Below are 57,671 nucleotides of genomic sequence, written 5' to 3' on the forward strand. Positions count from 1 at the left end.
CTTTGGTAAGTTCGGTCCAAAAGTACGTTCTGAGCGCGATCAAAAGAGAGTTGGTTCTTCGCGCTATAGTTGGTAAACGCCAAACCTATGGTGTACGCCAAAGGAAAAAGAATGAAAAGGATCATCCCTGCTATACCAGGGTAGATGTAACGGTGTGCGTACGTCTTTTTGCTACCAAAGATGAACAACGCTAAAGCGGTAAGAATGAGCGTAAGTAGTGCAAACGCAATCTCACCGCGAGAATACATAAGGATTGTTGCGTAGCCATTGATGATGCCGACTGTGCCTAAAAGTGACCATTTCATGAACACTTTTTTGCTGCTCGGAAGGCTGGCTTCTGGTGCTGTCATAGCATTTGTACCTTGAACTGACTGCATAGGGAACCTGCTAGCGAATATAGAATAAATATAGAAAAGTAAGGAGGAGTTGCCTCCTCCTTAAAAAGGTCTTACTTAATTATTTAGTCATTTGTTTTTCTGCATCTGCAAGAGCTGCATCGACAGTTTGACGACCGTCAACTACGTTGATGATTGCGTTCTTAGCCGCACCCCAGAATGCGTTCATTTGAGGGATATTTGGCATGATTTCGCCGTTCATCGCGTTATCCATAGTCGCAGCGATACGAGTATCTGAATCTAGTTCACGTTGGAACGAGTTAAGCGCTACCGCACCTAGAGGCTTATCGTTGTTAACCATACGTAGGCCATCGTTTGTTAGTAGGTAGTTCTCAATGAACTCAACCGCTAGGTCTTTGTTTGGAGACGCAGTGCTGATACCAGCTGTTAGAACACCAACGAATGGCTTAGAAGATTGACCTTGGAACTTAGGTAGCGTAGTCACGCCGTAGTTAACGCCTGACTTCTCAATGTTGCCCCAAGACCATGGACCGTTGATCGTCATCGCTGTTTTGCCTTGGTTGAACGCAGATTCAGACACGGAGTAATCCATATCCGCAGAGATTACGCCTTTATCAACTAAGCCTTTTACGAAGCTCATTGCGTCTTTAACGCCTTCTTTCGCGATACCAGCGTCTTTAACATCGTAACCTTCAGAAGTGTATTTGAACGCGTAGCCGCCATCAGCCGCCATTAGTGGCCAAGTGAAGTACGGTTCTTTTAGGTTCCACATGATTGCAGACTTGCCATCTTTTTTAAGTTTTGCATCTAATGCTGCAACCTCTTCCCAAGACTTTGGTGGGTTTGGAACTAGGTCTTTGTTGTAGATTAGAGATAGAGACTCAACCGCAACTGGATAGCCGATCAATTTGCCGTCGTAACGTACTGCATCCCAAGCGAAATCAACGATACCTTCTTGAATATTCTTAGAAGGTTTAATTTCTGCTAGCAGGCCAGCTTCTGCGTAACCACCGAAACGGTCGTGAGCCCAGAATACGATATCAGGACCGTCGCCAGTCGCTGCAGTTTGAGGGAATTTGTCTTGAAGGCCATCTGGGTGAGCCACAGTCACTTTAATGCCTGTGTCTTCTTCAAATTTCTTACCAACTTCAGCAAGGCCGTTGTAGCCTTTATCACCGTTGATCCAGATAGTAAGTTGTCCTTCTTCGATGGCAGCATTAGCACCAAAAGAACCCAAAGCAACAAGAGTACCTAGTGCTACAGCGCTTAACTTTTTCATGTTCGTATCCTTTTTATATTTTTGATGTAGGGCTAGTCCATTGAGGTTCAGCCGTATTTCGACATATATCATCTGAAATAATCCAATATGTCTCATCCTCCTAATCCCTACGCCCTTACAATTATGACGTATTTTCGTGATCTAAATCGCCAAGGGTAAGAGACTCAAATCACAAAATGGATAGTTCCTGTGATCGGTTTCAACTTTAGGTGGTGCAATAATGTGATTTCCGACCAACTGCTTTCTTCCTCCTCCTTTTTTACTCCTCCCTTTCTACTCCCCCTACAATTATTTCTATTAGGAGGATGTCGCACTACGCACAATCTTAGAAACTGCAGTCATCCAAGAGTGGATGGTAAGAACCCTTTCCCAGCAGTGCCTACGTATTAGGAAAAAGATTTGCTGGTTTTGCATTGCCAGACGAGTGGAATGTCATTATTAGTGTTGTTTGTGGTAATTATTTCACGGGGGAGACAATACGAATAATGTGGGGGAGAGAAACTCGTACTTGGCTATGATGGGTAGCACTTCTATTCAGGACATTTTATTGAAGTGCTACCCTACTTTTCTTACCAACCGCAAGAACTTACCGATTCCTACTGTTACTGCTCGCTAGATAATTCATATAATGATGAGCGGTGAATAATAAAAAATTGATCGAGGACGAGCTACATGGCGAGTGTCACGTTAAAAAATGTTTGTAAAGCGTATGGCGACGTACTGATTTCTAAGAACGTAGACCTAACAATCAACGAAGGTGAATTTGTTGTTTTCGTAGGTCCATCAGGTTGTGGTAAATCTACCCTTTTACGTTGTATTGCCGGTCTTGAAGACATTACTTCAGGTGATTTGTATATTGGTGACCAGCGCATGAATGACGTCGAACCATCCAAACGTGGTGTTGGTATGGTATTCCAGTCTTACGCTCTTTACCCGCACCTTAACTTATATGACAACATGTCATTTGGCTTGAAACTAGCAAAAGCAGACAAAGCAGAAATCGACAAGCGTGTTGAACAAGCAGCAGAAATCCTACAACTAGGCCACTTGCTTGAGCGCCAACCAAAAGCACTTTCTGGTGGACAGCGTCAACGTGTGGCGATTGGCCGAACATTGGTATCGCAGCCAAATGTATTCCTTCTAGACGAGCCACTATCAAACTTGGATGCGGCACTGCGTGTAAACATGCGTGCACAAATCACGAAACTTCAGCGCCAACTTGGTTGTACCATGATCTACGTAACGCACGATCAGGTAGAAGCGATGACAATGGCAGATAAAATCGTTGTACTAGACGGCGGTTATGTATCGCAAGTTGGTAAGCCGCTTGAGCTTTACCATTACCCACAAAACCGCTTTGTAGCTGGCTTTATCGGTTCTCCGAAAATGAACTTCATGAGCGTATTCATTGATGAAGTAGAAGCAGAGCGCGTCAAAGTTCAACTATCTAACGGCGTATCTTTCTGGATTCCGGTGGATGGTACAACAGTTAACCGCGGCGACCGAATGTCTTTAGGCATTCGCCCTGAGCACCTATTATCCGCTTCTGAAGCTGATGCAAGTATTCACGGTGAAGTGATGATTGTTGAGAAGCTAGGTAACGAAACTCAAGTATACCTAAACCTAGAAGGTGCGGACGCGGACGTTATTTTCCGTCAGCCTGACACGCTCGCAGTCGATACCGGCGATAAAATCGAGATCGGTATTCCAGCACACCGTTGTCACCTGTTCCACAGTGATGGTCGTGCATGCCGCCGCCTATACAAAGAAAACGGCGTAGAAGTCGAATAATTCATTCGTCCTGATTCACAATAAATCCCTCTCACTAGAGAGGGATTTTTTTATCCTAATAAATATAAGTAATTCGATACTAAATCATTAATCGTTAACGAATAAGATCACCCGTTTCTTCTACCTTCACATAAACCATTGTCTTTGTACTGATACTTCATTTTTAATACTTTTCCTCATTCCTCATAAGTAAGTACCAGCTTTTTCCTAACCCGCCAAACTTAGCCAAAGGGCTAAATATCATTCTTATTTCCACTTACCTCAACAACGCAAATTTTTACACTTATCAACGAAATTACACGTGACAAAAAACTCAGCAGCATTCCACAGAATGCTCTGTGCACTAACTACTAATAACGTTCACGACACGGCAATTGGGGAAGACACCCAAGGGCGGTAGCGTGTCAGAAGGGAAACTGAGTCATGAAACAAAAAGGACTTATCCGCTCTCATGAGATGGAGTTCGCTTTTTTATATCGCATCTCAGATCTTGCTGTCATCGTCTCTTTTATGCTGCTTTTAGTGTTCAAAGACATGAATACTGCGATGGGGAAAGATTACGTCATATTGGCTTTCGTTGGAGGCATCTCCTTTCTATTTATGGCAGAAAGCGGCAATCTTTATCGCTCTTGGCGAACCAGTTCGTTTAAAGAGCAGATGTTTATTGTCTGTGTTGCTTGGGCGGTGACTTCTGCACTTATCTTTATTGTGCTGTATTTTTCTGAAGTCCATACCTTATTTGATAACACAATTTTAGCGCTGTGGTTTGCGATTACGCCCGCTCTGCTTTTAGCATGGCGAGTAACATTCCGTACCGGATTAGCCTATTTGAGAAAAAAAGGATTCAACACTCGCACTGCGATCATCATCGGCCAAACTCCTCACGGCATTACCCTAGCTAACGAAATTCAAAACCACACAGAACACGGCGTGCTTTTTGATGGCTTTTACGACGAACGATCTTCCGACAGATTGCCAAATTCTGATTATCCTATTAAAGGAGCTGTTGGCCACGCCCTTGAGCGAGCTAAAAAAGGGGAAGTAGATTACGTCTATATCGCGATGCCAATGCACGCAAAAGAGCGCATTGCGTCACTTCTTAACCAATTCTCAGATACCACCGCAAATACGTATCTGATTCCCGACTTCTTCACTTATAACCTTTTACATTCTCGTTGGGCGCAGATCGGCCAAGTTCAAACACTAAGTGTCTTTGATACACCTTTTGCTGGAATTTCTTCTTGGGTAAAACGGTTTGAAGACATCTTGTTTTCGAGCATTATTTTGGTCTTAATCGCCCCTATTCTATTCGTCATTGCGATTGGCATTAAGGCAACGTCTAAAGGCCCTGTCATCTTTAAACAACATCGTTACGGTCTTGATGGACGCAAGATTGAAGTCTGGAAGTTCCGTTCAATGACAACCATGGATCAAGGTTCCAACGTGAAACAGGCGACAAAGAACGATCCTCGTATTACGCCTTTTGGCGGATTTCTACGTCGCACCTCTTTGGACGAACTGCCTCAATTTATCAATGTACTGCAAGGGACCATGTCTATTGTTGGTCCACGCCCTCATGCCGTGGCGCACAATGAAGAGTATCGCCAGATTGTTGACCGATACATGCTACGTCACAAAGTAAAACCAGGCATTACTGGCTGGGCGCAAATTAATGGCTATCGCGGCGAAACAGACACCTTAGAAAAAATGGAAAAGAGAGTCGAGTTTGATTTGGATTACATCCACCACTGGTCGGTTTGGATGGACATCAAAATCATCTTTATGACCGTTTTCAAAGGCTTCACTGGTGCTAACGCTTACTAAGGTTAAGATTATGAAGAAACTGACAATGGCAATAACATTGAGTCTGTTTTCTACTGACTTGCTCGCAGAACCGATGGCTTACCAAACCGAGTCTGGTATAGAGTTGATTCCCCTCGTAAAAACTTTCTACGAGGGAGATGACAACATCAATAAAGCGGAAAAATCCGGCAATGTAGAATCGGTCAATATTTGGGGTATAGAACCAAGCTTACTAGCACGTATAGAACGGAATCGCTATCGCGCAGATATTTTATATAAGTTAAAAGCTGGCTTTTCATCTGACGATCGCAACGACTTCGACGACCACACTTTTCAGTTTTCCAACTTTTTCGAATTTAATCATCGTCATCGTTTAGTGGTTGATTACCGTTTTCGCGCCCAGCATGAAGTTCGAGGAGAAGATATTACCGAAGGTAATGGTAGCGCAATCGACTCACCAATAGAGTTCAACCGTAACGATGTAAAAACCAATTATGTCTTTGGATCTAACGGTGCCAAAGGCAGACTCGAATTCGGTTTAGGCTATAGTGATAAAACCTATCAAAACTATCGTGACGGCTTGCCTGGGGGCCCAAACGCTAAAACTAAATACAACGATTTTCGAGCTCCCAATGCACATTTGGAGTTCTATTTAAGAGCGACGCCAAGAACCTATTGGTTAGTCGGAACAAACCAAATCGTAACCGAGTATCAGCACCGAAATTCTGCGCAGCCATCGAAAGATAACAACACCAGTTTCTATTACACCGGTGCCGAATGGGAAGTCACAGGAAAAACCAAAGGCATCGCTCGACTCGGTTATCAAATCAAAGATTTTGACAGCGCTCAACGAGAGACATTTAAAGGCTTTAGTTGGGATATCGGCTTTGAATGGTTGCCTCAAGAACAAACTCTAGTCAGCGTGAAAACCACTCAAGCGGCGGTTAACCCCGATCAAGATGGCGATTACAACCTACAAACTCGTTACCGACTGAACCTGAAGCACGATTGGAATAGTTACCTTGCAACTCGCTTAGGTGCTGTTTATCAACAAGATGATTACACGGGAATCTCCAGAAACGACGATCGGTACACTCTATCTTTTGGTATCGATTATCAGATCAAACGTTGGATACAGCTGCAAGCCGATTGGCAATACCAAGATAAAAACTCTAGCCGATCGGATTATAGCTTCGAACAAAATATTTGGACTTTAAGCGCACAGTTTTCTCTGTAAAAAGGATTATTAATGAAGGCATTCATCAAATTCATGAGTGTAGCGTTGTTGCTATTTAGCACTTTGGTCAACGCTGACTCAAACGAGGAAGATTACTTACTCGATACTGGCGATACCATTTCCGTGCAGGTCTATGGTGAAGAAGATCTTACGATTAAAAATATTCTAATAACGTCAGATGGCTACTTTGATTACCCCTACCTTGGCCGAATTAAAGCAATCAAAAAAACACCAAAACAACTCAAGTACGAAATAGAAACGGGCTTAAAAGGCGATTATCTCATCAATCCAAAAGTGATGGTCACCATCAATAATTTTCGTCTGTTTTACGTTAATGGCGAAGTCAGGAAGCCTGGTGGATTTGAGTACCGTCCAGGATTAACCATAGAGAAGGCCATCGCTCTAGCAGGCGGCTTGACCGACAGAGCCTCACGCAAAGGCATTAACCTCACCAAGCATAAAACGGGTCAAACGATGGAAGGGGTCAGTATGCACCGCAACGTTGAACCTGGTGACATTGTATTTATTGACCAGAGCTTCTTTTAAGTGACAGGGAATCAAATGAACGGGACTCATCCAAATAATCTCCAGATGAACAAAGTAGAACTGATTCGTTTTGGCCATCACTTCAAAGCGATTAAAAAGAATTGGCTAAGCATCGCAGCATTCACGCTTCTGTTCTCATTAACTTGTACTTGGTATATCTACTCCAAAGCATCGATATACCAAGCTACAGCTACGCTACTCATCCAAGAGGAGCAAAAAAGCGCCCTTTCAATCGAGGAAGTATATGGCGTCGACACGACAAAAAAAGAGTACTTTCAAACGCAAATCGCCATTTTAAAATCGAATCATATTGCAGATAAGGTCATTAGAGAGCTGAACCTCACCCAATTACCTGAATTCACAAGCTCAGGGGGGTTAAATAAAAAAATCGACCAAATAAAGTCGATTCCTTTTGTTCAAGACCTACTGAATGTGGCACCAAGCCCAAAAGAAACCGCCCAGTTTTCAGAGTCCTATTATCAGGCACTTCAAGCTTTCAGAAGTAAACTCGATATTGAGCCAGTACGTAACACCCAATTAGTCAGAATTCGCTTTCGTTCTACCGATCCTAAGCTTGCGACGACAATCGCCAACGCGGTCGGCCAAGCCTACATTGACGCAAATTTTGAAGCCAAATTGGTCGTTACACAAAATGCGGCTACTTGGTTGACAAATAACTCTCAAAAATTGGAGGAGCGATTACGTAACTCGGAGCAAGCGCTGCAAGAATTCTTGTTAAAAGAAGGGTTGATCGATATAAACGGTATTGATGAAATTTACGCAAATGAGCTAGAAGAACTCACTCGCAAGCTGAATATCGCTGTTAATAAGCGTATTGAAGCGCAGACGTTAATCCAATTGTTACGACGTAAATCTTCGCAAAGTTTAGACAGCTTGTTGTCAATTGATGAATTCGCTAATCAAGCGCAAATCCGCGATCTAAAATTGTCGGAAGCACAGGCAGCCAAAAATCTCTCTGAACTGGCACAGCGCTACGGACCTAAACATGATCGAATGATTCAGGCGAAAGCGCAGCTTGCTGAAATTCAATCTAGAACCCAGCAACTCATCCGTGACATTTCCTTCAGTAAGCAACAAGACCTTCTTGCTGCAAAAGCGCAAGAGGACATGCTTCGCGCAGAACTCGATAACAAAAAGTCAGACTTCCAATCGTTAGGGTCACAAAAAGCGCGTTACGAACAGTTAAAACGCGAGGTTGAATCCAATAAGGCACTCTATGAAGCGTTCTTAAATCGTGAGAAAGAGACCAACGCCACCAGCGACTACAAGAATGTCACTGCTCGCTTTACTGATAAAGCCATCATTCCTCTATTCCCGGTGGCACCACAACGAATCAAACTGGTACTAATTGCCACCTTTTTTGGCTTTGCCATTGCTTGCGCTCTAGTCATCATCTTAGAAACGATGCGAGAAGTTATCCGAAGCACAGCCGATGTGCAGGAAAAACTTGGTGTTACGTGTTTAGGTGTGATTCCTATGGTCAAAAAACGCAATTTGCGTAAAAACGGCGTCAGTTATACCGCGTATTTAGATGATGAAGAAAAGCTATTTAGTGAAGCTTGCCGCTCCGTCAGAACCTCGCTTCTGCTCAGATTAACCAACACGAAGCAAAAGATATTGCCCTTTACCTCTGCTATTCCAGAAGAAGGAAAAACATCAACCAGTATCAATATGGCGGTGTCGTTTTCAAAAATGGAAAAGGTATTGATCATCGACTGCGATTTACGTCGACCTTCCATAGCAAAGCGATTCGGTATTGCTGAATCAAGCCCTGGCTTAACGCATATCCTGACGATGGATACGCCAATCAAAGATTGTGTTACACATATAAAAGAAGCCAACTTAGATGTATTACCGGCTGGCCTAATTCCGCCAAACCCACAGGAATTATTGGCTTCTGATCGCTTTAAAAAGTTGCTCGAACATTTTCAAAATAAGTATGACCGGATCATTATCGATACACCGCCCCTACTGTCAGTGAGTGACGCACTTATTCTTGGTCAGTATGCCAATGGTCTGATCACCGTCATTCGCTCAGAATCAACAAAATCATCACTGGTTAACCTTGCGTTATCCAAACAAATACAACACTCAGTTCCATCTCTTGGCGTCTTAATCACACAAGCCAAGGCCAAGGAAGGAGAGACGCTTTATGTCCAGAAATACGCCTACTAACGTAAACCTATCTTGGTACCAAACGTTGAAAAGCCAAGAACAGCCGGTATTGATCTATCAAATGGGCAAAGTAGGTTCGAGTGCATTAGAGCATTCCATTCCTGACTCGATTCACTTGCACGACCTTATGACCGTCGATGCGCAAAAACAAATATCCCCCGTTAGAGCGCAATTGCATAAGCCTCAGATCAATGCGTTAAAGCGACGACTAAAGCGTATAACGATGAGCCATATGTTAAAGCGCAAAAAAAAAGTTCGAATTATCTCGCTGGTGCGTGAACCGATCGGACGAAATGTCTCAATGTTCTTTCAAGCACTTCCTTTTTGGATGGCGGACAAATATCTAAAGGATGACAGCGCAATACGTACCGAACGACCTCAATTACTCCAAGAAGCATTTGATAAGCACATGAATCATCAATATGCGCTGCAGTGGTTTGACAACGAGATCAAACAACTAACAGGGATTGATGTGTTTAACGAGTCTTTTAATCACGAAGTAGGCTATCAAACATACCATAACAATAACTTCTCACTGTTGGTCATTCGAAGTGACAAGCTAACGAAGGCTAACTCCGCAGTTGAAGACTTTTTAGGTTACCCCGTGGATGTTGTTTATGAAAATCAATCAGACAACAAATGGTACTCGCCACTAATGAAAGAATTCAAAACGCAATTTCAACCTACACCCGAGTACGTTGAAGAAATGCTGAATTCTAAATTGACGAAGCACTTTTTCTCAAATGCAGAAATCACCGACCTTAAACAGCAATATCTGACCAATTAATCATGAAAACCAAGATTCTACATATTATTAATGATCTTTCTCAGAACGGTGGTGCTCAGAAGTTCTTAGTCGACCTTGTTTTAGAACATAAGCCTGAATACGAAATCAAAATTTTGGTCTTGTGTGATGAAAATGATTACTTACCAATGCTATCCGCCCAAGGGATAGAGTGTTTTAACTGGCGCACATTGTCATTGAGTGAGAAATTCTCTTTGCTGCGTTGGCCGGATGTCGTTCACGGGCACCTCTACCCTTCCATTTACCTAGCGCTATTGGCGGTAGGTAAAAAACGAATCCAGACTGAGCACTGTTCTTATAACCGTCGACGTGACTATCCGCTGTTTAAGTTCATGGAATACGTCTTATATTGGGGCCACGACTTGACGGTCAGTATTAGTGAAAAAGTACAAGATGAACTGGTGAAGTTCATGCCTCGCTACCAACACAAATATCACGTGGTGCACAATGGCGTTGATTTAAAAAGGTTTTCTATGACACCAAGATTCGCCAGCCACCTAATCGACAAACCAGTTATCAAGATTGGAATGGTGGGCCGACTTCACCAACATAAAGATCATGAAACGCTTATCCAAGCACTTATCCATTTACCAAGACGATACGAACTCCACCTTGCGGGAGATGGAGAAAAAAAATCGTCACTGCAAGCATTGGCAACAAAAATCAACGTCGCGCAACGTGTTCACTTTCATGGCGTAGTTTCTGACGTTCCAGCCTTTTTGAACGACATGGATATTTACGTGCAATCGTCGCACGTCGAAGGCTTTGGCTTGGCGGCGGTTGAGGCCATGGCAGCAGGCTTACCCGTATTATCATCGGACGTACCTGGTTTGGATGACGTCACCGGACGTGCCGAATATTTATTTCAAGTTGGTAACGCCACTGAACTGAGCCAAAAAGTTCTCCAGCTGTGTGAAAGTGTTGAGCGGTATGACGCTGCAAGTCAATACTCAGTCAATAGGGCCTCTCTCTACACCATCGATAAATTTCGTGAAGGTTACTATGGAATCTACCAGCAGCTTTGCGCCAACAAATAGTTCCGTGCCATCGAGCCATCGCGCCTCATTGCTTGCAGCATGCCTATTAGCATTGTTCTTTATTCCTATGAAGTTTCGTGCTGGAGGAATAGCGCTAGCCCCATCTGACATCGCAAGCCTTTTGTCCATTGGTTTTACTGCATTAGTGGTATTGGAAGGAAAAGCTGAAAAACTCATGCATCCCTGTATGGGGTTCCTCATATTGTTCACTGGGTATGTGTTCATAAATGGTCTGCTAAATCGCGTCCCTTTAATGCCGCTAGTTATAGAAACTGTGCAATGGTTAGCGATTTTGTGCCTACTGAGCCTAATGTACGCCTATGGCGTGTTTGATGACGAACGGGTAATGGTTTATTTCACGTATCTGTTGTTTTTCATCTGTACGCTCGTTGCCTTATGGCACTTTGCTCAGGGCTATCAAAGCGGGTTTAAGTTACTCGGGGTAAGTAAATACGGGTTCGGTGTACTGTGCTCGCTACTGTACCTTTATCGAGATAAAATTCGCGCTTTCCACCTTTTGATGCTCGTAGCTTTAGTATTACTGGTGTTGTCACAAGAAAGAAAAGCGCTACTTGGTTTTTGTCTGCTTTTCTTCTTTGACCAACTGCTCGTAAAAAACTTAATGAGAAAATCGCTCAGCGAAACGTACACGTGGACAATTTTATTAGCTTTGAGCTTCATTGTGTTTACTGCCGTCACAACCACACTCTACGTTGGGTTTGAAACGCTAGCAGACACATTGGAAATAACCCAAGAAGACGTCTTATTTGCCAACCAAAGTGAAGCCCGCTGGGTATCGAATCTTCATAGAAAACTTTTACTTGCCAATGGGCTAGATATTTTACTTCAACACCCAGTGTTAGGTGTCGGCGCGAAAATGTTACCCAACTTTATGATCAGTTACTTTAACTATGATGAGCTGGCGATCTACACCCACAACTTTGTGTTAGATACCGCAATTGAATACGGATTGCTTGGTATCGGTCTGCTGTTTGGTGGTTATTTTCTTTTTATTCGCTTTTGCTTCCGCAGCCTTAATGAAAACAGAAAAAGCCTATTACTTGCGATATACGCCCTCATCATGGTGTTTTTCGTTGCGGTAAACACCACCATAATTTTAATACTCTTGTTACCCGTCATGATCAGCATGAGCAACGACTCACGGGCCATTGCTCATACTTTTCCGGTAAACCATCACCACGAATATGAATAATCAAGGATAGGATAGATGAAGTATTCAATCTCTCGACAATTTGAAAAGAACCGAGAACTCCAAGCTGATAATTTTGTTTTAGTTTACCAAATGGGCAAAGTTGGCTCCTCATCAATTGAGCACACGCTAGGGGAGAAAAATATCCCGAGCTATCACATCCACACCTTTGATGATCACGAAGAATTTCACATGTATCACAATAAAAAAGACGTGAGTAAATTCTTCGACTTCCGAAACCGCGCACTCTATCGCTTAGTGCTCAAGCAGCGAAAACGTATCTTACAAAAACGAGAACAGATTAAAATCGTTACGCTGGTCCGCGATCCAATCGCAACTGTCTTTTCTCGCTTCTTTCAAGATCTCCATTTGCAATTTATCGAAGGCAAAAAGAACGATGCAATTCACCGAGATATGGAAGTCACGTATCAGCACCTCGAGCATTGTTTTGATAACTATATCAATCTCAACTATTTTGCGGACTGGTTCGACAACGAGTTAAAGCGTAATTTCAATATCGATGTGATGCGCCAAGAGCTGGACAACACTCAACCTTTCTTCACATTCCAGAACGATCAGGCCAACGTCATGCTAATCAAATGCGAACAGCTCAGTTCTCTTGATAAAGAAATCGGTGAGTTTCTTGAGTTGCAAGACTTCGTGCTGAAAAACAGCAACGAAGCGAAAAACAAGTGGTACTCCAATATCCACCAACACTTTAAGAATCACTACGACTTCTCAAAACTGTTCTATATGTACGATCTTCCCTTGTATCGCCACGTTTATTCAGAGCAAGAGCGTGATGCTTTTAAACACAAATGGATGCAAACACCAGGGACAAAATCATCATGAAGAAAGTGCTCCATGTTACAGAAGCATTTGGAGGTGGCGTTCAAACCGCCCTCTATAGTTATGTTCACTCATCCAGAGACGAGCCTTATCAGCATTTCTTGCTAGCCAGAGCCCGAGAAAACGACTTGACCAATGAGAACAACCACCACATTTTCGTACAGACAAAGTGGGTAGAAGGCGGCTTGCTTCAATTTATTCGCGATGCAAACCACATGATTGCATCACTTGGCCCCGACGTCGTGCATTTGCACTCGAGTAAAGCAGGATTTCTCGGCCGATTTCTAAAGCTTGGCAAGGCACGCTTGGTTTACACACCGCACTGTTATGCCTTCGAACGTGAAGATATCTCAGAGCTTGCACGCCAGATCTATAAAGCACTAGAGAAAGTAAAACTGAGCAAAATTGATGTGGTTGCAGGCTGTAGCCAACGAGAGTGTGACCTAGCCATTAGCATTGGTGCGAAACGTGCCGAACTGCTCAATAACTACGTGTCTTATCAAAGTGAAGATCGTATAGAGCGAAACAAGCAAGAAGCGCTGAAGCTCGTTGTACTTGGTCGTGTCGCGCTCCAAAAAGATCCTCAGTTTCTTATCAGCACATTGCAGTTCCTTAATCGGTATGCGCTTAACCGCCCGATAGAGATCACATGGATAGGTGGCGGTGACCACGTACTCGAACAGAAATTACGCACTGAAAATGTGGATGTAACGGGCATGCTGCCTCGCAATGAGGTAGTTGAAAAGCTCAAGGGTTCAGACCTTTATCTACATACTGCAGCATGGGAAGGGATGCCGTTAACCATTCTAGAAGCATCCAAGTTACATCTTCCTATGGTTATTCGGACCATCGGCGCAACCAAAGATCTCAACTACCCGTTTTTAGCGCTCACACCTGAAGAAATGGCCAAGCAGATCGCGCATTGTGTCAATCATTATGAAGAGATCGATTTTCGCCAATATACAGCAGAATTAAACGATGCCTTCAGTGAAGAAAAACAGCGCCTCGCACTCAATAATATTTACGGTTAAATGCCCCTATGTTTCACACTGTTCAACAAAAATTACTGTTGATGCCCAGCGGTAAAAAAAGCTTGTTATCTACTGGATTAAAAACCGCAATCACGCGTGTGTTGAGTGCGCTATTTGCTTTTTTACTGACTCTGATTGTATCGAAGACCAGTGACGCTTCGACGGCCGGTCAATTTTTCTTTTTATTCAACCTAGTCTCGCTACTCGCTATCGTTTCTCAGCTAGGTTTTGATGTCTCGTTAGTTCGTTACAATGCGATCGCTTTTAATAACAAAGAGAAGCTTGAACAAAGCCAAAACTATAAAACCGCACTTTATCGAAGTATGGCATTTTGCTTGCTCGCCATAGGCGTTTTGTTGGCAGGGTTTAATCTGTTTCCAGAGCAGCTAAACCAGACTCAATCACCAATGTATGCGATTATTTTATGCTTGCTTTGCATACCTTTCTTGGTGCTTGCGCAAACCAACAGTCGGGTGCTTCAAGCATGTAGAAAAGTCGTATCATCTCTGTTTGCGTTGCAGCTTGGGGTAAGCATGTTGATGGTCATTTTTGTCTTTGCCCTAGACTATATCGGTCAGCAAAATATCAACAATCTAATGACCGCACTGCTTTTAGCGAGCATAGGTGTCGCGGTCATATCTAGTGCCAATTGGCTTGGCTCAGATCAATATCAAACATCGGCTTTCGTACTAAACAAAAAAATGGTCTCTTCTGCCAAGCAAGTCTGGGTTGGCAGTATCTTCACGAATGTTCTTCAGTGGGGAAGCCTTGTTATTGCGGGCTTTTTTATCTCAACAACGGAACTCGGTTTGTTAGCCGCAGCCCAACGTACATCACTACTGATTGGCTTTGTGCTGATTACCATTAACTTTGTGGTCGCCCCGATGTTTGCCTCTCTCTACAAAGAGCGTCAAATGCTCAAACTGCAGAACCTGAGCCGCTTGGCGTGCCGAGCCAATGTTGGTTTAGCGATTGTACCCGTAATTATTTGCACCCTCTTCCCCGAGTTTGTAATGCAGTTTTTTGGTGAGGAGTTTCTCGCCGCGGCGCCACTATTAGTCGTCCTTTCTCTGGGGCAGTTAGTCAATGTTGCGACTGGTTCAGTAGGGTTTTTATTATTAATGAGCGGTCATGAGAGAACCATGAAATACATTACAATTTCCTCCGGTACGGTGTCTATCTGCCTACTTGTTACGCTTTGCCAAATGTTTGGGGTGATTGGTGCAGCGTGGGCAATGGCAATTGGCATGGCTATCCAGAATTTAGCTGCACTGTACTTTGTAAAACGTTACTTAGGCTTCTTTCCAATAGGTTAATTATGGCTTTAATACTGGCACGCACGAGTTTTGTTTTAGTCCTGATGCTAACCGCTTCACTCTCTTTGTGGAAAAGCTCTGACCTACACCATACTGCTTACCTGCAAATGGAAACCTACTTAGGCGGATCGAGTACGCTTCACTTTACTTTCAGTTTATTGATCGGCTTTTTATCGGTTTTCACGTTCCCTTCTCTGGTGAGCTCGAATAAAACCGACATTTTTGGGATTCGTCTTTTGCTACTGCTGTTGGCTATCGTTTCAATGGAAGAAATAAGCCAACTTTTTATTCCAAATCGATCATTTAGTTTTGATGATCTCAGCACCAACTGGATAGGTGTTATCTCAGGTTACTTTAGTGCCAAGTTAATTCGCTTCATCCGCGCTCGATCGTTCTAGTAATACAGGAATCTCTGAGGGATTTGGGTATATAATTACGCCAAACAACCAGACTAACGAGTACATCATGCCATCTCATCCAACCAAGATTACTTTTTTTGAATTCTTAACTCCGTTGATCACGTCAGGCAAAAAGACGATAACGATTCGAGATGAATCAGAAAGCCATTACGTTCCCAATACAGAAGTCGAAGTTTTTACCTTAGAAACGGATCGTAAAGTCTGCGATATCAAGATACGTTCTGTAGAACCACTTCACTTTGAAGATATTAATGAGTTTCATGCAGAACAAGAAGCCATCGAACTACCAAAACTCAAGCAGTTAATTCGAGAAATCTACCCAAATCCCGACACGCTATTTGTTATTGAGTATGAGCTGATTAAATAACCCACAACAAAGGCTAGACGACTGGTCTAATTCATTCTATAGTACACTTCATGAACGCAAAGACGAATGACACACGCCAACATATTCTCGACGTCGGATACGAGTTGATCGTAAACCGAGGGTTCACGAGTGTTGGTCTTTCAGAGCTATTAAAAAAGGCCGCAGTGCCAAAAGGCTCGTTTTATCATTACTTCAAATCCAAAGAACAATTTGGTGAAGCGATGATTCAAGACTACTTTACTAAGTATTTTGAGCGTTTAAACGCACGCTTTACCAATACTGAACTGAGTGGCTACCAACGCCTAATGAGCTATTTCGAAGAAATGGTCAAAGTAGAAGACGACGTGTGTAATGCGAACAAATGTTTATTGGTTAAGTTAAGTGCAGAAGTCTCCGATCTCTCTGAGTCAATGCGCTTGGCATTACGCCAAGGAGCAGACAAAACCATTCAAGCGATAGCGGATTGCATTGACATCGGCATTCAAGATGGCTCAATCCCCAATGGTGACAGTGCGTTATTAGCAAGGCAGATATACTACCTTTGGAATGGCGCTAGCTTGCTGAACAAACTTTATCAAGATCAGGCAGCATTGACGCAAAGTCTGACCTATACTCAACACTTACTGCAGAATACGCGCACTTGCCCATAATGGGCGGCGTGGAAGCAGAATGAACACCCTACACACGTTTCACTGTCAGAAAAAGCGTCAGTGTTAACACAGTAAACCTTCCCGCTTTACATAAGCGGGATATTTTGAAATAAATACTAGACGACCGGTCTAATCAACAAGTGAGATAGATATGACTAACGCAACAAATCGCAGAATAGTACTCGCGTCACGTCCCCATGGTGCACCGACACAAGAAAACTTTCGTTTAGAAGAGGTAACGAAACCGACTCCGAAAGAGGGTGAAATGCTATTGAGAACGGTTTATTTATCTCTAGATCCATACATGCGTGGTCGCATGAGTGATGCCGAATCATACGCTGACCCTGTTGCAATTGATGACGTAATGGTCGGTGGTACAGTTTGTCAGGTAGAAGCATCAAACCACCCAGATTACGAAGCAGGTGAATGGGTTCTTGCCTACACTGTTGGCTGGCAAGACTACGCTATCTCAACTGGTGAGATGGTCATTAAACTTGGTAAAGAACCGCAAAATCCTTCTTACGCGCTAGGCGTTGCAGGTATGCCAGGATTTACCGCGTACATGGGTTTACTCGACATTGGTCAGCCAAAACCAGGGGAAACCATCGTGGTAGCAGCTGCTACGGGGCCTGTAGGCGCAACAGTTGGTCAAATTGGTAAAATCAAAGGTTGCCGAGTTGTTGGTATAGCAGGCGGAGAAGAAAAATGCCGTTGCGCTAAAGAGGTACTTGGTTTCGATGAGTGTATTGATCACAAAGCTGAAGACTTTGCAGAACAACTGAAAAATGCCTGTGACAAAGGTATTGATGTTTACTTCGAAAACGTAGGTGGCAAAGTATTCGAGGCTGTAATGCCACTTCTGAATACAAATGCGCGTATCCCACTTTGTGGTTTGATTTCTCAGTACAACGCGACAGAGCTGCCTGAAGGTACCGACCACCTTCCATTACTAATGGGTAAGCTCCTGACCAAACGAATCAAGGTGCAAGGCTTCATCATTTTTGATGATTACGGACATCGTTACGGTGAGTTTGCGCAAGATATTAATCAATGGTTGGCAGAAGGAAAGATCCAATACCGCGAACATCTAGTACAAGGACTGGATAATGCGCCAGAAGCATTCATCGGTCTGTTGGAAGGTAAGAATTTCGGCAAGCTTGTAGTACAGATTAACGACCCATTATAAAAAGGGATATGTAAATGATTAAACTTCACCACCTCAATCAGTCTCGTTCAAAGCGCATCATTTGGTTACTGGAAGAGCTAGATGTAAATTACGAGATTGTACCCTATGTCCGTGATTCCGTGACCTTCATGGCACCGCCAGAACTAAAAAGTGTTCACCCATTAGGAAAGTCACCTGTTCTTGAAGATAACGGCGAGATTATCATTGAGTCGGGTGCAATGACCGAATATTTGATTGAGAAATACAGTGACGGAGCCTTTGCTCCTGAGCGTGGTACAAAAGCACACACAGAATATTTGCAATGGATGCACTTTGCAGAAAGCTCTGCAATTTTACCTATGCTGCTAAAAATCTTCGTAAGCAAAGAGCCAAATGAAACTCAGTTTTTATCAGGCTATGCCGACAAGGAAGCAATGAATGTACTAGGCTACTTCGAGCAATCCTTAGAAGGCAAAACTTACCTAGTAGAAGAGCGTCTGACTGGCGCTGACATCATGATGTCTTTCATTGTCGAATTGGTTCAAAAGTTTGGTTTAGTTAATCACTTCCCTAATATTGAACGTTATGGGAAACAGCTCGCGACACACCCAGCATTTGCAAAAGCTGAACAACTTGAAGTGAAGTACTCTTAATTACTTCCCCCCTTTCGCCCCTTTGATGACACGTAAAACTTCATTTAAGGGGCGATATTACTAGCATCGCAGACACGCTAACTGGATAGCGCTCCCCCCCCAGTCAATCGCTTTCGAGAACGCCGATTGTTATGTCAATCAAGCTAATGTAGTAAATTTCTGATTCTAATATAGTTTCGACCATAGTCACCATCTATTGAATTGATAAGCAATATCAGTTTTCTCCCCCAGCTTTTCCGTAATAACCTCCTCTACAGTTTCTAAGGTATTGAACCCTGGAGGGGGAAGAAAAATGACAAACAAGAAATTGACTACAGCAGCAGGTTGCCCTGTCGCACATAACCAAAACGTTATGACTGCAGGTCCTCGTGGCCCTCAACTATTACAAGACGTTTGGTTCCTTGAAAAATTGGCACACTTTGACCGCGAAGTGATCCCTGAGCGTCGTATGCACGCAAAAGGTTCTGGTGCTTACGGTACGTTCACAGTAACGCACGACATCACAAAATACACTCGCGCTAAGATCTTCTCTGACATCGGCAAAAAAACAGAACTATTCGCTCGCTTCACTACTGTAGCTGGTGAGCGCGGTGCAGCAGACGCAGAACGTGACATCCGTGGTTTCGCACTAAAATTCTATACTGAAGAAGGTAACTGGGACTTGGTTGGTAACAACACACCAGTATTCTTCCTACGTGACCCACTAAAATTCCCAGACCTAAACCACGCTGTAAAACGCGACCCTCGCACTAACATGCGTAGCTCTACCAACAACTGGGATTTCTGGACATCACTACCAGAAGCATTCCACCAAGTGACTATCGTAATGAGTGACCGTGGTATCCCAGCCTCTTACCGTCATATGCATGGTTTTGGTAGCCACACATTCAGCTTTATCAACGCAGAAAACGAGCGTTACTGGGTGAAATTCCACTTCAAAACTCAACAAGGCATCAAGAACCTGACTGACCAAGAAGCAGAAGCGATCGTAGGTAAAGACCGCGAAAGCCATCACCGTGACCTTTACGAAGCGATTGAGCGTCAAGACTTCCCTAAATGGAAGATGTACGTACAGATCATGCCTGAGCTAGAAGCGGATGAAGTCAACTTCAACCCATTCGACCTAACACGAGTATGGTCTCAAAAAGACTACCCGCTGATCCCAGTTGGTGAGTTCGAACTGAACCGTAACCCAGAAAACTTCTACGCAGAAGTTGAGCAATCAGCGTTCAACCCAGCTGCGGTAGTACCTGGTATCGGCTTCTCTCCAGATAAGATGCTACAAGGTCGTTTGTTCGCTTACGGCGATGCTCAGCGTTACCGTCTAGGTGTCAACCATCATCAAATCCCTGTGAACGCACCTCGTTGCCCAGTTCACAGCTACCACCGCGATGGCGCAATGCGCGTTGATGGCAACTTTGGTTCAACACTAGGTTACGAGCCAAACTACAAACAAGAATGGGCAGAGCAACCAGATTACTCCGAGCCACCTCTACGCATCAATGGCAACGCTGATCACTACGATCATCGTGTAGACGAAGACTACTTCAGCCAAGCGGGTGACCTATTCCGTCTGATGAGCGAAGAGCAACGTCAAACTCTGTTCGATAACACAGCTCGCGCAATGGACGGTGTGCCAGAGTTCATCCAACAGCGCCACGTTCAACACGCATACCAAGCGGACGAAGCGTACGGCAAAGGTCTTGAAATTGCACTAGGCTTAAACAAGTAAGCGAACGCTGCAATCATTACACTGTGTGATTTAAAGACGAAAAAAGGAGGTACTCTACAGTACCTCCTGATTTCAAATCACTAATCCTTAATCACAAGTCATAAACCATGCTCAAGGAGGTTCATTATGATTAACTTAGATTTCTTTAAGCTCTTTGATACCAAAGAACTGTTTATCTATTACTGATTCATCAACTACTGATTTTTAGCGACCGCTTTGATCAGTACTGATGTATCCATGCGACCTAAACCATCACGTTGAAGGTCTGCGTATTGCTCATCCACTTTCTTAGTCAGTGGAAGTTCTAGACCCACTCGCTCAGCTTCTTGCAGACAGAAACCTAAGTCTTTGCGCATCCAATCAATAGCGAAGCCAAAATCGAACTTGTCTTCAGCCATCGTATTTGCGCGGTTTTCCATCTGCCAAGAACCTGCAGCGCCATGCTTAAGCGTTTCTACAACTTGAGCGATGTCCAAGCCTGATTTTTGTGCCAGCAGCAAAGCTTCACTCAGGCCTTGTAAAACGCCTCCAATACAGATTTGGTTTACCATCTTACAGCGTTGACCCTGACCGTTTTCACCCAGTAGCGTCATCTGCTTCGCGTACACATCCATCGCCGGAGACACACGGTCAAAAATGCTTTGTTCACCACCACACATGATGGTTAGAACACCATTTTCTGCGCCCGCTTGACCACCAGAAACTGGCGCATCAATGAAGTGATTACCATACTTAGCACACGCTTCAGCCAGCTCAACCGCTAGGTCTGCAGAAGTCGTCGTGTGATCCACTAACACTGCATCCGCTTTCAAACCAACCAGAATGCCTTCTTCACCGTAAACAACGCTACGAACGTCATCATCATTACCCACACAGGTAAAAACAATGTCACAGCCTTCTGCGGCTTCACGTGGTGTTTCACAAGCCACACCTTGGTATTCTTCAGCCCACTTATCGGCTTTCGCTTTTGTGCGGTTGTATACTTTGGTTTCAAAGCCCGCTTTACTTAGGTAACCAGCCATTGGGTACCCCATCACACCCAGACCAATAAATGCTACTCGTTGTTTTTCCATTGCACGCTTCCCTTAGTTCACCTGACTGAAATGTTTCGTAACATGCTACTAAAGAATTGAAATCATTACTCGTGATTTCTCTTTCCACGGTCTCGATGATCCAGTATTTCAGTTCGTTTATTGCGCCTTCTACACCCCTTTACTTGACGATTAGCATAACAGTCAAAGCACTTAAAAAGGTTTACTACTGCTTAGCATGGAACATCGCTTGCCCACTCTTGTCTTTATTCGACCAGAAATTGATGTTGAACTGAGCATCATCGCTCATCTCAATACGGTGCCAGTACTGCGGCGGGCTGGTAGCAAACTGGCCTGCATTAATCACCACCACTACTTCTGCTTCTGTGGCATTTTCATCAGCAAAGCCGTAGTAAGTCACTTGCCCTTCCATGACACACAGCTGCCCAAACACACCCTCAGCGGTATTGTGATGAGTCAGTAGCGCTGGTGGCACATTGTCTTTAGTGAAGAAAGGCGTTGAACGTTGAACAGTCCAGTCTTTAGGAATTCGTAGATGCGACATAATAATACCCTCTCTAATTACAATTCTTTTCGTTTAAATCGGTTAAGCCTGACCGGCTTGAGACAACTCTCGAAGCAATGGAAATGCTTGCGTAACTTGTTCTCCCGTCACGACGAAGCCCATGAGTCGGCTATTTTCATCTTCTGCTTTCGCGGCAATGCCAGTTTGAGAAATCTGCACGCTCCAGTTCGTCACCGAACTAAAATCGCCTGCCAATTGAATTGGGTAGCTCGGCGTTTTGACCTTTACCATCATGGGCGGTAGTTTCAACTCTGCTTCTTGCCCCAGTAGTTGTTTGCCCAAAGCATTGGCACTTAGAACGATCGGTTGGAGGTACGGCATCATTCGACCTTGGATCTCAGCACAATCGCCTAATGCGAACACATTGGCTGCTGATGTCTGTAATCGAGCATCCACCTCGATGCCTTTATTGACACTCAACCCACAAGCCTTCGCTAACCAAGTGTTAGCACGTAAACCCGCAGCTGAAATCACTACATCAGCTTCGATTTCCTTACCTTTGCTCAAGCTTGCCACCAGCGAATCATCCGAGTGATTGATCGCAACAACTCCAGTCTCTAAGGCAAGTTGAATACCTTGCTGCTTAAGTTGATTCTCCAGCGGCAATGCAACAAATTCAGGAATCAAGTTAGCGAGCAAACGGGGATTTGGCTCAACCACCGTAACGGCTTTACCACTGGTTGCGAGATCCATGGCAATCTCGACGCCGATCAACCCACCACCAATCACTAAAACACGTTTCGCACGGCTAATTTTCTCTTCTGCCAATTGGTATTCTTGGAGTGAGTTTAACGTGATCACCTCAGATGCCGCATTGCCTGACATCGGTGGCACAAAGGCTCTCGCACCTGTCGCAAATACCAATTTGGAATAAGGATAGGTTTGGCCGTTGGCGACCACTTGCTGAGCTTGCACGTCGACATGCTCAACCTTGGTATGGGCGAACAGTTCGATGTTGTGTTCCTGTGCAAACGCCTCACCACTTTTAACTACCAAGTCTCGGGCAGTTTCCTTGTTACTGAATACATGACTCAAATCGGGCTTGTTGTATTCCGCGCCATCATCAGCAGTAAACACTTGCAGCGGAATATGTGCGTCCATTCGACGCACTGTTTTCACCAATTGGTAAGCCGCAAAGCCGCTACCAATAATCACAATAGGTGCTTGCATATTCCCTCCTAACCGTTGTATTCAACGAAAACGTCTTTACCTAAATGGCATTCTGGGCACAAGAAGTAATCTGGCACTTCCGACCAAGCTGTACCCGGTTCAACACCTTGGTTAGGCTCGCCTTTAGCTGGGTCGTATACCCAATTACAAACCGTACAAACCATGCATTGACAATCTGCGGGATGCGCCTCAGTACTAGGGTTGCTAGGAGCAGCATCTACTACCGCTTGTGTTGTCACTGGCGCAACGGGTTGTGATTGAACTTGTGGTACAGATGCAGTAATCGCAGGAGAAATAACAGGACTTGTCAGGTCATGCTTTGCCCACAATTTTGCGATGTTCTGACCATGTTCGCGACATTCACGCATCGCTTTACCATCTGGTCGCCATTTGGTTTTCAAGCTCACTGCGGTTTCAAAACCTGCGTCAGTCAATCGAGCATGGATACGATCCACCGCTCCACCATTCCACCCGTAGCTACCGAATGCTGCGGCCTTCTTCGCTTTAAAGCGCAAACCAGTAATTTCTTCTAGCATGCCTGCGATCTTCGGCATCATGACGTTATTCATGGTAGACGAACCAACCAAGATGCCTTTTGAGCGGAATACGTTGGCGAGAATTTCATTCTTATCATGCTTAGAGACATTAAAGACTTTGACCGCCACGCTAGGGTCGACATCGTGAATGCCTTGCGCGATTGCATCGGCCATCATTCGGGTGTTATTTGACATAGAATCGTAGAAAATCGTAATGCGATCTTCTTGATAATTATCTGCCCACGCCAAGTATTGCTCGATGATTTGAACCGGATTATCGCGCCATACAATACCGTGTGACGTTGCGATCATGTCGACAGGCAAATTGAAACTCAGCACTTCTTTGATTTTTGCGGTTACCAAGCTGCTGAATGGCGTTAGGATGTTTGAGTAGTAACGCAAACACTGTTCCATCAACTCATTTTGATCCACTTCATCATTGAATAAGCGTTCATCGCAGTAGTGCTGACCAAATGCGTCATTGCTGAATAATACTGCATCGCCAGTTAGGTAAGTCATCATGCTGTCTGGCCAATGCAGCATCGGCGCTTCCACGAACACCAATTGCTTACCGTTACCAATATCAATGCTATCGCCCGTTTTTACGGTTTTGAAGTTCCACTCAGGATGGTGATGATGACCCACAATCGAATCAATCGCCGCTTCTGTACAGTAAATTGGCGTGTTCGGAATCTTCTCCATCAATGCCGACAATGCGCCTGAGTGATCTTCTTCAGCATGGTTTACTACGATAAAGTCGATAGACTTAAGGTCGATTTCCATTTCTAAATTTTGGATGAATTGTTGACTGAATCGATGATCGACCGTATCAATCAATACGATTTTCTCTTCACGAATTAGATAACTGTTGTAGCTGGTACCTTTTGTCATTTTGTATTCTGTACCGTGGAAGTCTTGAACTTCCCAATCGCGTTGACCTACCCAGTGGATGTTGTTTTTTACGTGAATTGTCATAATTACTACCTTGAATGACGGGATAAACAAAAATAATTTCTTCTTGTATTGCACTGGGCGTGCCAACTTTTAATTACCATATATTTCAATATCTTAATTAAACTCAAACTTTAACAACTGTCATTTAGACACAGTTGAAAATTGTCATTAAGACACTACAATAGTCATATTGACACAATTGGTATTGGCTATGACTTCTTTAATCGCGCAATGGCTACACATCACGCAAGACCTTAACTCGGCCCTCACTCAACAGGCTCGCTTCGATACGTTGTTAACCACGATTCGAGAGGTATTGAAGTGTGACTCTTCTGCCCTTCTTTTGTATGAAGACCAACACTTTAAGCCTTTAGCGATCAATGGATTGGCGAAAGAAGTGCTTGGACGCCGTTTCTCCATTGAGCAGCACCCAAGGTTAGAAGCCATTGCCCGAGCAGGCGATATCGTGCGCTTTCCCTCTGACAGTGATTTACCGGATCCATACGATGGCTTGATTCCAAACCACGATGACAAACTGCATGTCCATTCCTGCATTGGTTTACCTTTGCTGATCGACGATCAACTGATCGGTGCCATTACGATTGACGCCTTCGACCCCAACCAATTTGATGGGCTACGCAACCAAGAGTTACGTTTTGTCAGCGCGTTGGCAGCAGGTGGCCTACACACTGCACTCCTACTAGAACAACTAGAGACTCAAGCGAGCCTGCCACGTGACTCTTACGCTGAGAAACGCACGTTGAGTAACGAAATCATTGGCAACTCTCAGGGCATGAAGAATCTTCAAGAACAGATTGATGCAGTCGCCGATACGGAACTGTCTGTGCTAGTGATGGGAGAAACGGGCGTGGGTAAAGAGTTGGTTGCGAGCGCTATTCACCATCGCTCTAGTCGCTCTAGTAATACTTTGGTTTACCTCAACTGTGCGGCGCTGCCGGAGTCAGTCGCGGAAAGCGAGTTGTTCGGCCATATCAAAGGCGCATTCACAGGCGCAATCAGTAATCGTAAGGGTAAGTTCGAACAAGCCGACGGCGGCACACTGTTTTTGGATGAAGTCGGCGAACTGTCGTTAGAGCTGCAAGCCAAGTTACTTCGAGCTCTACAATACGGCGACATTCAACGTGTGGGTGATGACCGTCATATTCGAGTCAACACACGCATTGTCGCCGCCACTAACCGCATATTGCATGAAGAAGTGACTGCTGGTCGCTTCCGAGCCGACTTGTATCATCGTTTAAGTGTCTTCCCGCTTCATGTTCCACCTCTTCGTGAACGTGAAGACGATGTGGTGTTACTCGCAGGCTTTTTCGCCGAACGTTTAAGAAACAAATTAGGATTGAACAGCATTCGTTTGTCCCCCACTTTGGTGCAGGCACTCAAAGACTATTCATGGCCTGGCAATGTGCGAGAGCTTGAACATGTCATTAAACGTGCCGGTGTTTTGGCAAAAGCGCGCACTCACGCCATGGACATTGAGCTAGTTGAGCAAGATTTTGATATTCGAACGCCGAATCAGAACATCAAGAACGTTGAAGAAACGGAAAAAAAACCTCAGCTTGAGCTACCAGAAGGCGGATTAAAACCAGCCACAGACGCCTTCCAAAAAGCGATGATTGTTCGAGCTCTGGAAGAGAATCAAGGTAACTGGGCAGCAACGGCACGCCAGCTTGAAATAGATAACGGCAATTTGCACCGATTAGCAAAACGCCTAGGGATAAAATAGACACTAACGAATATCACCTAATATGGATATTCATCGCCAAATAATGTGCCTGATGCCCAACCGCGCACTCAGCCCACCATAAGTAGTGGGCTGAGTGCTCAGATAGAATAGCCACCTAAGTTTGACGGTATTTTCTTCTAAATTTTATTGTCTTGAACCACCTCACAGATTTAATAACCCTTAACAATAAACACAATAATAGTTAAGGTATTTTTATGAGCTAGATCTAATAAAATTAAATATATAGTATTTATTTTAAGAATTTAAACTTTCAAAGTTCATCATAATAAATACAACCTCTATATATACACTTTACCTTCAAAAAACATCAAAATATAATCCCTTCGATAAAAAACACTTAAATGAATTTAACTGTATAAAAGTGAGGAGAATAAAATATAGGATATGGGGCGACAGTATATTCATTAGATACTGAAAAGGTTTTTAACGTACTAAAGAATGAGCGTAATCCAGAGCTAGAAAAAGCCATCATGGAAAGGTGTCAAGACTCCTTTAAGGCGATTAATGAAATGCTGGAAAGTAGTGGCGAAAGCATCCGAGCTGAAGAGCTTCTTATGCAAATGTTGTCTGAAGAGATAAAATACAGTCACTTGGGTTACGCCTATGCTTACTTGCTTGAAGCTATATGTAAGATAACTGGTTATTACTTATCCAATAACTCTTGGTATCCTTGCGATGTAAACGATTTCTGCGATATTCCATTCACTAATACCGATTATCCTATAAAATTCCCATTCCCTGACGATTTCCCTGTTGTTTTTATGATAAAAAATCAAGATATTCACCAAGATAACGTTGACTTCGGAGGCTTATCAGAGCAACAAATATCTGAAGTCAAGAGCTGGTACACTCATGCAGTCGTAAACAATCGTGACTTGGTATTATTTTATTATTAATAAATCATTCAATAGTTAAAATAACAATAGGATATTAATAAAACTCTAGCTTATATTAAGATAGAGTTTTATCTATTTAACTGAAATTTTTCTAATTTTAAAAACATTATATTTCACACCTAGTTTATAGACTCTGTGTATAGTGTGTTCAAAGGCAATGTGAACTCATAGGATCAAAATCAAGTTCTAATTTTTAGAAGAAAAACCGATCTGCTTGTGTCAAAATGCGCCATCCCAACCAAAAAGTCTTAATGTAATGAACTACCAAGCTGCTATTTTTGATATGGATGGTTTGCTCCTTGATACTGAGCGCGTCTGTATGCATATTTTCCAAGAAGCATGTGAAGCCCAGAACCTACCCTTCTATAAAGATGTTTATCTTTCAATCATTGGTCGCAATGCAGCGGGCATTGAAGTGATTTTTCGTAAAGCTTATGGGGATGATCTTGACCGCTTACACCAAGAGTGGCGCGACCGTTACGACGCTGTGGTTAAGCACCAAGCGATACCAGTAAAAGAAGGGGTGATTGAACTGCTTGAGTGGTTGAAAAGCCAAGGGTTGCCAATTGCAGTCGCCACTTCTACAGCAAAAGAAGTGGCACAGAAGAAGTTGGAATTAGCGGGCCTAAGCAAGTATTTCGACAACTTAACGACAGGCTGTGAAGTGTCACACGGCAAACCTGAGCCAGAGATCTACCTGCTTGCAGCAAGTCGTCTAAGCGTAGATCCAACCAAATGTCTCGCCTTTGAAGATTCAAATAATGGCGTGCGTGCTGCTGTAGCAGCGAACATGATCACTTATCAAATTCCTGATTTGGTTGAGCCTTGCAACGAAATAAAACAATTAGGCCATACCGTCGCACCTTCACTGCATGATGTGTTGCACACGTTAAAGCAAACTCGCTAGGTCTACTTGTCGTCTGTTCTCTAGAAGCTCAGCAATTTAGCTGAGCTTCTTTCTTGAAACCTCTCCAATACCGTAAAACCAAACAATTCTGCCACCCGTTTAGAGAGATTATTTTCACCTTAACTCTGGCTAATCACGACTTTTGATTTAACTCACGCAATCGCATGAAATAAGGCATTTGAGTGATCAAATAGCGGAACTGACCAGTACAAGCTTGCAACAAAACGTCAATATACCGATTGAAGCACGTTTTTGGAGTGAAAATTGGCTGATAATGAGAACTATTGGATAAGATCAATCCAAGTCAGCCTAAAATACAAAATGGAGAGTGTTATATGTCTTTACGTTTATTAGCAACAACCTTCGCATTAGTAGGAATGAGCTTTGGTGCCCAAGCCAGTGCCGAGTGTGAAGTGTCATTAGATGCTAACGATATGATGCAGTTTTCTACTAAAACATTGAGCGTACCAGCCACTTGTAAAGAGGTAAAACTAACGCTGAATCACACAGGTAAGATGCCAGCGCAATCGATGGGTCACAACGTGGTCATCTCTGACACAGCCAACCTACAAGCAGTCGGTACTGATGGCATGGCAGCTGGAGCAGAAAATAACTACGTAAAACCAAATGATGATCGCGTCTACGCTCACACAAAAGTAATTGGTGGCGGTGAAAGCACCAGCATTACGTTCAGTACTGAGAAAATGAAAGCCGGCGGTGACTATTCATTCTTCTGTTCGTTCCCGGGTCACTGGGCAATCATGCAGGGTAAATTTGAGCTAAAATAAAAGATTCAGCCAAGCCAAAAGAAGACTCATTATAGGGAAGCCAAGGCTTCCCTTTTTGATAGATAAAATAGCAATTGAGAAAGGTCTAACACGTCTGGAAACGTGACCAAGAAACATAGCAAGTAAGAAACCCTTGCTCCACTGAGATTAAGTTCTTTTACGAAAACTCATGGGTAAAAATCGGATTTTTGTTTTGCCTTTCCGAAACACTACTAAATGATAAAAGTCATTCAATACCATGTAACTCTTTCCAGTTTCCTGGATGAACCACATAGCCGAACAGAGCATGCCCACCATAAACCAATTCAGTCCCTTCCGGTATCCACAGCATCTGACCTGGGTGCACAAAATGTGTTTCACCATTTGCGGTCAGCTCGAAACAGCCTTCAATCACGAAAATAACCTCATCATAAAGCACTGTCCAAGCCACTTTAGCGCCTTCCCATTTAGCAAAGCCTACGCCTATGTTTGGTGAAATTTCTGGGCTTAACGCCCTGGCAACATACGCCATTCCCGGCGTATCACCACGAACATTGAAATCTAGACTTTTACTATCAACAAGTTTGACTGGCTTCATAATTCACTCCGGCTTTGCCATTTTGCTAATTGGATACGCGTTTTTACTCCCAAACCTAAAAAAGGCTCTGGCGGATTCAAACAAGGCATTCCTGTCACTTGCTGTATGTCATCCAATGATTTAGATGTCGCACCAACGACATAGTCAGCTAACAGTGTTCCAGAAATGGTTCCCCACGCAGCACCAACACCATTGTCACAAGCGCTGGCATAAACACCTTCATCTAATTGACCGAAAAAGTTAGTAAAGTTACGAGAGATTGCATACACCCCACCCCATGTGTGAGTAAATGGTACGTCGGCCAGCTCGGGATAACGCGCCAGAAAGACCTGACGATGATCGTCGCGAATTTGTTCTCTGACTTTATCGTTCATGCTTGAGCCATATTTCGGCACGTGTTTGTAAGTATTGCGGATCAAAATACGTCGATCGGCGGTCATACGTAACGTCGTTCCCGCATGATCAGCTGGAGTTAACCCCCAATTCAGCTCACCTCCGTATCGTTGCATTTCTGCGTCGGTTAATGGACGCGTCCAGCTTGCAAACGTCATCACTGGAAGTAGTCTGTTTTTAAGATAACCAAACTCCCGAGTAAAAATGCTGGTCCCAAGCAGCAGTTCAGGGGTTTCAACAGAGCCACTATCTCCATGTAATACCCAGCAACCGTTTTCTTTACTGAGCTTGCGGATTGGCGAGTTTTCTAACACCTCGACATTCTCTGGAAGGCTTTCCCCTAGCCCACGCACCAGAGCAGCAGGTTGCATTAAATAACCACCTGGCGTGTAAATTGCGCGGCTGTAGTAATTTGTCCCTAAGACTTTCGCAAGCTCACTGCCATTAACATGGAAGTATGGTTCGCCAAGGTCTTTCATTAGGTGCTCAAAGTGATCGAGATAGGCTTCACCGCGCGCCCCTACGGCTCCTTGATATTTGCCCTTTGCTGACCACTGACAAGAAATACTGTGCTTCGACACTAAAGTGTTTAGCTGAGCAATCGCAGAACGGTTGAGCGACAATAACTTTTGTTTGTGCTCAGGGTCGGGATGCTCAAGTGAAAACTTATGAGGCAAATCAATAACAAAGCCCGAATTTCTTCCTGAAGCCCCTTGGCCGATACGTTGCGCATCAATCAGTATAATTCGTGCATTAGGCATAAGTTCAGCTAAACGTCTTGCCATAGCTAGGCCTGCGAAACCGGCACCTAACACGGCATAGTCAGCACTTTGTTTACCTTTTAACGCCGATTTTTCTGGAATACTTGGCAACGCATGGTACCAACCACACGTCACGTCATCATTGGGTAAATGAATCATCTTTTTTCTCCGCTACGCTGCTGACAGTTTCAATGACAATTGATCTAGCCAAGGGCCGCGTAATGACTGTACTTTTCTTCCTAGCAACGCAAAACCGAGCATTGCTCCTTCTGGTGAATAAAACGCAGCGGTCAATTCATCTGCTTGGTTCTCAATGTACCATTGTCCCTGTTCTTCAGCGGCTACCGGGAAAATCGTGAGTGGAAGAATCGGCGTTTTTACAATCACTGGAGTTGGTGTTAACGAGATAGGGGCGACATCGCCTAGCAAGCTTTTCGCTACAGAAGGGATCATTTGATTAATCGGCGCAATATAGGGCTGCCACCCGTGATCAGTTTCAACACAATCACCTAGCGAGTAAATATTCTCATCACTCGTCTGGCCGAATTGATTCACTTTAATGCCCCGGCCTACTTCAAGCCCCGCGCGCTCAGCCAGAGAAACATTTGGCTTGAGTCCAACCGCGCTTAGCACTAGGTCTGCTTCAATCTGCTTGCCACTGTTTAGATGCAAAACCGCGCTTGATTCGGACCTTGGCTCGATTCTGGCGATACTGTCTTGTAGAGCCCATTGCACGCCTCGATCGGCAAGTGCGCTTTGTAATGATTCACCCAACTGTTGCGGGATCAAACGCTCCATTGGCCATTGACCCAACCCGATAACTGTTACTTCATAACCGCTTTCGATCAGATCATTTGCGAACTCACAGCCAATTAAGCCATCACCTAGGATCGCGATGCGCTTTTTGTCTTGCAGCTCCGCTCTGAAACGGCGGTAATCAACTAAGTCGTTCACACTCATAACCCAAGAGCGATCGCCCTCAATTGGGATTTCAATCGGTGATGCACCTGTTGCCAGTACCAAGCGGCTGTAGGCGTATTTACCGATGGAGGTATGTAACGTTGAATTGGCACGATCGATCTGTTCAACACGGGTATGCGGGTAAACGCGGATATTGAGACGGCTTTCCCACTCCAACGCGCTTTCACTTTGTAGCGCGTCGCCATCTTTCTTCATGACCAGTGCATTAGACAATGCTGGTTTGCTGTACAAAGCGCCATCATCAGCGGTAAAGACAGTGATCGGAACCGTCTCAGATTGCGCTCTAAGTGCCGCCGCCAACTGGTAACCACTGTGGCCACTACCGATGATAACGATAGGGTCATTTGAGAATACAGGTTGAGTAACTTCAGATGGAAGAGGCTGAGCCGTATTTGGCTGAACAGACGCTTCTACCGACACCGAAGACACAGCTGCAACCTCTTCTAGTGGCGCATCGTCGGTGATTTCGATCATTTCAAAATCGGCCTTACCCACTAAACAGTCAGGACATAACCAGTCATCCGGTACATCTTCCCATGCTGTTCCTGGTGCAATGCCATCGGATGGCCAACCTTGTGCTTCATCATAGATTAAGCCGCAAATAATACAGAGCCACTTTCTCATCACTTATACTCCAACTACCTTGTTCAGAATTTCCGTGTTTACAAACCGCTGTCAGATTTGTTGTGATTCCATCAACCTCGCCCTAGCTTGTGGTCTGAAATCCAAGCCGGTACGAGGTGATGAAAATACAGTTACACGGTAGCTATACGTTGCTGTCTTACTGCAAACGAATGGCAATATTGCGTGTCTGGACGTAGCTATAAATCGCTTCTTGTCCTTTTTCTCGCCCAAACCCGGACAAGCCCACGCCACCAAATGGTGTTTCGATGCCACCAGCAAACCATTCATTGATGAACACTTGTCCACCACGCAGTTGCTGTGCCACACGCAATGTTTGGTTTAGGCTTTCACCAAAGACACCAGCGACCAGGCCAAAATCGGTGCCATTCGCGATTTCAACGGCCTCTTGCTCGGTTTCAAACGGTGTAATTACCAGTACAGGGCCAAACACTTCTTCTTGAGCAATACGCATATCTGGTGAGGCTTCAATCACCGTCGGTGCCACAAAGTAACCTGACAAATCAGGGGCGTACCCACCCGTTAGGATGTTCGCGCCGTCGGCTTTTGCTTGTTCTATCATTTCAAGCACGCGTGCTTGTTGATCAGCCGATACCAACGGTGTGATGTCCGGCTGGCTTTCGCCTTGACCAATAGTTAGGCTTTTTGCCATTTCCACTACCGCCGCTTTTACTTCTTCATAACGCTCTTTTTGAATTAGCAAACGAGACATTGCCGAACAAACTTGACCAGCGTTAAAGAAAATACCGACTTGAACGCTTTGTAAAAGCGTTTCGAGACTCACATCTTTCAGTGCGATAGCGGCCGATTTACCACCCAGCTCCATCACAGATGGTGTGGCGCGTTGCGCTGAATCTTTCAGTATGCGTTGGCCGGTCGGCACAGAACCTGTAAAGACAATTTGATCAACGTCTTGATGCTGCACCAAATGACTGCCAACGACTGAGCCTTTGCCACATAGCAAGTTAATCGTGCCTTTTGGGAAGCCCGCTTTTTCAATCGCTTTAATCAACAACGTCATAGCGAGTGGGGAAATCTCTGGCGATTTGATCACCACTGCGTTACCAGCAGCTAATGCAGGTGCTAATGAGCGTGCACAAATAGAAACTGGGAAATTCCACGGCACAATCTGCACTGACACACCAAACGGCACATATTGGGTGAAATCGACATAATCTTTACCCAATGGAATTGACGTGCCTTCCAGCTTGTCGGCCATGCCAGCGTAGTATTCGAAGTAACGTGCCGATTCTAAAAACTCATCTTTGGCATCTTGCAAAGATTTCCCATTTTCACGGCAGGCAACTAACCCACCTTCATCAACCATTTCACGAATAGCCGCGGCGGCTTTTAACATCCACTCGGTTCTGACGGCTGGACGAACGTCCGAAAGAACGCCTTGATTGACTACTCGACGTGCCGCTGCCATTGCGCGGTCGGCATCGGTGATAGTGGCTTCTGCAACCGTCGCATACGCTTCGGCTGTGCCAGGGTTCATGACGGTCAGCGCTTGCTCTGAATCGCACCACTCACCATCAATATAATTAAGGTAATGCATCATATTACTGCTCCAGTGCCGCTTTCACTTGCTTTGCCAACCAGGTTTGAAAGAAATGCGTCGGAACATCCATTTCTGGTGAGAACACACCACCACCAAAGCCAGGTGAGTAACGACCTTCCTGCATGCCCTCGACCGCTCCAATATCTTCGCCGAATACGACTCGCCATGACTCAACGGTAGCAGTACGGCACGCAGCGAACTCATCTTTCGTTGCTTCATCACCCACATAGAAAACACGTAGGTGCTCAACACTCTTATTCGCAGTGATTGGTTCAATCATCATCGCAAAGGCATGATCGGCTTGAATACCAAGCAACACGTTTGGAAAGAGTGCAACATATTCTGCATGACGCAGTTTATCTTCTGGCCAGCTTGGAAATTTAGGTAAGTGTGTTCCTGCAGTATCAGAGAGGTTGTATGCGAGACTACCTTGGCCAGAAAAACGCTCTGCAAACATGATGTTGTAGTGATCCTCTAGGCGAGAATAACTGTTCAAACTCGGATGCACCCAAGGTAAGTGGTAAGCTTCACAGTAGTTTTCTACGGCAAGCTTCCAGTTACTTTTCACTTCTATCTCTAAGTTGCCACCCATGTTCACGCGGCGAAGAAGCCCTAATCCTTCTTCACCTAAGAATTGCTGCCAACGTTGCTCTAGCGGCGCGATATGGTCTTCAAAGCTTTCTGCATTGCCCGATAAGTTGACGAATACCATGTCCATCCAAACGGCTGAACGAAGTGGCTTAAGGCCGTGCTTTTCACACTTAAATCGATCATCTTTGTGTTTTGCGATACCACCAATGTGTGGTGTGCCTTTTAGATTGCCGTCAAGATCGTACGTCCATGAATGGTAAGGACAGCGAATCATTCCTTGAACTTCGCCTGCCTCATGAACCAGCTTCATACCACGATGACTACATACGTTGTGGAAAACTTGGACTTCACCTTGGCGATTTCTCATCATGAGTAGTGGAAGATTCATGAAATCAAGTGGCATCACATAACCATTTTTAAGCAGGTCTGATGCAAAACCAATACATACCCAAGTGTTACCAAACACCTGATCACGCTCAAAAGTAAAATACTCTTCGCTGGTGTAGGCCTGATTCGGCATTCCTATTGCTTCACTGATTGGGTTCAGTACATTATCAACAAGTTCAACAGGAATAATGGTTTGGTTGACATTGCTCATATTCATATCTCCGAGAGTCGAGTTGCATCCAGTGCGTACAACATCGTGTTGTGTTAGTGGAGATGATTTTGATTAACAACCCGGCAACAAACAAACGACTTTTTCGCCGGGCTTGGATGAGTTTTTGTCATTCATGCATTGATCTCGAACAAAAAAATAACCTTTTAATTAACAATGATCTTCTTGTCATGATTAATACTCATTAACCGATGAGTATTAATCAGTTGAAACACAAAAGCCCTCTCTCTACTCTCTTTCAAAAATTAACAATAACGCAACAAACAATAACGCTAAAACAAACGCACTGTGAGGGATGCCTATGAGAGCAACATCTGGGATATTGAAAGGACTCAATCCGACTGTGACTATCGCATCAAAGATCGTCGTTATCGGTTTTGTACTTTTCTGCGCCATTCTCGCCAACCAAGCGGGCCAATACTTCGAAACGATTTCCGGCATTTTGCTACAGAATATGAAGTGGTTTTACATCGGACTTGTTTCACTCGTTGTCGGTTTTCTTCTTTACCTTATGGTTAGTCGATATGGGCATATTCGTTTGAGTAAAGATGACGAAAAACCAGAGTTTAGTTATTTGTCTTGGGTATCCATGCTTTTTTCCGGAGGCATGGGGATAGGCTTAATTTTCTGGTCGGTCGCCGAACCGATGTGGCATTACGCTGACAACCCATTTACTCAAGGCCTGACCAATGAAGCCGCAACAACATCAATGAAACTGACATTCTTTCACTGGGGTCTACATCCTTGGTCTGTCTTTATTATTGTTGCACTCGCATTAGCCTACTTTTCCTACCGTAAAGATCTGCCTTTTACCCTACGCTCTATCTTGTACCCTTTGATTGGCGATCGTATTTATGGGCCTATCGGGCACACGGTTGATATCCTAACAGTCGCGGTGACTGCTTTCGGTATCTCTCAAACCTTGGGGATGGGAGTTATCCAAATAAACTCTGGTTTGAATCAAGCCTTTGGTCTAGATATTAGTTTGGGGATTCAACTCTTTATTATCGTTTCCCTTTGTACTTGTGCGGTTGCATCGGTGCTATCTGGTGTAGGGAAAGGTATTCGCCGTTTATCAGAATGGAACATGCTGCTCTCACTCGCACTCGTGCTGGTCGTACTTTACATTGGCCCAACTCGCTATATCTTAAATACGCTACTCGAAAGCACAGGGCTTTATGCACAAAACATTGTCGGTATGAGCTTATGGAGCGATGCACAGAATGACTCTGGCTGGCAAAACTGGTGGACGGCTTATTACTGGCCTTGGTGGATGACTTGGGCACCTTTCGTTGGCATGTTTGTAGCTCGTATCTCTAAAGGGCGCACAATACGTGAGCTTATCGGTGGTGCTCTCATAGTTCCTACGCTGATCACGTTTTTATGGATTTCAGTATTTGGTGGCGCAGCGTTAAAGGTAGAGCAAGACGCTCGTGTTGCTCATCAAGAGCAAGTCACTGCGGCACAAGAAGCCAAACAAACACCACCTGCGGATTTTTCTGGCGGCCCGATTCTTGAAGCGACTAAAGCCGATACGACACGCGCTTTGTTTACGCTATTCGACAATCTAGATACAGGTATGTTTGGTAAACTACTTAGCGTGCTTGCGTGTCTATTGCTCGGTACTTATTTCATTACCTCCGCAGACTCGGGTACCTTAGTTCTATGCACCCTCGATGCCGCTGGGCACAGTGAGCCTCCTACCTCTATACGCGTATTGTGGGGGATCATGATCGCAGCCATTGCGGGAGTACTTCTATACGCAGGAGGGTTAAAAGCAATGCAAACGGCCTCCATTATTGCCGGTTTCCCTATCGCCATTTTTATCGCGGTGATGAGCTTAACGCTGTTCCATAGTATTCGACGCGAACCTAAGCCATGGGCAATGCTGCCTGAGCATGTTCACCCAGAGCAAGAGAAACTTGATGGTCCTGTTGAACCGCTTGTTGAAAGCAAAGCTGTGGCTTCCGAGCCTATCGCTTCAACATCCTCGCTGAAAGATGATTCCACACTCAATCAAGGACCAGTACTAAGTTAGTGCGTCGTTTCATCCAATCAATTAAAACAAAGCGGGAACTGGTACTCCCGCTTTTTAACATGACCAAACTCTGTTATTTCTCTGCTTATTGATTTAGGCTAAACCTCGATCACCCACCTCATCTGGCAACTGTTGCAAAAGCCACTCTCTAAAACGCTTGACGCTTGCTGGGATTAAACCTCTATTTTTAGGTTCAAGCATAGAGAAATTGGAAGGTGTTGAAAGCACGTGTTCGACTGGCCTAACTAAAGCACCGCTTTGTAAATAGTCGTCCACTAATGACCCCCAGGCTAACGCGATTCCCTGACCATTAATTGCCGCTTGTAACAGCATTGGATAGTTATTGATGTTCATGCGATTACGAGGCGAAATATTTGGCAACCCCACACTTGCAAACCACTGCTCCCAATTCACCCAATCTCTTTGAGACTCTTCCAGATAGAGTAACGTTTTATTGAAGATTTCTTCTGGCTCACTAGGCTGGCCTATTTTCTCTAAATAAAGCGGGCTACACACAGGGAAGACTTCTTCTGAAAATAGCGTTGTCACATCCATTTCCGCAGGTGGAGTGCGACAATAAAACAAAGCGATATCGCAATCTAATCGGCGTAAGTCCAACACATTATCTGAGGCCAATATCCTTATATCGATGTCATCATGTTCATTTTGAAATTGAGCAACCTTAGGCAACAACCACAAGGCTGCCATTGCATTTGTCGTCGCAACCGTGATCTTTTGTTCGCCCTGCCACTTCTTCACTTCACCCGTGATTTGAGCAATATCGAGCAAAGATTGGCTGACAGCTTGATAATATTGAAGACCTGTAGGCGTTAAATTAATGCTTCGATTGGCTCGCGTGAACATAGCCTTGCCTAAGTATTCTTCTAATTGTCTAATTTGGCGACTGATAGCACCTTGGGTCACGTTTAGCTCGTCAGCGGCTAACGTAAAACTCAAGTGCCGCGCCGACGCTTCAAACGCAACGAGGCTATTTAAAGGTGGGAGGGGTTTGATTTTCATGTATCTTCCAGTAAGGCAGTATTGTAATTATTTTTATTCCCGGCAATCTTATGTTGCACGTGGATAATGCCATTCTGGACAACACCTCAAAAACGACAATTTATAAATGATAAAAAATAGAGATGAATCATAAATTGTTGTGAGAGAGACTGCCGTATACAGTTTCGTGGCTACAACGAGCACAAAAAGAGGAGCAGTTACTCCTCTTTTGCCTAGCCTTTTGCTCACTTTGTACGAGTTAGCCCATTTACCCTATTGCCAGTTTAGTGCTCGCGTAACGCGCTTTTTTCTTTCTTGGACTGGCTAAGAAGTACGCTAATGTAAGAGGCCCTAATCGTCCCATAAACATCATGAAGATGATCACTAACTCACCTGGTTCGGACAAACTGCCCGTTAAGCCTCGCGATAACCCAACCGTACCCAGTGCCGAGACCGCTTCGAACATAATATCTAACATAGACGCTTTCTCTGTCAGTAACAGAGTGAATATGGCAAACCAAGTCACCCCCACCGAGATCAGAGTCAGCGCCAATGCCTTGCTGATGGTCTCTTTGGGAATCTCGCGTTGAAAGGCATAGGTTGCTTCATCGCGACGCAAATAACTGTAAGTTGCCAAGACTAACACCATAAATGTCACAACTTTAATGCCACTTGCCGTGCTCAATGATCCACCGCCGATAAACATCAACACCAGAATGATCGCCGTTGTGGCATCTTCCAACTGATCGATAGCTAAAGTATTGAACCCCGCAGTTCTTGGCGTCACCGCTTGAAACCACGATGCCCACCATTTCCCTGCTTCGCTCAAAGGGCCAAGCGTGTTGGGGTTCTCATATTCAATCAGGTAAATGGCGATAAGTGCCACCACGTTAATGATCACCGTGCCTAAGATCATCATTCGACTGTAAACGGTGAGTCGGTGCCAACGGCGATTGCGTTTTAAGTCAATCCAAACCGAGAAGCCTAAACCACCAATAATGAACAAACTGGTAATGGTGAAGTTAACGATCGGGTCGTCCACGTAAGGCATTAAGCTATCGGCACTCAACGCAAAACCTGCATTGTTAAACGCACTGATGGTGTAGAAGAAACCATGGAACAAACTGGTTTTCCAGCCCAGCTCTTCACTCCAATAAACGCTCAAAATAGTGAAACCAATAAGTTCAACGAGCAGAGCGAACATCAATACAGATTTAGCAGTGGCAATGAGTGTCGATGAGTCAGTTTGGTTGAACGCCTCTCTCGCGACGGCTCGCTCCAAAAAGCCAATTTTTCCGCCCAGAGCCAGCAAGGTCACGATGGCAAACGTCATTAAACCTAGGCCACCACATTGAATCAGGAAAGCAATAACCACTTGCCCAAAAGGCGTAAACGCCGTGCCCGTGTCCACCACAACTAATCCCGTCACCGTAATGGCCGATGTCGCAGTAAACAGGCTTTGAATCCAAGTGATGGGCTCTGTGGTGGCAATCGGCAGTTTGAGTAAGACCGTGCCGAGCATGATCAAGCACGCAAAACTGAGGCTAAGTATTAATGGCGGTGCGCCCAACAATTTTTTGCCCGCTTTGGGTTTTCGCTCGATTGGGATAATAGAGGGATGCCACAAAACCATGTTACACCAACCTTGGAGCGACGTATTTCAGCTCAGCGCGACTACCGCAAAGCAACAGCGTGTCGAACTCATTAAGCACAAACTCATCATTGATATTGGTGTAGACGGCTTCTTCGCGCTTCACCAATATCGGCTGAATGTTGTAACTACCTCGGCTGATCAACTTAGAAAGCGGTGTATCGTGCAGATTGGATTTAACGTGGATTTCCACCACATACAAACCATGCCCCATTTCCAAATAGTTGTTCACCATCGGATAGTTGAGTGCCTGCGCGACTCTTACGCCCATCTCCTCTTCCGGATGAATAATGCGTTGTACACCAAGCTTAGACACGATGGTGTGGTGTGCTTTGGTGCTCGCTTTGACCCAAATGGATTTCACACCCAGATTTTTCAGCGCCAGAGTACACAACAAACTGGCTTGCATGTCTTCGCCAATCGCCACCAACACCACATCACTGTTCGCTAGCGCTAACTCTCTGAGTGCGCCTTCGTCTGTTGCGTCACATATGACCGCTTGCGTTAACTCTTCGACGTATTTCTCGACGATTTTCGGGTCGCTATCCACCCCCGTTACGGTGTGTCCAAGATGAATAAGTTCTAAGCTAGCGGCAACGCCAAATCGCCCTAAACCAATTACTGTAAAGTGAGCCATATCAATCCCTAACTGTGTTTTATGTATAGAAAATGCTAATGCGTTAAGGGCTAGGCTGATTTTCCGTCACGAAAAATAGGCAACACGAATCCTGTTCGAGTGCCGATAACCAGCACTAAACCTTGGCATTAACGTTGATTAAATTTGGAATTTAGTGGTGCTTGGACGTCTCAAGCACTAAACGATAACCCAGCCCCGGCTCGGTTTTTAAAAGTCGCTGTTCGTCAGCACTATCGTTCAGTTTTTTGCGTAGTTGACTCACTAACACGCGTAAGTAGTGAGTATCTTCGACATGACTTTTTCCCCAAATCACCGCTAGCAAATGAGTTTGCTCAATGAGTTTTCCCGGCTTGAGAATCAACTGTTCAATGAAAGAAAATTCTTTCTTGGTGAGTGGAATTTCCCTCTGATCCAACCAAAATTGGTGGGTGCTTTTGATGATTTTGACTCGGCCAGCCACCAGCTCATCAGCGATGGATTTCTCATCCACCAAATCTCGAACCAGCACTTTGATGCGCGCGATGAGCTCTTTTACGCCAAAAGGCTTGCTCAAGTAATCATTCGCGCCCGCTTCTAAAAGGCGGATTTTTTCCTCTTCTTGATCGCGAGCCGTCAGCACTAGCACTGGCGTTTTATACGTCTGACGAAGCGTAGTGAGAAACTCCTTCCCATCGCCGTCGGGCAAGCCTAAATCTAGCAGAATGACGTGCGGCGAATGCGCTTCGAAACACGCTTTGGCTTCTGCAATGGTACTCGCGCCAATGTAATCAAACCCTTCAGCAGACAGCGAAATTCGAATAAAGGTATGAATGCGAGGCTCATCGTCCACGACTAAAACTTTGTAACTCACGCCTGCTCTGCTCCTTGATTGAGTGGAAGTCGAATGCGGATCAGCGTCCCTTCTGATACTGGCATAGATTGAATCTCTCCTTGGTGTGCGGTGATGATGCCTTTGGCAACCGCGAGTCCCATTCCGGTGCCTGAATCGGCCGATTTGTTGTTCACACCGGAATAGAAAAGGCTGAATATTTTTTCCGCATCTTCAGCTTTGATGCCAATCCCCATGTCCCGAACATCAATCACGCACGACGAACCCTGCTTAGAAAGTGAAACCTCAACAGATTCATTCTCTGGCGAAAATCGCATGGCATTATCCAGCACATTAAAAATCGCTTGTTCGATGAGCGAACGACTTACTGACAAATAGCCAACGGCATCATCCATATTCATGGATACTTTCTCGGTGTAATTCGGCAAACGAGAAACCGCATCCCGCACAATATTCGCAATAGGCTCATCTTTTTTGGTAATTTTTAATGTGCCGTGTTGGAGCTTAGTCGCCTGTAAGAGGTTCTCTATATATTGATGCAAGCGGTGGCTTTCTGAAGTCGCACTGTCGAGCAATTCTTTGCGCTCTAAGTCATTGAGCTTGGGCATGTACTCGTTGAGTGTGGTCAGTGTTCCAATAATGGTTGCCAGCGGCGTGCGTAGGTCATGGGACACCGATAGCAGGATGCTGTTTTGCAGCTTGGTTTGTTTTAACTCTCCCTGCTGCCGACGATAAAGATCCGCAAAGGTGCTGGTGATAAAAGCCACCACCATAAACACGACTAAATTAAAAATGTCTTCCGGACGAAACATCTGCAAAGAGTAACGAGGCGTCGTGAAAAAGAAGTTGAAGCTCAACGCTTCGATCACCGCCGCCGCATAAGCGAATCGCGAGTTGCATTGAAACGCCACTACCACGACCGCTAACTGTAAAATCAGCAGGACTGCGGCTGTAGAGCCAAACAGTTGGTCTAACAGCCATGAGACGACAACCGCACCAACAATCACGGTAGTAGAAAAGAGAAAGGTGTTATCTCGCCATTGAACAAACATAAAATACATCAACCAAAATTCGATGTAGAAAACTTTAGCAAAAGCCCATTCGGAGTTCGCGTAAAAAAAGCGTAAAAAATTCAATAACGACAGTGAGTTATAAACATAATCATCATTAAGTTGGCCTAACTCAATGAATAATCACAAGTTAACGTTGCCCATTAACGCCTACTTACTCGGTATAAACGACAGACACAAAAAAGAGGAGCATTTGCTCCTCTTTCGTGTAGCGTCATATTAGATGACTTGCAGTTGAGCATCACCTTGCTCAGACAAAAATCCGCCGGTTTGATGCTTCCACAACTGAGCGTAAACACCACCCAATTGCAGCAGCTCGTAATGCGAGCCTTGCTCAATGATTTTGCCGTCATCCATTACAATCAAACGATCCATCGCGGCAATCGTTGATAAACGGTGAGCAATCGCAATCACTGTTTTTCCTTCCATCAGAACTTCAAGGTTTTCTTGAATTGCCGATTCTACTTCTGAATCAAGTGCAGACGTTGCTTCATCCATGATCAAAATTGGCGCGTTTTTCAGCAGAACGCGAGCAATCGCCACACGTTGACGCTGACCACCAGACAGCTTCACACCGCGTTCACCCACTTCAACGTCATAGCCAACGTTACCTTGCTCGTCTCGTAGAGATTGAATGAAATCATGAGCATGTGCTTTCTCAGCAGCTGCGATAACGGCATCCATTGAAGCATCTGGATCACCGTAAAGAATGTTCTCTTTAATTGAACGATGCAGCAAAGAGGTGTCTTGCGTGATCATACCGATGTGTTGGCGAAGCGACTCTTGTTCGACTTGAGAAATGTCCTGTCCATCAATACAAATCTTACCGGTATTTACGTCGTAAAAACGCAGCAACAAGTTAACCAACGTGGATTTACCTGCCCCAGAGCGACCGACAATGCCGACTTTTTCGCCCGGTTTAATGGTCAGATTCAAGTTCTCAAATACTGCCTTCTCATCACTGTAGTTAAAACCTACGTGATCAAAGCAGATCTCACCTTGAGAGATTTGCAAAGGCTTAGCATTTGGTACGTCTTTCACTTCAACATCGTTTGAAATCGTATTAATACCGTCTACTACTGTACCGATGTTTTCAAACAGTGCGCTAACTTCCCACATGATCCACTTCGACATACCTTGTACGCGCAACGCAATACTGATGGCAATCGCAATAGCACCAATTGTTACAGCGTGATCTAGCCATAGATAAACCGAAATGGCACTAATAGACATCAGCAGCAAATAGTTGATGGCATCCACACTAAACAGTAAACAAGTCACCATGCGCATTTGGCGGTAAACCGTCACCAAAAATTGCTTCATGCTGCTTTCTGCGTATTCCAACTCTCGTTGCGAGTGCGCGAATAGCTTTACGGTAGATATGTTGGTGTAAGAATCGACAATGCGCCCAGTCATTACAGAACGAGCATCCGCTTGCTCCGTCGCTACTTGTTTCATTTTAGGGATAAAGTAGAACTGGATAACCGCGTACATTCCTATCCAAATCACAATAGGCAACATTAGCAAACCATCAGCTTCGCCCATCATCCAGAGCATCGAAAGAAAATAAACGCTGATATAAACCAGTACATCCACTAGCTTCATGACCGTTTCTCGTACCGCTAACGCACTTTGCATCACTTTGGTCGCAACTCGGCCTGCAAAGTCTCGCTGGAAAAATCCAACCGCTTGTTTTAGCAAGTAACGGTGAATCAACCAACGGATAGACATCGGGTAGTTACCCAATAACGTTTGGTGCATCACCATTGAGTGGACAAAACCGAGAGCTGGCATCACAACCGCCACTAAGAACAGCATCATTAGCATGCGATCACCCTGGTCTTGCCAGAATGTTGCGCGATCTTGATTAGAGAGAATATCGACGAGCTCGCCCATATAACGCAACAGCGTCACCTCAGTAATGGCAATAAGCGCACTGAACACAGCCATAACGAGTAAAGGGGCTTCAAAGCCACGAGTGTAAAAACGACAAAAGCCAAATAGCGTCTTCGGTGGCTTTTCGGTTTCCATCTGGGGAAAGGGTTGGGTCAGTTTTTCAAACCAATTGAACATAACAATGACTTTAGGTACCGCGAATGAATTTGCGAACGTTTTACTATCTTTTGATACAAAAGTCAGTAAAATACCGAAACAAAAGCTCAAATGATAATAATTACAATTAAGCTTAGTGTTAATCATAATTATCAGGAATAGATTTATGCAAAAGAATAACTCACTGACCATCGCGATCCGCAACGCGTTGGTTTGTGCTTTAGCACCTACTGCAGTGGTTGCATTCACAGCACAAGCTCAAGAAGACGTCGTACAAGGTGACGTGATTGCCATGGAGACCATAACGGTCACCGCGCAAGCACTTAAAGTAGAAACCCCGGCAGCAGAAACGCCGCGCAGCGTATCTATCATTTCTGAAGATGAACTTCGTGTTCGTGCACCGAAAAAACTAGATGAAGCGTTACGCTACACGTCTGGTGTAACCGCTCAGCCTTATGGCGCAGACAACGACACTGATTGGTTCAAAGTTCGTGGATTTGATGCAGCGACTTACCTAAACGGCAACCGCCTATTCCGCGATGGTTACTACACATGGTTGGTCGAACCTTACGGCCTAGAAAGTGTAGAAGTCGTTAAAGGTCCATCGGCTATTCTGTTTGGTGAATCGGCACCAGGCGGTATCGTGAATGCGGTGCAGAAAAAACCAACGTTTACGCCTCAAGGCGAAGTAAAAGTCGAAGTTGGCAACAACCAACACCAATCCGTAGGTTTTGACATTGCTGACGAAGCAAACGACGCAGGCACTGTGCGCTATCGTTTGGTTGGCTTGATGACAAGCCAAGATGGTGAACTGGACGGCACAAACAACGAGCGTTTCTACCTAGCGCCAAGTGTCGAGTTCGACATTTCTGACCGTACAATGCTGACCGTTTTGGCAACTTACCTTCGTGATGACGGTGTACCAACTAACCCATTCTTCCCAGCAGCAGGTACTCTGATTGGTTCTAACTTTGGCAAAATCGATCCTTCGACTAACCTTGGTCAGCCAAACTACGATAAATACGAACGCACGCAGTTTTCTCTGGGTTACTTACTAGAGCACGACATCAATGACACGTGGTCACTCTCGCAAAACCTCAACTACGGTTCGAATGAGTTGTACTTGCGCAGCTCTTACGCGTTCTCAAACAACGATCCAGCGAAAGAAGAATTAACGCAAGGCATCGTATTCCGTGACGGAAAAAACCAGAGCATCACGTTCGATAACAATGCTGTCGGCAACTGGATGACAGACAACGCAGAGCACACAGTGCTTATCGGTATGGATCTGCAATTCCACAAAACCGATGGCGACGAGCAAGACAACTATGCATTTGGCACTATCAACCCGTGGAACCCAGTTTACGGCAACTTCACCCCTCTTGATCCTGCCAACAACGTGAAACGTGAGATTGAGAAATCTCAAGCAAGTCTCTATTCACAATACCAATTGAAACTGCATGAACAGTGGATTGGTAACATAGGTGCTCGTTACGACTGGGTGAAAACAGAAAACTCTGGCAAAGGCGCTACCGTTGATCAAAGTGAATCTCGTGATGATGGTCAGCTCTCTCTAAGTGCGGGTGTGATGTACCTTGCAAACAATGGCCTGTCACCTTACGTAAACTACTCTCAGTCGTTTGAAGTGATCAGCACTATTGATGCGGCAACCAATGAACTTTACAAACCGCTGGAAGGCGAGCAAGTAGAAGTGGGTGTAAAGTATGAGCCAAGCTTTATGGATGGCTTTATCAACCTTGCATGGTTCGACATCACGCAAAAGAACGCGTTGGTCACTAACCCATCAACATGGATTGCGACACAAACAGGTGAAGTGACATCTCAAGGTGTTGAGCTAGAAAGCACGGCGCAGCTAACCGACGATCTAAAACTGATGGCAAGCTACACCTACACTAAAGCGAAAACAGATGAGAGCTTTGGCCAAGGTAAAAAACAAGCCGCACTTATTCCTGAGCATCAAGCGTCTGCATGGGTAGACTACAGCGCCTACAGCCTGATTCCAGGCCTCAATATCGGTACTGGTGTGCGCTACGTAGGTGAGTCAAAAGATAACCCTAAGAGCTCGAACCTAACGGTTCCTTCTGTCACTCTTTGGGATGCGTCAGTCACTTACGACATCACTTCACAGTGGCAAGCACAGCTAAACGTGAACAACATCCTAGATAAAGAGTTTGTTTCAGGTTGCGATTACTGGTGTTACTACGGCCAGTCTCGCTCTGTTATGCTAAACGCAAACTACCGCTGGTAATTGTACTTCTACTCCCCTCTATTGAGGGGAGTTTTCTCCTAAGAGCCATCCATGTTTCAACTGTCTAATATTGAGATCGTGCGAGGTGGACGTCAGATCCTCGGCATCGAACAACTTAACATCCCAACAAATGAGCTAACGGTCGTTTTAGGCCATAACGGTTCAGGTAAGTCGACACTGGTGAACCTGCTTTCTGGTCAAATGTCGCCAGATAAAGGCACGGTAACACTAAACGATACTTCCCTTTCATCACTTAAAACCAAAGAGTTGGCAAAACAGATCGCCTATTTGCCACAAAAGCTGCCCTCTTCGGCTGGTTTAACGGTAGAAGAGCTAGTGCGCTTAGGTCGCTTTCCGTGGCGTGGGGCACTTGGTCGTTGGAAAACCGAAGACAAACAGATCATCACGCAGGCTATGGAACGAACAGGAGTTACACCTTTTGCTCAAGCTTTGGCGGATGACTTATCGGGCGGCGAGCGCCAACGCGCTTGGGTGTCTATGCTACTGGCTCAACAATCGCCAATTTTAATTCTCGATGAGCCAACCTCGGCGCTCGATGTTCACCATCAGTTTCAACTAATGGCGCTGCTGGCAGAACTGAATCGAACCGAGAATGTAGGCATTATCGTGATCCTGCACGATCTGAACTTAGCACTGCGCTACGCCACCCACATTGTTGCGCTCAAAAAAGGTAAGATTGCCTTTGAAGGCAACGCCGACATGTTGTTAGACGAGGCACGCCTTTCTAAACTATATGAGTCACCAATTAAGCTGATTGAACACCCAAGCCCGGCTAACACATTAGCGAGCCAAAAGGTGGCTGTTGTATGCGCATAATAGCTCGTTTACTTACTGTGGTTACACAATCTGCTTTTCTCCTCGCATTTTTTATGACCAATGCACATGCAGTCATCACCGTTACCGATGAATATGGTGAGCATAGTTTTGAGCAAGCGCCTCAACGCGTTGTTGCCTTAAACTGGGACATCTTAGAACAAGTTTTGGCGCTAAACGTAGAACCAATCGCAGCCCCAAATTTACCAGGCTACCGCCAATGGGTCGTCAATCCAACCGCACCAGAGTCAATTGAAGATATTGGGACCCGAGCAGAACCCAACTTAGAAAAAATAGCCAGTTTGAAACCAGATGTCATCCTTGCTGCATCTCCACAGCAAGACTTGATTCCGTTACTCAAACAAATTGCTCCGGTAATCTATTTACCTAATTTTTCTGAAAATGAGGCCGCAGCTGAAACGGCCATTCGTCACTTTCGTACGCTCAGCAAGCTATTCAATAAAGAGGCACTTGCTGAACAGAAACTGGCAGAATTAGATGCTTCATTTGCGCAGATGCGCCAGCGAATTCGCCACTATTACTCTGCTCCACTCAGCGTTCTTGTGATGCGATTTTCAACCCCGAATACTGTATTACTTGCAACCGAAAACTCCACCACTGACTACGTGGTTAGAAAACTGGGATTACAGGCTCCAATTAAAGAGGACCCACGTGCGTGGGGAGTAAAGCAAGATCGAATCAATCGGCTTCAGGGCCTCAAAAACAGCTACGTTCTCTACGTACAGCCTTTCCCAGAAGAACGAAAACTGAAAGAGTCGCCACTTTGGCAAGCGATGCCGTTTGTGAAAAAGCAGCGGGTAAATTCAGTCAGAGCAGTGTGGGCGTATGGCGGTGCCATGTCTTTGCAATACACCGCTGAAGCGATTACCGACAGTCTAATAGAGTTGGCACCAGAACAATGAGAACGAAACATTATATTGGTTATCTGGCGCTGATTACGTTACTTAGCGTCTTTAGCCTACAAATTGATACTAATTTATCACTTTTCGAACAATGGCAATTATTAACAAAACCAGAGGTAGCAACCGAGTTTCGTGATGTATTCTTTACGCAAGCGCAGCTTCCTAGGTTAAGTATGACCCTGCTTGTTGGTGCCATGCTTGGTCTCACCGGCAGCTTAATGCAGCAATTAACGCAGAATAACCTCACCTCGCCGTTGACTCTTGGCACCTCTTCTGGTGCTTGGCTTGCATTAGTCGTGGTAAATATTTGGTTCGTCGATTGGGTAGCCGATTACTCTGCATTAGCCGCAATGGTGGGGGCTTTAGTGGCGTTTGGCCTGATCGTATCAATTGCAGGTGTGCGTAACATGACAGGTTTGCCGCTGGTCGTTTCGGGGATGGTGATCAATATCTTGCTCGGTTCTATCGCCACAGCCATTATTATTTTAAACGCCCAGTTCGCACAGAATATTTTTATGTGGGGAGCCGGAGATCTTTCTCAATACAGCTGGGATTGGTTTGAGTGGTTATTGCCTCGCTGCGCTATCGCAATCGTAATTTTGATCGTCGCACCACGTATTCTGACCTTAATGAAACTAGGACAAGAAGGCGCAGCAGCCCGAGGCTTAGCGGTATTACCCGCGTTTGGTGCGTTAATGGTGATGGGTATTTGGCTGGTATCTGCCTCAATCACCGCAGTTGGCATTATCAGCTTCATCGGATTACTGACACCCAATATTGCCAGAGCGATGGGGGCAAGAACACCGCGCGACGAATTGATCAGCAGCATGCTTTTGGGCGCAATGCTACTAATCATCACAGACTCTGCCGCTATTTCGCTGAGCTTATGGTTAGAGGAAACCATTCCTAGCGGTGTAGCGGCTGCAGCTATTGGCGCTCCCGCTTTAATTTGGTTTACTCGTAAAAAGCTGACGGCAACCGATCAACTTAACCTTTCAATGAGCCAAGGAAAAACGGCGCTTTCTAAACGCGCGGTATGCAGCATTGCGCTATTCAGTATGGTTGGGATTCTAGCTTACTCATTCGTTACCCATGGTATAAACGGAATTCAATGGTCTGTGCCAGGTGAGTTCCAATGGCAATTGCGTTGGCCGCGAATGTTAACCGCACTTTCTGTCGGTATTGCGCTATCCGTTGCCGGAATCATTTTGCAACGCATTGTTTATAACCCTCTGGCAAGTCCCGATATTCTCGGTGTGTCTTCCGGAGCCACGTTTGCCATTATAACGACAGGAGTCATCGCTGGGTCGCTTCTCTCCGCATTTAGCTGGGGTATCGCTTTTTTCGGAAGTATGTCCGTATTGATGTTATTGCTGATTATCGGTAAACGAAGCCATTTTAATCCATCTAACTTCGTGTTGTCCGGCATCGCACTAACGGCACTACTAGAAGCTCTTGTTCAATTTTCGCTAGCTCAAGGTTCTGGTGACAGTTACAAAATTTTATTGTGGTTAACTGGTTCAATTTATCGAGTCACAGCCCACACCGCACTGATGTTATGTTTGGCCATAATAGTTCTGCTTGCCGCTGTATTCTCGATTTCTCGTTGGCTAACACTAATTTCCATCGGGCGACAATTCTCAAATGCACGAGGGCTTAACCCTACCGTAGCCAATACGCTTATGCTCACCATCGTTGCTTTGTTATGCGCCTTTTCTACGGCTACAGTTGGTCCAATATCTTTTGTTGGCTTGGTCGCTCCCCATATGGCGATGATGTTAGGAGCAAGAAAAGTGAAAGAGCAACTGTGTGTCGGTGCCTTAATTGGCGCAACCCTAATGTTGTGGGCAGATTGGCTAGGACAAATCGCTATTTATCCAAGTCAGGTCGCAGCTGGCACGTTGGTCGCTATTATAGGCAGCACTTACTTCCTATTTTTAATGCTGAAGAGTAAATTCAGCTAAGTTGGGAATATTGTTACAGCCCAAAAATACGCTAAGAAAAACAAACCCCGCTATTTTGATAGCGGGGTTTGAAATTAAAGGCGAAGTACGATGCTCTATTCTTCTCGCACTACAGGAAAACGCTGCTCATAAAGTTCCATAAAGTCCTTACGAATTAAGTGCTCTAAGTGGTTCGCTTTATCGGTTGGGCAGAAAATCATCACGTGCAGAATTTGTTCACCATTAATGTTGCTAGAAATATGCATATGTGGCTCAGAACCAGGAAGGTCAACACCGGCATGTTTTTCAATCATCGCATTGTAACGATGTGCAACATCAGCAAAGTAACTGCAATGTTCTTCAATTTTATCAGTTAAAATCGGTAACAGTGGATACAAATTGACGAAGTCTTTCACCACTACAGAAAAGTTGTGGTAAACGTACCGCTTCATGAAGTTGAGGTTCTTTACTGGATAGGTAAAGAACATACTATTAGGCAATGTCGCTGTTTTGCCGGTGTAATGATATTGCCCATGATGCAGGTCGATCTCTTGAATCACCGTCGCCATCATATTGTGCTCAATCACTTCACCACACAACTTTCCGACCTCAATCCAGTCTCCAACGCGAAAAGAACGCGAACTTGCTCTTTGAATCGAACCCGTAAAACACAAAATGATTTCTTTGGATGCCACTACAATGGCAACGGCAATCGCCGTTACACTCAGAGCAAACTCGTTAATTTCTGATTGCCATAAAATAAATAAAATCAGTAATGTAACAGCAAAGGTGCCATTTTTAGTTCTGGACATCCAACTACGCTGATCTTCTGAGAGAAAAGCGTGATCACCACGAATCATCGATAAAATTGCACGACGAATTAACCACATAATCGCAAAGATCAGTGCGGTAAAAATCAATTTATGAGTGAGAAGAAAATCGACAACTAACTGCACTTTCTCCATTCCACGGCTCCCTCGAATAAAAATACGGCCCAGTAACAGCTAACGATAACAAATTATTTTGTCTGTTGTCCGTGCTCACTCAAGTCTTTTTGAAATTACTCCTCTCTAAAGGCGCGATTCATGCTTTCCGTAATTGGCTTTATTAGGTAGCTCAATGGCGTTCGTGGCTCAGATAAAATCAGCACTTCGGCATTCATGCCTGAGGTTAAACGATGTTTTGTCACATCTTCCGGTGAAATTGCAATTCTAGCGAGATAAAAATCTTCTTGGTTTTCTTGCGAGAGCTTATCGGCAGAAATCGTCAGCACAGTACCGTCTAAAGGTGCCAACGTCCGTGCATTCAGAGCGGTCAGACGAACATGCGCTTGCTGGCCTGGATTCACTAAATCAATATCCTGAGGATTAACACGAGCCTCGACTAACAACTTATCGTCTTGCGGGACCAGTTCTAGTAACGTTTCACCCGAGCCAATCACACCTTTTTCGGTAAACACTTGCATGTTGACTACGCGACCAGAAATAGGTGCGTTGATCGTTGTTCTTGCGACAATATCTTGAGCGGAGCGATATTCTTCCCGAATTGCGACAATTTCCGTTTTGGTGTTTCGTAGTTCCTCGACAATCTCATTCAGCCTTTCAAGCTTCAACTCTTCAATTTGCGCTAGGTTCTCATCCAACCTTTTTCTAACGGTGAGCGATTGCCTGTCTAACTGGCTTAAGGTACTTCTCACCTCCGCTGCTAAGCGCTTGAGTTGAAGTAAAGTAGATTTTCCCGAGAAACCTTTTTGCACCAAGGCTTGGTTGCTGTCTATTTCTTCAGCAATAAAGTTGAGCCGTTCCGTCTCAATCACTTTGGTTTGCTGAAGGTTTTCAAGCTCTAAATTTGCTCCAGAAATACTCTGCTCAATGATACTCAGTTTACTATCAAAGAATCGCTTTCTCGCTTCAAAGATCTTGTTTTGAACCAGTTGTGCTTCTTGGACGATATCGACACGGGGAATGTTCTCAAGATCATCAGACCATACAATCGTTGGAAGCTCATCAAGCTCCGCACTTAAACGGTTTTCCTTTGCTAGAGTATGGATAAAACGACCACTTAACGAATCCAACTTAGCCATAGCTTGACGCTTAGAAAGTTGAATTAATAACTGACCTTTTTCGACTAAATCCCCTTCCTGTACATATAGCTTTTCAATAATACCGCCTTCTAAATGCTGAATTTCTTGTCGCTTAGTGAGAACTGACAAATCACCATAAGCAATCGCTGCACTTTCTAATTTGGCTGTTGCAGCCCAGTAGCCAAGACCTCCAAGAAAAACACTTAAGGTCACCACACCGAGTAAAATTGGTTTTCGAAAGCTTAGTCTCGCTTTGGGGCTAAAACGATATACGATCTCGGTAGAACTCTGATTAACGGTTGGCAGTTGATTGCTCATTTCTTACCCTTGGGATATCTGTTCTTTCTTCGCCCATCAAACGTTTTAATACTTCATCTTTAGCGCCGTATAACTTGACTCGGCCGTCAGCCAAATACAACAGCCTATCCATTTGTCGTAACGTACTCGGATTGTGGGCAATGACGATAATCGTTGTACTCTGTGCTTTTAAATGGGCAATCAAACGTTGATACGCAGCCTCTCCCTCACCATCGAGGTTGGCATTCGCTTCATCGAAAATCACTATAGAAGGGTCGCCATAAACGGCTCTTGCAAGAGCGATTCTCTGCCTTTCCCCCCCAGATAAACCACGGCCATTTTCACCAATAATGCAATCATAGCCTTTGTTTTTCTTGAGTATTAATTCATGACATCCTGCTAGTTGAGCCGCCTTGATGACTTTAGCGGGGTCTTCTTCTTTAAAGCGCGCGATGTTCTCTCGAATTGTGCCAGGAAATAACTCCACCTCTTGAGCGAGATACCCAAAATGCACGCCGCGATCTTCAGATGCCCATACGGAGACTTCCATTCCATCAAGAGTCACTTTACCCGCTAATGGCTTAACCGTACCTAATAACAGCCGAGCAAACGTCGATTTACCCGTACCAGAAGGGCCAATCACCCCAACAGCAACACCCGGAGGAATCGATAAGCTGAGCGATGAGAGCACTGGTTCAGTTGCTCCAGGGTGGCGATAGGCCAGTCCGGAAAGCTCATAGTGTCCTTTTGGTTTAGGCAGTGGCATATCTGATTCATCTTGGCGCACGATCGCATCGATTTCTTTCAACCTTTTATAGGCGCCTTTAGCAGACATCGCGCTTCGCCACGTGCCTATCGCCTGCTCCATCGGCGATAATGCCCGACTCATTAATATGGAGCTCGCGATCATCGCCCCTGCCGTTATCTCATGTTGGATAACTAACCATGCACCACCTCCCAGTAAAAATATCTGTAATGAGCCACGCACAAACTTAGAAAAGTTAGCCATGTAGATAGACTTACCTGCAACTCGCTCTTCAAGCACATTCACTTCGCTCACGCGCGACTGCCATTTCTCTAAAAATGCATTCATCATCCCCATTGCGAGAATTGAATTGGAGTTTTGCGTGGCTAATTCTGCGTTGTTGATATGAGAAATCGCTCTGACTTCGCTCTCTTGCATTGTTTTACGCGTCATCAGCTCATTGAGTAGACCTAGGCTAAACAATACGATAGATCCAAGTAACGCGATGTGACCTAGTATCGGGTGCAATAAATACACAAATAAAATAAACAGCGGTGTCCAGGGCGCATCCAACAGTGGATAAGGTGCTTGACTGCTCAAAAAGCTTTTGATGTTCTGAATGTCTCTCAGAGTTTGCGAGGTATAACTCTTCCCAGTATGTGATTGATATTGAATCGTGCGCTTGAGCATGAAAGCGGAGAGTTTTGTGTCCATCCAATAACCAAAAGATTTACTCATTTGTGCTCGTGCAATGTCGATGATGGACATGGTTAACAGCGCGACAATTACGATGACAGTGAGCAAGAATAAAGTATCGGTTGAGTAGGAAGATATCACTCGGTTGTACACTTGAAGCATGTACAACGGAATCGAGAGAACCAATAAGTTGATAAAAAGGCTAAAAACGATCAGCAAGCCCGCAAGCGTGCATAGTTTTTGTTTCACTTCTTTGAAAACCGTTTTTTGCACGACTACTTCCGTTTAACGTGAAAATTGTAGGCGCCAGAAATACTAGCGCCTAGCTTAAGGTAACCTCAAATCGCTCTAGAGTGTCCGATTAGTGCACCTCAGCATGGCAGAGCCACGCAAACTAATTCCCATCCAGAGTTATTTTCAGTCGTTTAGATTACGAACAGATCTGCACCATAGGTGTTGATGTCAGTTTCAGTCACGCCAATAAGTTTCACTGTTAGATCAGCCCCATCGGTAAACACTGCATTCCCAACTGCATCGTAGCTAAAGCTTAAATCACCAAAGTCAGTGACAGAGTCGCTAATGATGTGCAAAGAGTCTTCACCAATGGTGAAATCAACAACTTTGGCTTCGCCATGGCCACCAAACTTATCCGTGAACACAAACTTATCGCCATTGCTGCCGCCAACTAAAACGTTGTCACCAGAACCAGCAACAAGAATATCTTCACCGACACCACCATTTAATTTATTGTCACCCAGCAAACCCAACAGCAAGTCATTACCGGTACCACCGCCGAGGTAGTCGTTTCCTGTACCAGCCCTAAGGATGTCATCTCCAGCACCACCAGTTAGGCGATCGTCGCCGTCGCCGCCGATCACATAATCATTACCGCCACCGCCAACAAACGAGTCATTACCACCAAAACCGATAAACAAATCATCGCCGCCATCGAAATCAGCAAATTGGTTATTTACACCTGCATCGCCTAAATACGTGTCATTGTCACTTGCGCTCATTTTTATTCCCTCTTAGCTTATTAATTGAATAGACCTTCTGTTCCACGTCTGACTAGATTCGTCACGACATGAGAAGTCTAATAGTCAACTGAATAGGAATAAGTTTGAATATGGGATGATATTTCAGACTGACATTTTAATAATAAATATAAAATTTAGTACTTTATAGAGTATTTTCTTTTTATTACAGCAAGTTAATACTAGTACTACAGGTTTCTCTTAGCCCAACTTGTAGCTTGCGTACGGTTCTTTACTTCTAACTTTCTAAAAATATTGTATAGATGTGATTTAATAGTATGCTCGCTGATAAATAAAGAATCAGCGATTTCCATATTTGAACCACCTTCTTTCAACATTTTTAAAACCTGAACTTCACGCCGAGTAAGCTCAACCTCAATAGCAGGTTCGATAATGTTATTTGCTTCTCTACCTCGATAATAATTTACTAGCTGATCAAGTAATCTTCGAGACAGCCAGTTATCCCCTTTTATTATTGCTTTTAATCCCTGACAAACCTTGTCCATTGAATCTCCTGGACCAAATATACCTTTTACATGAGGCCAAGAAGCGAGTTCTTCTGTGTCTAAGTCATAACCTAGATTAAGCATTATGGTTCCTAGCACTTTATTACTATCTTTTAAATAAACTAAAGTTTCGGAAGGAATCTCAACTGAAAAATCAACAAGCAAAAAGTAGCGTTCCGGAATGAGTTCATGATAGCTAGGGTTTTTAGTATCAATGATCGTTATTTTAGTTTCTGTATTTTTAGAAAGCATTTCCTTAAAGTTTTCACTCTGTAAACTTTGTTGAGTGAGCATTAGGATTTCAGGCTTTTCCATATACTGTTCCATAATGTTTCTCATACTTTCAGTGACTTAACATTCTTAAATTAGTAGTTAATCGTCAGCACTTAGTTTGATATGTAAGTGCTAGTTCACAGAGTAAAGTTATTTGCTACTTTTTTAAATTCTAAAGTTATTAAAAAGAGAATCAAAAAAAGTGTTTCTCATAAAAGAAACACTTTTAACACATTCAGGTCACAGAAATTATTAAGAGTTTACTAAATTAGGCAACCTAATATTGCAATAGCATTACACCGTTAACGAGTTGTCTGAAATATTTTCCTTTGCCCAAATAAGTGCTTGAACTCTATTTTTCACATCAATCTTCTTGAAAATATTATGTAAATGCGTTTTTACCGTATTCTCGCTGACAAATAATTGTTCGGCGATTTGTTGATTGGACGCCCCCATGGAAAGAAAGGTAATTATTTGTTGCTCTCGTTTGGTCAGAATAGCGGAAACATTCTTATTTATAGGTTTGCAATGTCGACGAAGGTAAGTAATGTACTGCTGAGAAAACTTACGGCTGAACCACATATCTCCTTGAAGCACCTTACCAATACCAACTTGCAACGTTTTTATATCATCAGAGGTATAGAAAATACCGGCCAAAGTACGCCAAGCAAAGAGATCTTCTGTCGATATGGATTGCTCACAATTAATTAAGATTTCAAGCGTGTCTTTCTGCTTGGCCGCTTTAAACTCCGCATAACGGCGAAAAATTTCATCCGTGATCACGCTGCAATCAACAATAATGGCTGATGCAAGAGATTCATGTAACACTCCGTGAATCAGATTATCTGGCGTGATTAGAGCAACACTAATACCGAGTTTGGTCTCCAATACATCTTTCAACAGAGATGACTGTAGACTTCCCTCCGTGATTAAAATAACGTTTCTTTTTTTTTGCTGCTCCATCCTGATCGCATTCCCTTGGTCGTTTTTATTGAAATACGCAATAGATTTAGATAGAGCGGTAGTATTGTCAAGTATGAAAATCACTAGTACTAATTAATAACTCATTGAAGTGTCAATAATTTTTAAGTGGCAAGTATATGAGAGGTATTAGCATTTTTCAGACATTAAAAAAGGGAGTATAAACTCCCTTTTTGTGTTTGAGCAGGTGATTTAATCACGCACGTTAGAGGCAAAACACCACCTAACTTAGTGGATTGGAACTGCGTTTTTTTGGTTAAACTTACCAAAGTGTTGTTCTAACACTTCTGGCGTCAGCTTACCTTCCGCTTCCAGCTTTTTCAGCTCAGCGACGATCGCTTTTTGCTCTTCTAGCGACGGCAGTTTTACTTCTGGCTCCTGAGCGGTTTCTTGAGAAATTTGCTCTAGTTCTTTTTCGAAGTCATTCATAGTACTTACCTAAAATTAATGATTGAACTTTTAAACTTCGCCTATTCTATCCAACTCTATAACTTGAAGCTACCAACCATCTTGTCTAAACGAGAAGAGAGCGCTTGAAGATCGCGACTTGCATCCGCCAACTCTTCTGCTGTCGCGGTTGTCATTTCATTTATCGCGTTGATTTCTTCGATATT

At 44.4% G+C, this 57,671-nt stretch carries 51 protein-coding genes and 1 pseudogene (2 of these 52 running past the window's edge); 26 read left to right on the plus strand and 26 right to left on the minus strand.

The annotated features are described in order from the left end of the window. Positions 1 to 377 carry the 5' portion of a maltose ABC transporter permease MalF gene (gene malF / locus R7Q46_RS02495; RefSeq protein WP_005375273.1) on the minus strand. 1,198 nt of this gene lie to the left of the window's left edge, so 377 of the gene's 1,575 nt are visible here — the first part of the coding sequence; the start codon lies at positions 375 to 377; the stop codon falls past the left edge of the window. Positions 378 to 456: 79 nt separating this feature from the next. After that, complete coding sequence (gene malE / locus R7Q46_RS02500; protein WP_005375272.1) at positions 457 to 1,635, minus strand: maltose/maltodextrin ABC transporter substrate-binding protein MalE; 1,179 nt, start codon at positions 1,633 to 1,635, stop codon at positions 457 to 459. A gap of 672 nt (positions 1,636 to 2,307) precedes the next feature. Between malE and malK the strand changes: the two genes are divergently transcribed. From malK to R7Q46_RS02585, 17 genes are all read left to right on the plus strand, one after another. After that, a complete protein-coding gene (gene malK, locus R7Q46_RS02505; protein WP_005375271.1) occupies positions 2,308 to 3,426 on the plus strand; it encodes a maltose/maltodextrin ABC transporter ATP-binding protein MalK in 1,119 nt (372 codons plus the stop codon). Between the two features lie 423 nt (positions 3,427 to 3,849). Beyond that, positions 3,850 to 5,250 (plus strand): undecaprenyl-phosphate glucose phosphotransferase, encoded by a 1,401-nt coding sequence (locus R7Q46_RS02510; RefSeq protein WP_318077270.1) that lies wholly within the window; start codon positions 3,850 to 3,852, stop codon positions 5,248 to 5,250. Positions 5,251 to 5,260: 10 nt separating this feature from the next. After that, on the plus strand, positions 5,261 to 6,466 hold the full coding sequence (locus R7Q46_RS02515) for an outer membrane beta-barrel protein (protein ID WP_258469936.1): 1,206 nt from the start codon (positions 5,261 to 5,263) through the stop codon (positions 6,464 to 6,466). 12 nt (positions 6,467 to 6,478) lie between these two features. After that, positions 6,479 to 7,012 (plus strand): polysaccharide biosynthesis/export family protein, encoded by a 534-nt coding sequence (locus R7Q46_RS02520; protein WP_005375265.1) that lies wholly within the window; start codon positions 6,479 to 6,481, stop codon positions 7,010 to 7,012. Between the two features lie 15 nt (positions 7,013 to 7,027). Continuing rightward, positions 7,028 to 9,208: a GumC family protein gene (locus R7Q46_RS02525; protein ID WP_171342490.1), complete on the plus strand. Its 2,181-nt coding sequence runs from the start codon at positions 7,028 to 7,030 to the stop codon at positions 9,206 to 9,208. Beyond that, a complete protein-coding gene (locus R7Q46_RS02530; protein WP_005385848.1) occupies positions 9,186 to 9,995 on the plus strand; it encodes a putative capsular polysaccharide synthesis family protein in 810 nt (269 codons plus the stop codon). Before R7Q46_RS02525 ends, R7Q46_RS02530 begins: the two co-directional genes overlap by 23 nt. Before the next feature lie 2 nt (positions 9,996 to 9,997). Then, entirely contained in the window at positions 9,998 to 11,050 is a 1,053-nt protein-coding gene (locus R7Q46_RS02535) for a glycosyltransferase (RefSeq protein ID WP_238967434.1), read from the plus strand. Next, on the plus strand, positions 11,016 to 12,263 hold the full coding sequence (locus R7Q46_RS02540; RefSeq protein WP_169628852.1) for an O-antigen ligase family protein: 1,248 nt from the start codon (positions 11,016 to 11,018) through the stop codon (positions 12,261 to 12,263). Before R7Q46_RS02535 ends, R7Q46_RS02540 begins: the two co-directional genes overlap by 35 nt. 15 nt (positions 12,264 to 12,278) lie before the next feature. Next, the gene (locus R7Q46_RS02545) at positions 12,279 to 13,112 is read left to right on the plus strand and encodes a putative capsular polysaccharide synthesis family protein (protein ID WP_005375258.1); all 834 of its coding nucleotides are present in this window, start codon (positions 12,279 to 12,281) and stop codon (positions 13,110 to 13,112) included. Continuing rightward, on the plus strand, positions 13,109 to 14,140 hold the full coding sequence (locus tag R7Q46_RS02550; protein ID WP_318077271.1) for a glycosyltransferase family 4 protein: 1,032 nt from the start codon (positions 13,109 to 13,111) through the stop codon (positions 14,138 to 14,140). Before R7Q46_RS02545 ends, R7Q46_RS02550 begins: the two co-directional genes overlap by 4 nt. Positions 14,141 to 14,148: 8 nt before the next feature. Continuing rightward, on the plus strand, positions 14,149 to 15,456 hold the full coding sequence (locus R7Q46_RS02555; protein ID WP_318077272.1) for an oligosaccharide flippase family protein: 1,308 nt from the start codon (positions 14,149 to 14,151) through the stop codon (positions 15,454 to 15,456). A 2-nt stretch (positions 15,457 to 15,458) separates the two neighbouring features. Next, entirely contained in the window at positions 15,459 to 15,854 is a 396-nt protein-coding gene (locus tag R7Q46_RS02560) for a VanZ family protein (RefSeq protein WP_031781000.1), read from the plus strand. Positions 15,855 to 15,921: 67 nt separating this feature from the next. Next, entirely contained in the window at positions 15,922 to 16,242 is a 321-nt protein-coding gene (gene yqfB / locus R7Q46_RS02565) for a N(4)-acetylcytidine aminohydrolase (protein ID WP_213871239.1), read from the plus strand. Positions 16,243 to 16,292: 50 nt separating this feature from the next. Next, positions 16,293 to 16,892, plus strand: coding sequence for a TetR/AcrR family transcriptional regulator (locus R7Q46_RS02570; protein ID WP_005385858.1), 600 nt, complete (start codon positions 16,293 to 16,295; stop codon positions 16,890 to 16,892). A 151-nt stretch (positions 16,893 to 17,043) separates the two neighbouring features. Continuing rightward, positions 17,044 to 18,078 (plus strand): NADP-dependent oxidoreductase, encoded by a 1,035-nt coding sequence (locus R7Q46_RS02575; protein WP_318077273.1) that lies wholly within the window; start codon positions 17,044 to 17,046, stop codon positions 18,076 to 18,078. 14 nt (positions 18,079 to 18,092) lie between these two features. Further along, positions 18,093 to 18,710 carry a glutathione S-transferase family protein gene (locus R7Q46_RS02580; RefSeq protein ID WP_005375238.1) on the plus strand — a complete coding sequence of 206 codons (618 nt, stop codon included), beginning with the start codon at positions 18,093 to 18,095 and terminating at the stop codon, positions 18,708 to 18,710. Between the two features lie 292 nt (positions 18,711 to 19,002). Then, the gene (locus R7Q46_RS02585) at positions 19,003 to 20,442 is read left to right on the plus strand and encodes a catalase (RefSeq protein ID WP_017821260.1); all 1,440 of its coding nucleotides are present in this window, start codon (positions 19,003 to 19,005) and stop codon (positions 20,440 to 20,442) included. Between the two features lie 194 nt (positions 20,443 to 20,636). On the opposite strand, the gene R7Q46_RS02590 is transcribed toward R7Q46_RS02585, so the two are convergent. The 4 genes from R7Q46_RS02590 to norV form a co-directional block, all read right to left on the minus strand. Continuing rightward, positions 20,637 to 21,515, minus strand: a complete 879-nt coding sequence (locus tag R7Q46_RS02590; protein ID WP_005375233.1) for an NAD(P)-dependent oxidoreductase — start codon at positions 21,513 to 21,515, stop codon at positions 20,637 to 20,639. Between the two features lie 184 nt (positions 21,516 to 21,699). Then, positions 21,700 to 22,038 carry a DUF1971 domain-containing protein gene (locus R7Q46_RS02595; RefSeq protein ID WP_005375231.1) on the minus strand — a complete coding sequence of 113 codons (339 nt, stop codon included), beginning with the start codon at positions 22,036 to 22,038 and terminating at the stop codon, positions 21,700 to 21,702. A 42-nt stretch (positions 22,039 to 22,080) separates the two neighbouring features. Continuing rightward, positions 22,081 to 23,229 (minus strand): NADH:flavorubredoxin reductase NorW, encoded by a 1,149-nt coding sequence (gene norW / locus R7Q46_RS02600; RefSeq protein ID WP_005385866.1) that lies wholly within the window; start codon positions 23,227 to 23,229, stop codon positions 22,081 to 22,083. Between the two features lie 8 nt (positions 23,230 to 23,237). Continuing rightward, positions 23,238 to 24,740: an anaerobic nitric oxide reductase flavorubredoxin gene (norV, locus tag R7Q46_RS02605; RefSeq protein WP_213871240.1), complete on the minus strand. Its 1,503-nt coding sequence runs from the start codon at positions 24,738 to 24,740 to the stop codon at positions 23,238 to 23,240. Between the two features lie 190 nt (positions 24,741 to 24,930). On the opposite strand from norV, the gene norR reads away from it, so the two are divergent. The 4 genes from norR (at position 24,931) to azu (ending at position 29,075) form a co-directional block, all read left to right on the plus strand. Next, positions 24,931 to 26,463: a nitric oxide reductase transcriptional regulator NorR gene (gene norR / locus R7Q46_RS02610; RefSeq protein WP_213871241.1), complete on the plus strand. Its 1,533-nt coding sequence runs from the start codon at positions 24,931 to 24,933 to the stop codon at positions 26,461 to 26,463. Between the two features lie 530 nt (positions 26,464 to 26,993). Continuing rightward, entirely contained in the window at positions 26,994 to 27,380 is a 387-nt protein-coding gene (locus R7Q46_RS02615; protein WP_318077274.1) for a transcriptional regulator, read from the plus strand. 256 nt (positions 27,381 to 27,636) lie between these two features. After that, a complete protein-coding gene (locus tag R7Q46_RS02620) occupies positions 27,637 to 28,287 on the plus strand; it encodes an HAD family hydrolase (protein WP_054578640.1) in 651 nt (216 codons plus the stop codon). A 335-nt stretch (positions 28,288 to 28,622) separates the two neighbouring features. Continuing rightward, positions 28,623 to 29,075, plus strand: coding sequence for an azurin (gene azu, locus R7Q46_RS02625; protein WP_005375211.1), 453 nt, complete (start codon positions 28,623 to 28,625; stop codon positions 29,073 to 29,075). A gap of 226 nt (positions 29,076 to 29,301) precedes the next feature. Here the strand turns inward: azu and R7Q46_RS02630 are convergent, their stop codons facing one another. The 6 genes and pseudogenes from R7Q46_RS02630 to R7Q46_RS02655 all read right to left on the minus strand — a co-directional run bounded on the left by R7Q46_RS02630 (position 29,302) and on the right by R7Q46_RS02655 (position 35,179). Next, a complete protein-coding gene (locus tag R7Q46_RS02630) occupies positions 29,302 to 29,652 on the minus strand; it encodes an ethanolamine utilization protein EutQ (protein ID WP_017635301.1) in 351 nt (116 codons plus the stop codon). Beyond that, positions 29,649 to 30,965, minus strand: coding sequence for an NAD(P)/FAD-dependent oxidoreductase (locus R7Q46_RS02635; protein ID WP_005385877.1), 1,317 nt, complete (start codon positions 30,963 to 30,965; stop codon positions 29,649 to 29,651). Before R7Q46_RS02635 ends, R7Q46_RS02630 begins: the two co-directional genes overlap by 4 nt. Before the next feature lie 12 nt (positions 30,966 to 30,977). Beyond that, on the minus strand, positions 30,978 to 32,261 hold the full coding sequence (locus R7Q46_RS02640; protein WP_318077300.1) for an NAD(P)/FAD-dependent oxidoreductase: 1,284 nt from the start codon (positions 32,259 to 32,261) through the stop codon (positions 30,978 to 30,980). Then, positions 32,250 to 32,411, minus strand: a pseudogene (locus R7Q46_RS02645) (rubredoxin); the annotation flags it as partial. The gene R7Q46_RS02640 and the pseudogene R7Q46_RS02645, both read right to left, overlap by 12 nt. Before the next feature lie 157 nt (positions 32,412 to 32,568). After that, a complete protein-coding gene (locus R7Q46_RS02650; RefSeq protein WP_318077275.1) occupies positions 32,569 to 33,990 on the minus strand; it encodes an aldehyde dehydrogenase family protein in 1,422 nt (473 codons plus the stop codon). A 1-nt stretch (position 33,991) separates the two neighbouring features. Then, positions 33,992 to 35,179 carry an aromatic ring-hydroxylating dioxygenase subunit alpha gene (locus tag R7Q46_RS02655; protein WP_318077276.1) on the minus strand — a complete coding sequence of 396 codons (1,188 nt, stop codon included), beginning with the start codon at positions 35,177 to 35,179 and terminating at the stop codon, positions 33,992 to 33,994. A 319-nt stretch (positions 35,180 to 35,498) separates the two neighbouring features. On the opposite strand from R7Q46_RS02655, the gene R7Q46_RS02660 reads away from it, so the two are divergent. Continuing rightward, positions 35,499 to 37,235 carry a BCCT family transporter gene (locus tag R7Q46_RS02660; RefSeq protein WP_130545789.1) on the plus strand — a complete coding sequence of 579 codons (1,737 nt, stop codon included), beginning with the start codon at positions 35,499 to 35,501 and terminating at the stop codon, positions 37,233 to 37,235. A gap of 93 nt (positions 37,236 to 37,328) precedes the next feature. Here R7Q46_RS02660 and gcvA read toward each other — a convergent pair whose 3' ends face one another. The 6 genes from gcvA to R7Q46_RS02690 form a co-directional block, all read right to left on the minus strand. Continuing rightward, positions 37,329 to 38,255, minus strand: coding sequence for a transcriptional regulator GcvA (gene gcvA, locus R7Q46_RS02665; RefSeq protein ID WP_047103923.1), 927 nt, complete (start codon positions 38,253 to 38,255; stop codon positions 37,329 to 37,331). A gap of 247 nt (positions 38,256 to 38,502) precedes the next feature. Next, complete coding sequence (locus tag R7Q46_RS02670) at positions 38,503 to 39,867, minus strand: TrkH family potassium uptake protein (RefSeq protein WP_065275452.1); 1,365 nt, start codon at positions 39,865 to 39,867, stop codon at positions 38,503 to 38,505. Between the two features lies 1 nt (position 39,868). Then, positions 39,869 to 40,522 (minus strand): potassium channel family protein, encoded by a 654-nt coding sequence (locus R7Q46_RS02675; RefSeq protein WP_005375180.1) that lies wholly within the window; start codon positions 40,520 to 40,522, stop codon positions 39,869 to 39,871. Positions 40,523 to 40,673: 151 nt separating this feature from the next. After that, positions 40,674 to 41,372, minus strand: a complete 699-nt coding sequence (locus R7Q46_RS02680) for a response regulator transcription factor (protein ID WP_172563914.1) — start codon at positions 41,370 to 41,372, stop codon at positions 40,674 to 40,676. After that, complete coding sequence (locus R7Q46_RS02685) at positions 41,369 to 42,403, minus strand: DUF4118 domain-containing protein (protein WP_262647109.1); 1,035 nt, start codon at positions 42,401 to 42,403, stop codon at positions 41,369 to 41,371. Before R7Q46_RS02685 ends, R7Q46_RS02680 begins: the two co-directional genes overlap by 4 nt. Positions 42,404 to 42,640: 237 nt before the next feature. After that, positions 42,641 to 44,494: an ABC transporter ATP-binding protein gene (locus R7Q46_RS02690; RefSeq protein WP_033906862.1), complete on the minus strand. Its 1,854-nt coding sequence runs from the start codon at positions 44,492 to 44,494 to the stop codon at positions 42,641 to 42,643. Between the two features lie 145 nt (positions 44,495 to 44,639). Here R7Q46_RS02690 and R7Q46_RS02695 point away from each other — a divergent pair, with 145 nt between their 5' ends. The 4 genes from R7Q46_RS02695 to fhuB are packed head-to-tail and all read left to right on the plus strand — an operon-like array spanning position 44,640 to position 50,463. Then, positions 44,640 to 46,742, plus strand: coding sequence for a TonB-dependent siderophore receptor (locus R7Q46_RS02695; RefSeq protein ID WP_318077277.1), 2,103 nt, complete (start codon positions 44,640 to 44,642; stop codon positions 46,740 to 46,742). Between the two features lie 51 nt (positions 46,743 to 46,793). Then, complete coding sequence (locus R7Q46_RS02700) at positions 46,794 to 47,579, plus strand: ABC transporter ATP-binding protein (RefSeq protein ID WP_005375174.1); 786 nt, start codon at positions 46,794 to 46,796, stop codon at positions 47,577 to 47,579. After that, complete coding sequence (locus R7Q46_RS02705; protein WP_172563916.1) at positions 47,570 to 48,499, plus strand: iron-siderophore ABC transporter substrate-binding protein; 930 nt, start codon at positions 47,570 to 47,572, stop codon at positions 48,497 to 48,499. Before R7Q46_RS02700 ends, R7Q46_RS02705 begins: the two co-directional genes overlap by 10 nt. After that, the gene (fhuB, locus tag R7Q46_RS02710) at positions 48,496 to 50,463 is read left to right on the plus strand and encodes a Fe(3+)-hydroxamate ABC transporter permease FhuB (RefSeq protein WP_318077278.1); all 1,968 of its coding nucleotides are present in this window, start codon (positions 48,496 to 48,498) and stop codon (positions 50,461 to 50,463) included. Before R7Q46_RS02705 ends, fhuB begins: the two co-directional genes overlap by 4 nt. Positions 50,464 to 50,558: 95 nt before the next feature. Here fhuB and R7Q46_RS02715 read toward each other — a convergent pair whose 3' ends face one another. The 8 genes from R7Q46_RS02715 to R7Q46_RS02750 all read right to left on the minus strand — a co-directional run. Further along, a complete protein-coding gene (locus tag R7Q46_RS02715) occupies positions 50,559 to 51,407 on the minus strand; it encodes a mechanosensitive ion channel family protein (RefSeq protein WP_005375171.1) in 849 nt (282 codons plus the stop codon). 95 nt (positions 51,408 to 51,502) lie between these two features. Continuing rightward, positions 51,503 to 52,843: an HlyD family type I secretion periplasmic adaptor subunit gene (locus R7Q46_RS02720; RefSeq protein ID WP_085569361.1), complete on the minus strand. Its 1,341-nt coding sequence runs from the start codon at positions 52,841 to 52,843 to the stop codon at positions 51,503 to 51,505. After that, complete coding sequence (locus tag R7Q46_RS02725) at positions 52,818 to 54,536, minus strand: type I secretion system permease/ATPase (protein WP_025768544.1); 1,719 nt, start codon at positions 54,534 to 54,536, stop codon at positions 52,818 to 52,820. The genes R7Q46_RS02720 and R7Q46_RS02725 overlap by 26 nt, the downstream gene beginning before the upstream one ends. Positions 54,537 to 54,688: 152 nt before the next feature. Further along, the gene (locus tag R7Q46_RS02730; protein ID WP_005375168.1) at positions 54,689 to 55,279 is read right to left on the minus strand and encodes a calcium-binding protein; all 591 of its coding nucleotides are present in this window, start codon (positions 55,277 to 55,279) and stop codon (positions 54,689 to 54,691) included. 206 nt (positions 55,280 to 55,485) lie between these two features. Further along, positions 55,486 to 56,142, minus strand: coding sequence for a LuxR C-terminal-related transcriptional regulator (locus R7Q46_RS02735; protein WP_005383910.1), 657 nt, complete (start codon positions 56,140 to 56,142; stop codon positions 55,486 to 55,488). Between the two features lie 228 nt (positions 56,143 to 56,370). Next, entirely contained in the window at positions 56,371 to 57,039 is a 669-nt protein-coding gene (locus R7Q46_RS02740) for a LuxR C-terminal-related transcriptional regulator (RefSeq protein WP_021707603.1), read from the minus strand. Between the two features lie 246 nt (positions 57,040 to 57,285). Next, positions 57,286 to 57,486: a restriction endonuclease subunit S gene (locus R7Q46_RS02745; RefSeq protein WP_005375165.1), complete on the minus strand. Its 201-nt coding sequence runs from the start codon at positions 57,484 to 57,486 to the stop codon at positions 57,286 to 57,288. A gap of 56 nt (positions 57,487 to 57,542) precedes the next feature. Continuing rightward, positions 57,543 to 57,671, minus strand: the 3' end of a protein-coding gene (locus tag R7Q46_RS02750; RefSeq protein ID WP_017821859.1) for a methyl-accepting chemotaxis protein. 1,788 nt of this gene lie beyond the right edge of the window; the window shows 129 of its 1,917 coding nt (coding positions 1,789–1,917); its start codon lies off the right edge, out of view; the stop codon is at positions 57,543 to 57,545.

This window comes from Vibrio sp. 811 (genome assembly GCF_033339195.1).

Coding starts and splice junctions, on each gene's coding strand:
- malE (WP_005375272.1), bottom strand. CDS start 1,635: ATGAAAAAGTTAAGCGCTGTAGCACTAGGTACTCTTGTTGCTTTGGGT.
- malK (WP_005375271.1), top strand. CDS start 2,308: ATGGCGAGTGTCACGTTAAAAAATGTTTGTAAAGCGTATGGCGACGTA.
- R7Q46_RS02510 (WP_318077270.1), top strand. CDS start 3,850: ATGAAACAAAAAGGACTTATCCGCTCTCATGAGATGGAGTTCGCTTTT.
- R7Q46_RS02515 (WP_258469936.1), top strand. CDS start 5,261: ATGAAGAAACTGACAATGGCAATAACATTGAGTCTGTTTTCTACTGAC.
- R7Q46_RS02520 (WP_005375265.1), top strand. CDS start 6,479: ATGAAGGCATTCATCAAATTCATGAGTGTAGCGTTGTTGCTATTTAGC.
- R7Q46_RS02525 (WP_171342490.1), top strand. CDS start 7,028: ATGAACGGGACTCATCCAAATAATCTCCAGATGAACAAAGTAGAACTG.
- R7Q46_RS02530 (WP_005385848.1), top strand. CDS start 9,186: ATGTCCAGAAATACGCCTACTAACGTAAACCTATCTTGGTACCAAACG.
- R7Q46_RS02535 (WP_238967434.1), top strand. CDS start 9,998: ATGAAAACCAAGATTCTACATATTATTAATGATCTTTCTCAGAACGGT.
- R7Q46_RS02540 (WP_169628852.1), top strand. CDS start 11,016: ATGGAATCTACCAGCAGCTTTGCGCCAACAAATAGTTCCGTGCCATCG.
- R7Q46_RS02545 (WP_005375258.1), top strand. CDS start 12,279: ATGAAGTATTCAATCTCTCGACAATTTGAAAAGAACCGAGAACTCCAA.
- R7Q46_RS02550 (WP_318077271.1), top strand. CDS start 13,109: ATGAAGAAAGTGCTCCATGTTACAGAAGCATTTGGAGGTGGCGTTCAA.
- R7Q46_RS02555 (WP_318077272.1), top strand. CDS start 14,149: ATGTTTCACACTGTTCAACAAAAATTACTGTTGATGCCCAGCGGTAAA.
- R7Q46_RS02560 (WP_031781000.1), top strand. CDS start 15,459: ATGGCTTTAATACTGGCACGCACGAGTTTTGTTTTAGTCCTGATGCTA.
- yqfB (WP_213871239.1), top strand. CDS start 15,922: ATGCCATCTCATCCAACCAAGATTACTTTTTTTGAATTCTTAACTCCG.
- R7Q46_RS02570 (WP_005385858.1), top strand. CDS start 16,293: ATGAACGCAAAGACGAATGACACACGCCAACATATTCTCGACGTCGGA.
- R7Q46_RS02575 (WP_318077273.1), top strand. CDS start 17,044: ATGACTAACGCAACAAATCGCAGAATAGTACTCGCGTCACGTCCCCAT.
- R7Q46_RS02580 (WP_005375238.1), top strand. CDS start 18,093: ATGATTAAACTTCACCACCTCAATCAGTCTCGTTCAAAGCGCATCATT.
- R7Q46_RS02585 (WP_017821260.1), top strand. CDS start 19,003: ATGACAAACAAGAAATTGACTACAGCAGCAGGTTGCCCTGTCGCACAT.
- R7Q46_RS02590 (WP_005375233.1), bottom strand. CDS start 21,515: ATGGAAAAACAACGAGTAGCATTTATTGGTCTGGGTGTGATGGGGTAC.
- R7Q46_RS02595 (WP_005375231.1), bottom strand. CDS start 22,038: ATGTCGCATCTACGAATTCCTAAAGACTGGACTGTTCAACGTTCAACG.
- norW (WP_005385866.1), bottom strand. CDS start 23,229: ATGCAAGCACCTATTGTGATTATTGGTAGCGGCTTTGCGGCTTACCAA.
- norV (WP_213871240.1), bottom strand. CDS start 24,740: ATGACAATTCACGTAAAAAACAACATCCACTGGGTAGGTCAACGCGAT.
- norR (WP_213871241.1), top strand. CDS start 24,931: ATGACTTCTTTAATCGCGCAATGGCTACACATCACGCAAGACCTTAAC.
- R7Q46_RS02615 (WP_318077274.1), top strand. CDS start 26,994: ATGCTGGAAAGTAGTGGCGAAAGCATCCGAGCTGAAGAGCTTCTTATG.
- R7Q46_RS02620 (WP_054578640.1), top strand. CDS start 27,637: ATGAACTACCAAGCTGCTATTTTTGATATGGATGGTTTGCTCCTTGAT.
- azu (WP_005375211.1), top strand. CDS start 28,623: ATGTCTTTACGTTTATTAGCAACAACCTTCGCATTAGTAGGAATGAGC.
- R7Q46_RS02630 (WP_017635301.1), bottom strand. CDS start 29,652: ATGAAGCCAGTCAAACTTGTTGATAGTAAAAGTCTAGATTTCAATGTT.
- R7Q46_RS02635 (WP_005385877.1), bottom strand. CDS start 30,965: ATGATTCATTTACCCAATGATGACGTGACGTGTGGTTGGTACCATGCG.
- R7Q46_RS02640 (WP_318077300.1), bottom strand. CDS start 32,261: ATGATCGAAATCACCGACGATGCGCCACTAGAAGAGGTTGCAGCTGTG.
- R7Q46_RS02650 (WP_318077275.1), bottom strand. CDS start 33,990: ATGATGCATTACCTTAATTATATTGATGGTGAGTGGTGCGATTCAGAG.
- R7Q46_RS02655 (WP_318077276.1), bottom strand. CDS start 35,179: ATGAGCAATGTCAACCAAACCATTATTCCTGTTGAACTTGTTGATAAT.
- R7Q46_RS02660 (WP_130545789.1), top strand. CDS start 35,499: ATGAGAGCAACATCTGGGATATTGAAAGGACTCAATCCGACTGTGACT.
- gcvA (WP_047103923.1), bottom strand. CDS start 38,255: ATGAAAATCAAACCCCTCCCACCTTTAAATAGCCTCGTTGCGTTTGAA.
- R7Q46_RS02670 (WP_065275452.1), bottom strand. CDS start 39,867: ATGGTTTTGTGGCATCCCTCTATTATCCCAATCGAGCGAAAACCCAAA.
- R7Q46_RS02675 (WP_005375180.1), bottom strand. CDS start 40,522: ATGGCTCACTTTACAGTAATTGGTTTAGGGCGATTTGGCGTTGCCGCT.
- R7Q46_RS02685 (WP_262647109.1), bottom strand. CDS start 42,403: ATGTTTGTTCAATGGCGAGATAACACCTTTCTCTTTTCTACTACCGTG.
- R7Q46_RS02690 (WP_033906862.1), bottom strand. CDS start 44,494: ATGTTCAATTGGTTTGAAAAACTGACCCAACCCTTTCCCCAGATGGAA.
- R7Q46_RS02695 (WP_318077277.1), top strand. CDS start 44,640: ATGCAAAAGAATAACTCACTGACCATCGCGATCCGCAACGCGTTGGTT.
- R7Q46_RS02700 (WP_005375174.1), top strand. CDS start 46,794: ATGTTTCAACTGTCTAATATTGAGATCGTGCGAGGTGGACGTCAGATC.
- R7Q46_RS02705 (WP_172563916.1), top strand. CDS start 47,570: ATGCGCATAATAGCTCGTTTACTTACTGTGGTTACACAATCTGCTTTT.
- fhuB (WP_318077278.1), top strand. CDS start 48,496: ATGAGAACGAAACATTATATTGGTTATCTGGCGCTGATTACGTTACTT.
- R7Q46_RS02715 (WP_005375171.1), bottom strand. CDS start 51,407: ATGGAGAAAGTGCAGTTAGTTGTCGATTTTCTTCTCACTCATAAATTG.
- R7Q46_RS02720 (WP_085569361.1), bottom strand. CDS start 52,843: ATGAGCAATCAACTGCCAACCGTTAATCAGAGTTCTACCGAGATCGTA.
- R7Q46_RS02730 (WP_005375168.1), bottom strand. CDS start 55,279: ATGAGCGCAAGTGACAATGACACGTATTTAGGCGATGCAGGTGTAAAT.
- R7Q46_RS02735 (WP_005383910.1), bottom strand. CDS start 56,142: ATGAGAAACATTATGGAACAGTATATGGAAAAGCCTGAAATCCTAATG.
- R7Q46_RS02740 (WP_021707603.1), bottom strand. CDS start 57,039: ATGGAGCAGCAAAAAAAAAGAAACGTTATTTTAATCACGGAGGGAAGT.
- R7Q46_RS02745 (WP_005375165.1), bottom strand. CDS start 57,486: ATGAATGACTTCGAAAAAGAACTAGAGCAAATTTCTCAAGAAACCGCT.